Genomic DNA, 40,790 nt, shown 5'->3' with positions numbered 1-40,790 from the left:
GAACCGGTCGGCCCCGCCGGCCCCGGTGAGCTGGTCCGGCCCCTGGCCGGCGTTCAGGGTGTCGTTCCCGGCCCCGCCCGCGAGCGTGTCGCCGTACTGGTCGGAGGTCAGCACCTGGCCGGGCTCGTTGCTGGGCGGCGGCGGCGGCGGGGGCGGCTCTTCCGGGCTCGAGCCCGAGGCGCCGGCGAGCTGCGCCCAGCTGACGTTGCCGGCCGCCACCCCGTCCAGGGTGATGATGTAGTTGGGCCACTGCTGGCCCGTCGCCGTGCCGTCGCGGTCGAACAGCACGAGCGTGTCGTCGTCGCGGCCCAGCAGCACGATGTAGCCGTCGGCCACCGGATCGGAGCCCGTGTAGCCGGACGTCTTGAACAGGGCCGAGAGGTCCAGTCGGTCCGCGCCAACCCTGAAGTCGGTCACCGTCGCCGGCGACCAGGGCTCGCGGGCCCAGGCGAAGACGTCGTCGCCCCCGCCGCCGGTCAGCACGTCGGAGCCCTGGCTGGCGTTGATCGTGTCGTCGCCGGCCCCCGCGGTGACCGTCGAGCCCGGGCCCGGCGAGGTGTAGACCTTGCCGTCCTCGCCGGAAGGCGGCGGCGCGGCCTGCAGCGTCAGGGTGAGGGTGGCCGCCGCCTCGTCGCCGTCGCCGTCGACGGCCCAGTAGGTGAAGCGCTCCACCGATCCGGCCGGGGCGTCGGCCCGGGCCGCGTAGCTGTAGTCGCCGGTGGGCGAGACGCTGAGCACGCCGTACTGGCCCTGCAAGGTGAAGCGGCCGCCGGTGTCGGCGGTGGCGTCGGTCACCGTCCGCTCGGCGTTGCCGATCCGGGTGACGCCGCCGAAGCCGTCGGCGCCGAAGCTGTCGGGCGTGCCGCTGGTCACCAGGTTGCCGGTGGCGGTCGTCCCCGCCGCGGCGGCGGCGGAATCGTTGGTGACGTGCAGGCCCTCGTCGTCGCGGATCTGCACCGTCAGGCGGCTGCTCGCGGCGTCCCCGTCGCGATCGGTGAGGATGATGTCGAAGCCCCGGATGTCCCCGTACTTGGTCTGGGTCCCCGGGCTGCTCTGGATCGGGCCGGTGAGCTGGAAGGCCACGGTGACCTGGCCGGTCGCCGGGTCGAAGCCGGTCACCGACAGCCGGCCGTAGCCGAGGTCCGTCCCGCCGGCGGTGAAGACCCCGTCGCGGATCGCCGTGTAGCCGGCGACCGTCAGGTCATCGATCCCGTCCTGCGCCGCGACCGTGAAGGTCCAGCTGCTGGAGGTCGTGGCCTGGCCCGGCTGGCTGCCCTGCGGCAGGCCGGCCTCGGCGCCGAACAGATGACCGCCGGGCGGGGTCGGGTTGCTTATGGTGGGGAGCGCGCCGGGCATCTAGAGACTCCGGGCGACAGCCCGGGTCGCGGACCCGGGGCAGGCAGGTTTGAACATCGGAAGCACCAGCACTCGAAAAGGCAACGCCCGCGGGCGCCGCGACCAGGCGGATCGCGGCGCATGACGCCACGACCCGTAGATCAACCCCCTTCGGCGGCCGCTTGTTCCCAGGGCCGAGCTTCCTTTCTTGAGGACTTTCCGAAGGTTGCCTGGCGCCTTAAGAGCGGGCCCCGATGACCGCGCCCGCCAGCACCCTCCGCCAGGAAACCCTGTTCTCCGCCAAGCCCGGGGAGGCCGCCGGCCTGCTCGAGCCGCTGCTGCTGGCGGTGGGCGGGCCGGGCGCGGCGCTGCTCTCCGTCACCTTCGACTACGGCCCCGCGCCGGCCGCCCCGGGACCGGCGGTGGCCGAGGCCTGGGTCGAGCGGGCGACCCGCAGCCTGGTCTTCGTGCACGGCCGGCTGGCGGCCGCGGACGGCGCGGTGCTGGTCACCTGCTCGGCCGTGCTGCGCAACGCCACGGAAGCTTGAGGCCATTCTCCGGGGCGCTTTGGTTGCGGCGCCGAACATCGCGTGATACTAGGCGCGCGGCTTTGGGCCAGGCGTTTTAAGGACGCTACGGACCGAAGCGCTTTTCTTTAGCGCTTACAGGCCTTTAGGTCGCGGTTGGATCAGCCGCCGCGGCTCTCGAAACGCACCGGGCGGATATTAAGTGGCGGACGATTCCCAGGCTTCGAATGTGGGCGGCAGATATGCCCAGGCCCTGTTCGATCTCGCGAAGGACCAGAACCAGGTGGCGGCCGTCGAGGCCGACCTGAAATCGCTCAAGGCCGCGCTGGCCGACAGCCGCGACCTGCAGATCCTGCTGAACTCGCCGTCGTTCGACGCCGACGCCAAGGGCAAGGGTCTGGCGGCGATCGCCGAGCGCGCCGCCTTCCACCCCACGACGAAGAAGTTCCTGGGCCTGCTCTCGGCGAACGGCCGGGCCGCCGCCCTGCCGGCCGTGATCACCGCCTTCGAGCGCCTCTCGGCCGAAGCCCGCGGCGCCGTCTCCGCCCAGGTGGTGACCGCCGTTCCCCTGACCGCCGCCCAGTCCAAGGGCGTGCAGCAGGCCCTGCGCCAGGCGCTGGGCAAGGACCCTGAAATCGAGACCCGCGTCGATCCGTCCATCCTGGGCGGCATCAAGGTGCGGGTCGGCTCCCGTCTGTTCGACGCTTCGCTGAAGTCGAAGCTCGATTCCCTGAAGTTCGCCCTGAAGAGAGCGTAAGCCCATGGATATCCGCGCCGCCGAAATCTCGGCCATCCTGAAGTCGCAGATCGCCAACTTCGGCGAGGAAGCCGACGTCTCCGACGTCGGGTCCGTCCTCTCCGTCGGCGACGGCATCGCCCGCGTGTTCGGCCTCGACAACGTCCAGGCCGGCGAAATGGTGGAGTTCCCCTCCGCCGGCGTGAAGGGCATGGCCCTGAACCTCGAGCGCGACAACGTCGGCGTCGTGATCTTCGGCCAGGACCAGGCCATCAAGGAAGGCGACGAAGTCCGCCGCCTCGGCGAGATCGTGGACGTGCCGGTCGGCAAGGGCCTGCTGGGCCGCGTCGTGAACCCGCTGGGCGAGCCGATCGACGGCAAGGGCCCGATCACCAACGTGGCCGAGCGCCGCCGGGTGGACGTGAAGGCCCCGGGCATCATCCCGCGGAAGTCCGTGCACGAGCCGGTGCAGACCGGCCTCAAGGCCATCGACACCCTGATCCCCGTCGGCCGCGGCCAGCGCGAGCTGATCATCGGCGACCGCCAGACCGGCAAGACCGCCGTGGCGATCGACACCATCCTGAACCAGAAGACGATCAACGCCGGTTCGGACGAGAGCGCCAAGCTCTACTGCATCTACGTCGCCATCGGCCAGAAGCGCTCCACCGTCGCCCAGATCGTGAAGACCCTCGAGGAGCGCGGCGCGCTGGACTACACCATCGTGGTCTCGGCCACGGCCTCGGAGCCGGCCCCGCTGCAGTTCCTGGCGCCCTTCGCCGGCTGCGCCATGGGCGAGTGGTTCCGCGACAACGGCATGCACGCCGTCATCATCTATGACGACCTGTCCAAGCAGGCCGTCGCCTACCGCCAGATGTCGCTGCTGCTGCGCCGTCCGCCGGGCCGCGAAGCCTATCCGGGCGACGTCTTCTACCTGCACTCCCGCCTGCTGGAGCGCGCCGCCAAGCTCAACGCCGACAACGGCTCGGGCTCGCTGACCGCCCTGCCGCTGATCGAGACCCAGGCCAACGACGTGTCGGCCTACATCCCGACGAACGTGATCTCGATCACCGACGGCCAGATCTTCCTCGAGACCGACCTGTTCTTCCAGGGCATCCGCCCGGCGGTGAACGTCGGCATCTCGGTGTCGCGCGTGGGCTCCTCGGCCCAGATCAAGGCGATGAAGACCGCCGCCGGCCCGATCAAGGGCGAGCTCGCCCAGTACCGGGAAATGGCCGCCTTCGCGAAGTTCGGCTCCGACCTCGACGTGGCCACCCAGCGCATGCTGGCCCGCGGCGAGCGCCTGACCGAGCTCCTGAAGCAGCCGCAGTACTCGCCGCTGGCGGTGGAAGAGCAGGTCGTCAGCGTCTACGCCGGCACCCGCGGCTACCTCGACAAGATCCCGACCGCGCAGGTCGGGCGCTTCGAGCAGGAGCTGCTCAGCCACATGCACGCCAAGCATCAGGACATTCTGGACGAGATCCGCACCAAGAAGGACCTCGGCCCGGTGGAAGACCGCCTGAAGAGCGTGCTCGGCGCCTTCGCCGACAACTTCGCCTAAGACTGGCCGCACGGAGAAAGTAGCCGGCGATGGCCAGCCTCAAGGAGATGCGCAATCGGATCGGAAGCGTGAAAGCCACGCAGAAGATCACGAAGGCGATGCAGATGGTCGCAGCCGCCAAGCTGCGGAAGGCGCAGGACGCCGCCCAGAACGCCCGGCCCTACGCCGAGCGCATGGCGGCGGTGATCGCCAACCTGGCCTCCGGCGTCTCCGGCGATGGCGCGCCGCGCCTGCTGGTCGGCACGGGCTCGGACCGCCGCCACCTGGTGGTGGTCGCGACCTCGGACCGGGGCCTCGCCGGCGGCTTCAACTCCTCGATCGTCCGCGCCGCGCGCGAGCGGATCGGGGCGCTGCTGGCCGAAGGCAAGGACGTCCGCATCCTGACCGTCGGCCGCAAGGCCCGCGACCAGCTGCGCCGCCTCTACGGTGACCGCTCGGTGGGCGCGATCGAGGCCGGCGGCAATCCGTCCCTCGCCGTCGCCGAGGAGGTCGCGGCCAAGATCCGCGAGCTGTTCGAGGCGGGCGACGTCGACGTGGTCTCCCTGGTCTACAGCCGCTTCAAGTCGGTGGTCAGCCAGACGCCCACCGTCAAGCAGCTGATCCCGGCCGAGGTGGCCGCCGGCGAGCAGAGCGTCGACCTGAAGGGCGCGGCCTACGAGTACGAGCCCGACGAGGCCTCGATCCTCGAGGAGCTGCTGCCCCGCAACATCACCACCCAGCTGTTCTCCGCCATGCTGGAGAACCAGGCCGGTTTCTTCGCCGCCCAGATGACGGCGATGGACAACGCCACGCGCAACGCCGGCGACATGATCGCCAGCCTCACCCTGCAGTACAACCGTTCACGCCAGGCGCAGATCACCAAGGAGCTGATCGAGATCATCTCCGGCGCCGAGGCGCTCTAGCGAAAAGAGCCTAAGACATGTCTGAAGCCGCCGCCCCCAAGAAGCCCCGCCGCACCCCGGCCAAGGCCTCCGCCACCACCCAGGTCCCCGCCGTCGCCGGCGTGGCCACGGGCAAGATCGTCCAGGTCATCGGCGCCGTCGTCGACGTGGAGTTCGAAGGCCACCTGCCGGCCATCCTGAACGCGCTCGAGACGTCGAACACCGACCAGCGGACCGGCCTGCCGTTCCGCCTGGTGCTCGAGGTCGCCCAGCACCTGGGCGAGAACACCGTGCGCACCATCGCCATGGACACCACCGAGGGCCTGACCCGCGGTCAGCCGGTGGTGGACACCGGCCGCGCGATCACCGTGCCGGTCGGCCCTGCGACGCTCGGCCGGATCATGAACGTCATCGGCGAGCCGATCGACGAGGCCGGCCCGATCGACCTGACCAACACCTCGGTGATCCACCGCGAGGCCCCGTCCTTCGCCGAGCAGTCGACCTCGGCCGAAGTGCTGGTCACCGGCATTAAGGTCATCGACCTGCTCTGCCCCTACACCAAGGGCGGCAAGATCGGCCTGTTCGGCGGCGCCGGCGTGGGCAAGACCGTGACCATGCAGGAGCTGATCAACAACATCGCCAAGGCCTACGGGGGCTACTCCGTGCTGGCGGGCGTGGGCGAGCGGACCCGTGAGGGGAACGACCTCTACCACGAGATGATCGAGTCCAACGTGAACGTGGACCCGCGGGCCAACAACGGCTCGACCGAAGGCTCCAAGTGCGCCCTCGTCTACGGCCAGATGAACGAGCCCCCGGGCGCCCGCGCCCGCGTCGCCCTGACCGGCCTCGCCCAGGCGGAGTACTTCCGCGACGTCGAGGGCAAGGACGTGCTGCTGTTCATCGACAACATCTTCCGCTTCACCCAGGCGGGTTCGGAAGTGTCGGCCCTGCTGGGCCGCATCCCCTCGGCCGTGGGCTATCAGCCGACCCTGGCCACCGAGATGGGCAACCTGCAGGAGCGGATCACCTCCACCTCCAAGGGCTCGATCACCTCGGTGCAGGCCATCTACGTGCCCGCCGACGACCTGACCGACCCGGCCCCGGCCACCTCGTTCGCCCACCTGGACGCCACCACCGTGCTGAGCCGCGACATCGCCGCCCAGGGCATCTTCCCGGCCGTGGACCCGCTGGACTCCACCTCGCGGATCCTCGACCCGCTGGTGATCGGCGAGGAGCACTACACGGTCGCCCGTCGCGTCCAGGAAGTCCTGCAGCAGTACAAGGCGCTGAAGGACATCATCGCCATCCTGGGCATGGACGAGCTGTCGGAAGACGACAAGCTGATCGTGGCCCGCGCCCGGAAGATCAGCCGCTTCCTGTCGCAGCCGTTCCACGTCGCCGAGGCCTTCACCAACCAGCCCGGCAAGTTCGTCGAGCTGGCCGACACCATCCGCTCTTTCAAGGCGATCGTGGACGGCGAGTACGACCACCTGCCGGAGCCGGCCTTCTACATGGTCGGCTCGATCGAGGAAGCGGTGGCCAAGGCCGAGCAGCTGGCGTCGGAAGCGTAAGGACCCATGGCCGAGAAGCTCCACTTCTCCCTGGTCTCCCCGGAGCGCGAGCTGTTCTCGGGCCTCGTGGACCAGGTCGACGCGCCGGGCGCCGAGGGCGACTTCGGCGTGCTCGCCAACCACGCGCCGTTCATGACGGCGCTGAAGGAAGGCCAGCTGCGCGTGCACAACAACGGCCAGGTCCGGGTGTTCGACGTCCGCGGCGGGTTCGCGGACGTCACGGCCGAAGGCCTGACCGTGCTTGCCGAGTACGCGGTCGAGGCCGCCTAACGGGCACGTGATCGTCTGACGCAATGCCGGCGCCGTGGGGCCTTGCCTCCCGCGCCGCGCTTGAGTTTGATGCCGCGTTGAAAAGTCAGGGGAACGTCCATGCGTACAGCCTTCGTCAGCCTCATCCTCGCCGCCGGCCTCGCCGGCGCGGCCCAAGCGCAAGAGCCGGCCGCCCAGCCCGCGGCCCCGGCTGCGACGACGGCGCCCGCGCCGGAGACCGCTCCCGCCGCCGCCCAGCCGGCCCCGGCCGCCCCGGCCGCGGTTCCGCCCGCCCCGCCGCCGCTGCCCACCACCGGCGACGCCGCCGAGGTGATCGCGGCGCTCGACAACATCTGCGTCCCCGCCGTCCGCGGCCAGAAGCTGGACGACCTGGCCAAGGCCAACGGCTTCCGCCAGAACCGCCGCGACCAGACCTGGGCCAAGCCCCTGGGCGGTCAGAAGAACTTCCAGATCATCCTGTTCCCGCAAGGCTCCAACAAGGACGTCTGCTTCGCCGAGCTGCGCTACGGCGCCGGCGCCGCCGAAGAGATCGCCAAGGGCCTGAACGTGTGGGCCTTCACCCGCCAGCCGCCGCTGGACCCGACCGCCAACTACACGCAGCCGGTGGACCCCGATGGCATGAAGCGCGTGCGCCGCTCGTGGGAGCACCTGTCCTCGACCCAGTCGATCGGCCTGAACTTCTCCACCGTGCGCAAGCCGGACGACAGCCAGGTCAACGGCCGCTACGACATGGGCACCCTGCAGTACCAGGAGCGCAAGCTCTAGGGTCCCGGCATCGCCGACCTCGATCAGCGCCGGGGACGACCCCGGCGCTTTTCTTTTGTCCGCGGGGACGGCCCCGCAACGACAGCGGAGCCAGACATGGCCTGGGTCATCCTCTTCGTCGCCGGCCTCTTCGAGATCGGCTGGGCCATCGGGCTCAAATACACCGACGGCTTCACCCGCCTCGTCCCCACCGCGTTCACCGCCGTCAGCCTGGTGGCCAGCATGGGCCTCCTCGGCCTGGCCGTGCGCAGCCTGCCGATCGGCACGGCCTATGCGGTCTGGACCGGCATCGGCGCGGTCGGCACCGCCGTGCTCGGCATCGTCCTGTTCCGCGAGCCCGCCACCGCCCTGCGGCTCGTGTGCCTCGGCCTCATCGTGGCCGGCATCCTGGGCCTGAAGTTCCTCACCCCCGCGCAGGGCTAGGCCGCCGCGCGGGCCTCCTGGGCCAGCCAGCGGAGCACACGCTCGGCCACCGCCTCCCAGCCGGGCTCGCCCACCAGCCAGTGGCTCATGCCCGGCATCTGGACGAACGCCGCGCCCACCCGCTCGGCGGTCTGCCGCACGGTGGCGGGCGGGTGCACCAGGTCGAGCTCGCCGGCGATCGCCAGCGCCGGCGCGCCGAGCGGCCCCGGTCCGACGCTGGTGGTCATGAACGGGTCCAGCCACCAGTTCAGGGTCTCGCGCAGCGCCCGCGCGCTCTCCGGCCGCATGCGCGCCACGACGGCCTCGCGCTCGGCCTTGTGGACCCGGTCCAGGCTGTAGCGGCGCATCAGCTGCCGGTCGGGCTCCACCGCCCCGCTGGAGAAGGGACCGAGCATCTGCACGCCGAAGGCGGTCACCGCTTCCTCGAAGGTCGAGCCGGAGACGCCCCAGGGCGCGGACGGGGCGAGCAGCACGAGCGCGCGGGGCCGCACCCGGCGGGCCGCCATCTGGGCCACCAGCCCGCCCATGGAATGGCCGATCAGCACCGGCGGCTCGGCCAGCTCGGCGCACAGCGCCGCGATGTCGGCGGCGTAGTCGGACATGGAGACGCCGATCACCTTGTCGCCGGGCTCGTCCGCGCCATGGCCGCGCAGGTCCGGCGCCAGCACCTCGTGCCCCTGCGCCTCGAAGGCCGCGCGGAAGCTCTCGAACGCCCAGCCGCCGCAGAACGCGCCGTGCACCATCACGATGGCGGTCATGATCCCCTCGTCCGGTCCGGCGCGGGCCTTCTGTCGTCGTGCGGGTCCGTCGCCGTGTTCATCCTACCCCGAAAGCCCGGGAGCCGGGGAGGTTTCACGGGCGCCTGGCCGCCAGGCCGGCGAAGGCCTGGGCGACCTGCTCATAGGCCGCCCGCTTGAACGGCACGATGAGCCCAGGCGCCTCCTCGAGATAGCCCCAGCGCCAGGCGTCGAACTCCGGCTCCTCGTGGTGGGCGAGGTCGAACTCGGATTCGTCGCCGTCGAAGCGGTAGGCGAACCACACCTGCTTTTGCCCCTTCCAGCCGCGCCAGGCCTTCGACCCGCCCCAGCCCTCCGGGAAGTCGTAGTGGATCCAGCCATCGGTGCGGGCCAGGTAGGTGACGGTCCGCGCGCCGGTCTCCTCGTGCAGCTCGCGCCGGGCGGCCGTCTCGAAGTCCTCGCCCTTGTCGATCCCGCCCTGCGGGAACTGCCAGTTCCAGGGCTCCGGCGTCCCGGCCCGGCGGCCCAGCCAGACGCGGCCATCGGGGTGGAAGAGCACCACCCCGACATTCGGCCTGTGCTCCGGCAGCTCGTCCGGCGGGCTCATCGCTTGGCGGCGAGCGCCGAGGCGGGGGCGAGCTGGTAGCCGCGTTCCTCCACGCTGGCGGTCCAGCGCGCCACCTTCTCCAGGGTCACCGGATAGGCGAAGCCCGCGCCCAGCGCCTGGCCCCGCTGCAGGGCGCCGGCCTCCAGGGCCAGCAGCTGCTGGTCGATGCCCTTGGCGGTGAGCTGGTCGTCGATCACCCGGTCGGCCGAGGCGCGCGGCAGCCCGCCGCCCTGGCGGCTCGCCGAGCCGTCGTCGATGAAGCCCAGGCCCCGGCCGCGGGCGGCGGTGGCGAAGGCCTCGTAGGCGGCCGGGTCGGCCAGGAAGCGCGAGCCCAGGTAGTTGGTCAGGCCGAAGTAGCCGGTGGCCCGCGACAGGATCCACTCCAGCCGCTTGGCGGTCTCGGGCGCGCTGCCCTTGGCCATCAGGGTGTAGGGGCCGGGGTCGTTGTCCGGATAGTCCAGCGGCTCCATGGGCGTCTCGAGCAGCACCTCGTGGCCGTGCTGGCGGGCCAGGTCGATCCAGCCCTGCAGCCCCTCGGCGTAGGGCACGAAGGACAGGGTCACCGGGCCGGGCAGGGTCTCGATGGCCTGCTGGGTGGCGCGCGCGTTCAGGCCGAGCCCGCCGATCACCACGGCGATCTTCGGCCGGCCGTTGGACTTGAAGGGCCGCCTGTAGGCCTCGAAGGGCGTGCGGCCGTCCTGGGCGATGATCGGCAGCGGGCCGCCGGGGCCGGGCGCGTAGAAGCCGGCGATCGGCGCGGCCGGCAGGGGGCCGTTGGCGTAGGTGGTGGCCGGCCGGGCGGCGCTGTCGGAGTTCCAGGTCTGGCCGGCCATGGGCGCGAGCGGCCGCTCGGAGAGCCGCATGACGTCCTCGGTGACGGTCATGCCGCGCGCCTTCGGCAGGGCCTGGCGCCAGCCGTCCGGCGCATGGCGCAGGACGCCGGCCAGCGGCACCCGCACGACTGGCCCCGAGGTCTCGGCCGGCCCCATCATGCTGAGCAGGGCCGCCGCCGCCACGAGCAGCATGGCGCCCGCCGCGCCGGCGCCGGCGTAGGGGCTGGCCGCCAGCCCGCGCAGCTTCGCCAGGCTGAACGCCGGCGCCTGCAGACGGGGAATCGCGATCATGGCCAAGCTTGGGAAGCTCCTCTGTGCGGAGGGTCCCGCCATACGGTTAACGAGGGATCAACCGCAGGGTGCGCCGGCCTGCCGCAGGGGGCGCTGCCTGCGCACGGCGCCGACGAAAAAGGGCGGCCCCGGGGGACCGCCCTTTCCGTGTCTCCGGCGCGGGCGCCGCTACTTCTGCGTCTGCGGCGGCTTGACCTCGGCCACGCGGGCCTTGGAGCCGACCACCTCGGCGAGCTTCGCGGTGGGCTTCGGCAGCTTCGGCGTCGCCGCCACCGAGCCGTACTTCAGCACGTCGGAGGCGCGGGTCAGCTGGAAGTCCTTCTTGACGTCGAAGCTCTCCGGCGGCGCCTCGGCGGGCTCGTGGGCGCCGCGGCGCACCTTGCCCTCGTCGGCGTTCAGCGCATTGCGGAACGAGGCCTCCGAGAACTGGAACGCCCGGTTGGCGATGTTCTGGGCCTCCTCGCGGGACGAGGCGACTTCCAGGTCCGGCTCGATGCCGGTCTTCTGGATCGAGCGGCCGGACGGCGTGTAGTAGCGCGCCGTGGTCAGCTTCAGGGCCCCGTCCATGCCGCCGCGCAGCGGGATCACGGTCTGCACCGAGCCCTTGCCGAAGGTGGTCAGGCCCACGACCTCGGCCCGCTTGCGGTCCTGCAGGGCGCCGGCGACGATCTCGGCCGCCGAGGCCGAGCCGTTGTTGACCACCACCACCATGGGCAGGCCGCCGGTGATGTCGCCGGCGCGGGCGTTGTAGCGCTCCACGTCGCGCGGGTCGCGGCCGCGTTGGCTGACGATCTCGCCGCCCTCCAGGAAGAGGTCGGAGACCGCCACCGCCTGGTCGAGCAGGCCGCCCGGATTGTTGCGCAGGTCGAGGATCAGGCCCTTCATCTGCGGGTTCTTGGCCCGCAGGGCGGCGAAGGCCGCCTCGGCCTCGTCCGTGGTCTTCTCGTTGAAGCTGCCGATCCGCAGGACGCCGTAGTCGCCCTCCATCTTGGCCGTGGCGGACTTGGGCTTGATCACCTCGCGGACCAGCTTGACGTCGAACGGGTCGGACTTCTCGCGGGCGATGGTCAGCGTCACCGCCTCGCCCGGCCGGCCGCGCATCTGCTTGACGGCGTCGGTGACGGTCAGGCCCAGCACGCTGTCGCCGTTCACAGCCGTGATGTAGTCGCCGGCCTTGATGCCCGCCTTGTGCGCCGGGGTGTCGTCCATCGGCGAGATCACCTTGACCACGCCGTCCTCGCTGGTGACCTCGATGCCGAGGCCGCCGTACTCGCCGCGCGTCTGGTCGCGCATGTCGTCGAAGTTCTCGGGGTCGAGGTAGCCGGAGTGCGGATCGAGGCTGGTCAGCATGCCGTCGATGGCCGCCTGGATCAGCTTGGTGTCGTCCACGTCGGTGACGTACTGCCGCTCGACGGTGTCGAGCACGTCGCCGAACAGGCCCAGCATCCGGTAGGTCTTGGCGTTGGGGCCGGCGGCGGCGATCGCCTGCTGGCTCACATAGGCCATGGACCCCGCGCCGAGCACGAAGGCCGAAACGCCGATCAGGAGGTACTTCTTCATCGCCTGCCTCAGGCTCCCCTCTGCGGCTCCCGCCGCTTGTGACCAGGCCCCCCGAACGCCTGTTTCCAGCAGCGCTCAGCCCGCATTTTGGTTCAGCCAGCGCCCCGGATCGACCGGCGCGCCCTGCTCCCGGATCTCCAGATAGAGTTCCGAGGTCGATTGTCGATCATCGGGCATCCATCCGACAGGCTCTCCGGCCGCGACGGATTGTCCAACCGAAACCGACGGTCGCTCAAGGCCAGCCAACACGAGATGATAGCCGCCCGCCAGCCTTAAAATAAGAATGACCCCCCAACCTTTCACGGGGCCCACGTACTGCACCGCGCCCGCGCCGGGGCTGGCCACCCGGGCGCCGCGGGCGGCGGCGAGGGTGACGCCGTTCGCCCGGCCGCCGCCGGCGAGGGGGGCGCCGAAGCCGCGGATCAACTTGCCTTGAAGCGGCGGGACCAGGGCGGCCGGCGCGCGGATCGCCTCGGCCGGCAGCGGGGGCAGGGGGCGCAGGTCCGGCGCCTGGCGCTCGGCCTCCGGGGCGGCCTCGGCCAGCTGGCTCTCGGTGGTGAACAGGGCCTCGCTCTGCACGGCGGCCAGCCTGCGCTGGCGCATCATCTCGTTGGCGGCCGACGCATAGCTCTGCGCCCGGCGCTGCAACTCGGGCGTCATCGCCTTGACCAGGATCGCCGCGCGCACCGCGTCCTTGGCGTCGTCGGGCGAGACCAGCAGGGCCGGCGGCGGATCGCGGCGGATCTGCTCCAGCACCGACAGCATGCGGGCCAGCTGGTTCATGTTGGCCGCCTGCTCGGCCGACAGCTGGGTCTCGGCGAGGTTCAGCCGCGCCAGCCGTTCGCTCGGCTGGGCCGCCGCGATCGAGGCCACGGCCAGCGCGCCCAGGCCCGCCGCCGCCATCCCACCGCCGATCGCCGTCCGCGTCTGCATTCAGTCCCTATGATAGGGCGAACCCGCCAGAATTGAGACCGCCCGGTACACCTGTTCGGCCAGCATGGCGCGGGCCAGCGCATGCGGCCAGGTCTGCGGCCCGAAGGCGAGCTTGCCGTGGGCGGCCGCCAGCAGCTCCGGGTCGAGCCCGTCGGCGCCGCCGATCAGGAACACGAGGCGCCGCACGCCGCGGTCGCGCAGCGTGGCGATCTCCTCGGCGAAGCGGCGCGACGGCCGCGCCGTCCCGTGCTCGTCGCAGGCGATCACGTGGGCGTCGGCCAGGTGGGGGCGCAGGGCCTCGGCCTCGGCGGCCTTGCCGGGCTTGCGGCTCTCCACCTCCACCACCTCGACGGGACCCAGGCCCAGCGCCCGGCCGGCGTTGGTCGCCCGCTCCACATAGAGCTTCACCAGCTCCGTCTCGGGCGAGCGGGCCAGGCGACCGATGGCGACGATGGTGATCTTCACGGGCCCAGCCATAGCGCGATTTGGCCCCTGCGCGACGTGGGCCGCGCCGCCGGCGGGAACCTTTGGGCCTGCTCATCCATCAATAGCAGAGCCGGCGGGGGCCTTGGACGGGAGACCGATGTGCCGGGCGTGACGGGCAGACGCGACGTTGTGGTGGTCACCGGCGCCTCGGCGGGCGTGGGCCGCGCCGCAGTCCGCGAGTTCGCTCGCCGGGGCGCCGACGTCGGCCTGATCGCCCGCGGCCTCGACGGGCTGGAGGCCGCCCGCCGCGAGGTGGAGGCGCTCGGCGGCCGGGCGCTCGTGCTGCCGGCCGACGTCGCCGACGAGGCTCAGGTGGAGGCCGCCGCCGCCCGCGCCGAGGCCGAGCTCGGCCCCATCGACGTCTGGGTCAACAACGCCTTCGCGGGCCTGTTCTCGCGCTTCATGGACGCCACGCCCGAGGAATTCCGGCGGGTCACCGAGGTCACCTACTTCGGCCAGGTCCACGGGACCCGTGCGGCGCTGAAGCGGATGCTGCCGCGCGACCGCGGGGCCATCGTCCTGGTGGGCTCGGCTCTGGCCTACCGCGGCATCCCCCTGCAGGCCGCCTACTGCGCCGCCAAGCACGCCCTGCAGGGCTTCCAGGATTCGGTCCGCGCCGAGCTGATCCACGAGAAGAGCCGGGTGACCCTCTCCATGGTCCAGCTTCCGGGGGTGAACACCCCGCAGTTCGACTGGGCCCGCGCCCACGTCCCCGGCCGGCCGCAGCCGGTGGGGCCAGTCTACCAGCCCGAGCTGGCCGCCCGCGCCATCTGGTTCGCCGCGCGGTCCGGCCGCAAGGAGGTGGTGCTGGGCGCCCCGGCCCTGCAGGCCATACTCGGCGACAAGCTCGCGTCGGGCCTGCTCGACCGTTACCTGGCGATGAGCGGCGTCGAGGCGCAGCACGACCCCGGAAAGCCGCCGCCCGCGCCCGACAACCTGTTCCAGCCCGTGCCGGGAGACCACGGGGCCCATGGCCGCTTCGACGCCGTGGCCCGCGACCGCGCCCCGCAGCTTTGGGCCAGCATGCATCGCGGATGGATCGCCGCCGCCGCCGCACTGGGCGCCGGCGCGGCCCTGTCGTTGAGCCTGCGCCGCCGGGCCTGAGGCGGCATCGTTTCAAACGGGAGAAGACACCATGACGGACAACCCCCACAGCACGGCCAAGGTCGGAGGCCACCCCCTCCATCCGATGATCGTGCCGTTCCCCATCGCCTTCCTGGTCTCGGCGCTGGTGACCGACCTGATCCACCTCTACACCGGCGGCGCCGGCTGGGCGCAGGCCTCGATGTGGCTGCTCGGCGCCGGCATCGCCACGGCCTTGCTGGCCGCGGTCCTCGGCTTCATCGACTTCGCGGGCGACCGGCAGATCCAGCGCCTGCGCCACGCCTGGATGCACATGATCGGCAACCTGGCGGCGGTGGCGCTGGCGGCGGTCAGCTTCTACCTGCGGGCCACCGGCGGCGCCGTCGAGGCGCTGGCCCCCGCCGGGGTGACGCTGTCGGCGGTGACGGTGGTGATCCTGGTGTTCACCGGCTGGCTCGGCGGCGAACTGGTCTACCGCCACCGGGTGGGCATCGAGGACGGCTCGATGGCCCTGGCCCGCGCCCGCGTGTCCGACCGCGCCGCCCGCTGAGCCGGGAGGTGGTCGTGGGCTTCGGTGAGCCCAGCCCATGATCCGCGTCGTCTCGTTCCGCAAGGCCGCCCTGGCCGGGGCGGCCGGCGCGGTCGCGTGGGAGGCGCTCCTGCGCCCGCTGCTCGCGGCCGGCCTGCCGCTGGCCGACCTCGTGCGGGCGCTGGGAACGGTCCCCGCGCCCGATGCGCCGGCCTGGGTCTGGTGGCCGCTCGGCATGGCCCTCCACGTCGGCGTGGGCGTGCTCTGGGCGATCTTCTACGCCTACGTCTTCTGGTCGCTGTTCGTCTGGCGGCCGGTGATCCAGGGGCTGGCCTTCACGCCGGTCCCCGCGGTGCTGGCCGAGCTCGTGATGTACCCGCAGCTCAGGCTGATGCACGTCCAGGCCGACGTGGCGCGCGAGACCGCCTGGACCCTGCTGCAGGACGTCACCTGGGGCGAGCGGGCGGGCCTGCTCCTCGGCCACCTGGCCTTCTGCCTGACGCTGGGCGCCCTCTACACCCGGCCGGTGGGCTATCCCGCCGGACACCCGCCCCGGCTGCCGGCCCCGCGCCGCCGCGCCGCCCGTCGCGTGCGCGCCCCGGAGCGGGCGCCGTCCGCCTTCATCTTCGCCACCGGCATCGAGTGCAGCTATCCGCGGGTGGAGGGCGGCCGCTGGCGGCGCGACCAGATGGCCGCCACCGGCCACTACGCCCACTGCCGCCATGACCTCGAACTGGCGGCCGAGCTCGGGCTGACTCACGTGCGCTACGGCCCGCCGCTGCACCTCGTCATGCCCGCCCGGAGCCGCTTCGACTGGTCCCTGGCCGACGGGCCGCTCGAGGCCATGCGCGACCTCGGGCTCACCCCCATCGTCGACCTCTGCCACTTCGGCCTGCCCGACTGGCTGGAGGACTTCCAGAACCCCGAGGTCCCGGCGGCGCTCACCGCCTACGCCGCGGCCTTCGCCGGGCGCTATCCGTGGGTGCGGTTCTACACCCCGGTGAACGAGATGTACGTCTGCGCCCGGCTCTCGGCCCTGGAGGGGCTGTGGAACGAGCAGCGGCGGGACGAGCGGGCCTTTGTCACCGCCGCGCATCACCTCGCCGCCGCCAACGTCGCCATGATGCAGGCGATCCTGGCCCGGCGCGCCGACGCGGTCTTCGTCACCAGCGAGAGCGGCGAGTTCTACCAGGCCGCCACCCCCGATCCGGAGGTGGTCCGGGTCGCCGACTTCGAGAACGAGCGCCGCTTCCTGCCGCTCGACCTGGTCTACGCCCGCCCGGTGAGCGACGGCATGCGCGCCCACCTCCTCGACCACGGGATGACCGCGGAGGCGTACGACGGCTTCATGCGCCGCGAGGCGCCGCGGCGGGCCATCCTCGGCGTCGACTACTACGAGTGGAACGAGAAGCTGATCGACACGGAAGCCCGTCCCCAGGCCCTGGGCGAGCTGTTCGGCTGGTACGTCATCGCCAGCCAGTATTACGACCGCTACCGCCGCCCGATGATGCACACCGAGACCAACCGGCTGGACGCCCGCGACGCGCCCCGCTGGCTCTGGCGGCAGTGGCACAACGTCCAGCTGATCCGCGGCGCCGGCGTCCCCGTCGTGGGGTTCACCTGGTACAGCCTGACCGACCAGGTGGACTGGGACATCGGCCTTTCCCAGGTGCTCGGGAACGTCAATCCGGTGGGCCTGTTCGACCTCAACCGCGACCCACGGCCGGTGGCCCAGGCCTACCGCCACCTGGTCCGCACCTTCGCCGACACCCCGGGCCTGAAGGACTGCCCCGCCCTGGAGGCGATCCTCGCATGATGGCCTTCCTGCGCGCCCATGGGCTCGACGCCGGCCCGCTGCAGCGGCCGCTGCTGGCCGGGGCGATCACCGGCCTGGTCGCCACCGTCCCCGCCGGCGCTGTCTTCGTGGCCCTGGGCTCGTTCGCCGCGACCGACGCGGTGCTGCGCCTGCCACGCCCGGCGGCGGCGGCCGTGCTGGTCGCCGCCTTCACGGCGTCGGGCGCCCTCTACGGCCTCGTCCTGCAGCGGGCGGCCAACGACCGCCGGGGCGGCTTCCTGTTCGGCATGGTCTTCGCCTTCGTCCTCTGGATGGCCGCGCCGGTGGTGGTCCTGCCCCTGCTCGGCGGGAGGATGATGGCGGCCGGCCTGGCGGCGGCGGGCTTCTTCGCGGGCTTCCTGGTCTGGGGCGCGGCGCTGGGCGCGCTCTTTCCCATCGTCCACCGGCCGCTGCACGTTCGCCTGGAGAGCGGCCGCGACGGCCGCCACGCGGGCGCCTTCGGGGCCGTCTCCCCGCTGCGCCTGCTGCGCCGTCCGCCCCGCCGCTGAGGCGCCGGGAACCTTGTGGCGCGCGCTCCGTCCAACCATCTGAGCCAGGGAGCCCGCCGATGACCGCCTCCGCCCGGACCGTCGATTTCGCCAGCCTGCCCGAGCCCGAGCTCGTGCGGCTCGCCCGGCTCGGCCGTGGCGAGGCGTTCCGCGTGCTCATGCAGCGCTGCAACCAGCCGCTGTTCCGCACCGCCCGCAGCGTCATGCGCGACGAGTCCGAGGCCGAGGACGTGCTGCAGGAGGCCTATGTGCGCGCGTTCCAGAAGCTCGGCGACTTCCGCGGCGAGTCCAGCCTGCTCACCTGGCTGACCCGCATCGTGCTCAACGAGGCCCGCGACCGGCTGCGCAAGCGGCGCACCATGGTCGAGCTCGACGCCATCGAGCAGGCCCAGGAGGCGGGCCAGGTGCTCACCTTCCCGTCCGGCCAGGTCGCCAGCGATCCCGAGCGCGACGCCTCCCGCGCCGAGGCCCGGCGGCTCCTGGAGCACGCGGTCGACGAGCTGCCGGAGAACTTCCGGCTGGTGTTCATCCTCAGGGAAGTGGACGGCCGCAGCGTGGAGGAGACCGCCGACAGCCTCGGCGTCCTGCCGGCGACCGTGAAGACGCGGCTGCACCGCGCCCGGCGGATGCTCCGCGAGAGCCTCGACGCCAAGCTGGCGTCGGCGCTCGATGGGGCCTTCCCGTTCCTCGGCGTCCGCTGCGGGCGGATCACCGACGCGGTTCTGGCCCGCTTGCAGGCGACGGGTCTCGCCGTCGCCTGAAATCAGGGGCTGAAACCTCAGGCGTTGGGCGCGGGCGTCCTGTGCGGGGCGTCCACCGACCAGATCTTCTCGATGTTGTAGAAGGTCCGCACCTCGGGCCGGAACAGGTGGACGATGACGTCCCCCGTATCGATCAACACCCAGTCGCAGTGCGGCAGGCCCTCGACCCTCACCCGGCCGTAGCCCTCGTCCTTCAGGGCCCGCAGCAGGTGGTCGGCCATGGCGCCGACGTGGCGGTGCGACCGCCCTGAGGCGACGATCAGCCCGTCGGCCACGGCGCTCTTGCCCTTGAGGTCGATGAAAACGACATCCTGGGCCTTGTCGTCGTCCAGCTTGGCCAGGATCAGGTCTTCCAGGGCGGCGATACGACCCTGGACGTCTTGCGAAGGTTCGGGGTCCGCCTGGACGGCGGACGGAACCTCTTGCGCGCGCGGCGCGGCTTCACGTTGCAGCGGGGTTGCTCCTTTGATGTCCTCGCTATCCTCAACCCTAACACGCGTGGGGGCCCGGGTCAGCCGCCCTCACGCACACGTCAAGATTTGGACCGGCGCATCCGTTCCCTGAGCGCCGTCGAGGACTGGAAGTTGAACCGCCCGAAGAGGAAGGCCCAGGCGGGCGGGCGGATGCCGGGCAGGCCCATGGCCCGGTGAGAGGGCAGCCGGGCGTGGCGGAAGCGCACGGCGGCGGGCGAGAAGCGGCTCTTCAGCGAGATCCACGGCCGCGAGACCACCGCCACCGGCGCCTCGCGCATGATCTGGGTCCAGCCGCGCCAGCGGTGGAAGGTGGCCAGGCTGTCGGCGCCCATGATCCAGACGAACTTCACCCCCGGGAAGCGGGCCTTCAGCGCCCGCAGGGTGTCGATGGTGTACTGCGAGCCCAGCCGGGTCTCGGCGTCGGACACGATCATGTCGCGGCCGCGCGCCACCGCCGCCGCCCCGGCCATCCGCTCCGCCAGGTCCGCCGTTTCGTGGCTGGGCTTCAGCGGGTTCTGCGGCGAGACCAGCCAGATCACCTTGTCCAGGCGCAGGCGGCGCTTGGCGGTCTCGGCGACGTGGGCGTGGCCTTCGTGGGCGGGGTTGAACGAGCCGCCGAACAGGCCGACCCGCATGCCAGGCTTGAGGTCGAAGCCGAGCCTGAGGCCCCCCGGACGGCCGGCCGGCGGGATCCGGCGCGCCGGCCCCGCGAACCACATGCGGTGACGCCTCAAGCGCGGCGCGGCGGGGTGGGCTGGCCCCCGCGGTCGAGGTCGGGGTCGGCCTGCCGAACCCGGGCGCGGACGGTGAACACCCCGTCGCCGGCCAGCACGCCGCCGCGCGCGAACAGCCGGCCGTGCTCCCAGTTGGAGAGGCCGAGCTCCGGCCGGTCCAGCGCGTACTGGCCGTCCACCCAGCGGGTGAAGCCGTCGCCCACGAAGGGCGCGTCGATCAGGTCGTAGAAGCGGACGTGCGCCGCCGGATCGGCGCTGATCAGGCTGGCGGTGAAGCGGGGGCTCAAGCGATTGAACAGGGCCACGGCGGCGTCGACGCTGTCCACGATCTTGAGGCTGACCTCCGGGGTCTCCTCCCACTCCCACTCGCGGCCGAGATCGGCGTCGGCGATCGGCTCGACCAGCGGCTCCTCGACGGGCCCCTCGGCCCGCACCACGGTCCCGCGCGCGGTCCGCAGCGCCTCGGGGATGCGGCCAAGGTCGGCCTCGGCCACGTGCAGCTTGAAGCCGCGGCGCCGCTCGCCGGCCCGCGCCAGCGCCTCGAGGAACGCCGGGACCAGGGCGTCGGCGGCCTCCGCCACGATGCAGCAGACGTTGAGCGTGTTGCAGACCTTGCGGTCGAGCGAGTGGTAGGCGGCGGCGTAGAACCGCTCCGGATCGGCGGTGGCGTCGGCCACCATCCAGGCGCCGCCCGTGCCGTGCAGGCTGACTGGCGTGCCGGCGCCGCGCGCGATCGCGCCCAGCTGGGCCACCGCCGGGCCCGAGCCGCGGGCCACCGCCAGGGCCAGCCGGGGATCGGCGAACATCGCCCAGCCCGCCGCGTGCGCCGCCGAATCCACCAGCACCGCCGCGCCCTCGGGCAGGCCCGCCTTGGCCAGCGCCGGGTCCAGCGCCTCGCGCACGATGGCGCGGGCGGTGCCGAGCGCGTCGGAGCCGATGCGGAAGACCACGGTGTTGCCGGCGCGGATCACGCCCGTGGCGTCGGCGAAGACGTTGGGCCGGCCCTCGAAGACGAAGCCCGTGACGCCCAGGGGCGCCATCACCTGCTCCACCTGCCAGCCCTCGTGCCGGACGGTCTCCAGCACCCGCCCGCGCGGCGGCTCGGCGTCGCGCCAGGCGCGCAGGCCCGCGATCATGTCGCGCCGCATGGCCTCGGAGGCGATCAGCCGGGTGGTCGAGCGGCCGCGCGCCTGGGCGCTCGCCACGTCGGCGGCGTTGGCCTCGGCGATGGCGGCCCAGCAGGCCTCGTCCTCCAGCCGGGCGGCGAAGGCCTCGAAGAAGGCGCTGATCTGCGCGTCGGAAACCTCGCCCATCCGGGCGAAGGCGGCCTGGGCGCGGCCCACGGCGCCGGCGGCGGTCGCGTGCTCGGCGGCCGGCACGTGCAGCAGGGCGCCGTCGGCGACGAGCAGCCGGTCGCCGGCCCGGAAGGCGCCGGCCAGCGTCTCGTCCACATAGGCCACGCGGTCGCCGCCCCAGACGATGGCCTGGCCCGGGACGAGCGCTTCCAGCCGCCCGTTACGCGACGCCTCGGCCATCCGCCCTGATCCGCCGTCGTCCAACCGACCGCCCCATATGCTCAGCTTGAGCCTTACCTACGCGCCCACGGCGTGCTGCGCCAGCGCGAGGTCGTCGGCGTGCACCAGCGGGCCGGACGTGTAGCCCAGCACCGCCTCGATGGCCTCGCTCTTCAGGCCGCAGATCCTGACCGCGTCCTCGGCCTCGTAGCGCACCAGGCCGCGGGCGATCTCGCGGCCCGCCTCGTCGCGGATCACCACCGCGTCGCCCTTGTCGAAGCGGCCCTCGATGCGCCGCACGCCGGCCGCCAGCAGGCTCTTGCCGCGCCGCACCGCCGCCGCCGCGCCGTCGTCAACCACCAGCGACCCGGCCGGCGCGAGGCTGCCCGCGATCCAGGCCTTGTAGGCCGCCGCCGGCGTGGTGGAGGGCTCGATGACGGTGGCCTTGGCCCCATGCTCCACGGCCCACAGCGGGTCGGGCCGGTGGCCGAGCGTGATGATCGTCGCGCAGCCCGCCGCCGAGGCGATGCGGGCCGCCGCGAGCTTGGTGGCCATGCCGCCGGTGCCGACGCCGGCCGCGGCGTTCGCGCCGCCCGCCATGGCCTCGATCTCGGCGGTCAGGCGGCCGATCCTGGGCAGGTGCTCGGCCGTGGGATCGCGCCGCGGGTCGGCGGTGTAGAGCCCGTCGACGTCCGACAGCAGCACCAGGGCGTCGGCGCCGGCCAGCTGGGCGATCCGCGCCGCCAGCCGGTCGTTGTCGCCGTAGCGGATCTCCTCGGTGACCACCGTGTCGTTCTCGTTGACCACCGGGATCACGCCCAGCGACAGCAGGGTCTCCACGGTCGCCCGGGCGTTCAGCCAGCGGCGGCGCACCTCGGTGTCGTCGCGGGTCATCAGCACCTGGGCGCAGGCGATGCCGTGCGGCTCGAAGGCCTCCTCCCAGGCGCGCATCAGGAGCGACTGGCCGGCGGCGGCGGCGGCCTGCTTCTCCGGCAGGGTCAGCGCCCGCTTGCGCAGGTCGAGCCGGCGGCGGCCCAGCGCCACGGCGCCGGACGAGACCACCAGCACCTGCTGGCCCCGCGCGCGCAGCCGCGCCACGTCGGCGGCGAAGGCGGCCAGCCAGCGGGCGTCCGCCCCGGCCTCGCCGACCAGCAGCGCCGAGCCGACCTTGACGACGATCCGCCGGGCCTTCTCGAGCTCGCTCACGGCTGCCAGTCCCCGGAGGACGCCGGCGCCTCGTCCTCGTCCTCCTCGTCGGCGACGATCTCGCCCCGGCGGCGGCGGACCAGCTTCCAGGCCTCGCGCAGCAGCTCGGTGACGTTCTCGCCGGTGAAGCCCGAGACCAGCCGCGGTGTCACCCCGGCCACGGCGGCCAGCTCCGCGGCCTTGGCCTCCCGCTCCTCCTCGGAGAGGGCGTCGATCTTGTTCAGCGCCAGGATCTCCGGCTTGTCGGCCAGCTCCTCGCCATAGGCCTCCAGCTCGTGGCGGACGACCTTCCAGGCCTGGCCCACGTCCTCCTGGGTGCCGTCCACCAGGTGGATCAGCACCGCCGTGCGCTCCACGTGGCCGAGGAACCGCGTGCCGATGCCGGCCCCTTCGTGGGCGCCCTCGATCAGGCCCGGGATGTCGGCCAGTACGAACCGCTCGCCGGCCGACAGGTCGACCATGCCGAGGTTGGGGGCCAGCGTCGTGAAGGGATAGTCGGCGATCTTCGGCTTGGCGGCCGAGGCCGCCGCCAGGAAGGTCGACTTGCCGGCGTTCGGCAGGCCCACCAAGCCCACGTCGGCGATCAGCTTCAGGCGCAGCCAGATGGCCCGCTCCTCGCCCTCCTGGCCGGGGTTGGCGTGCTTGGGCGCCTGGTTCACCGGGCCCTTGAAGTGGGTGTTGCCGAAGCCGCCGTTGCCGCCCTTCAGGAACAGGACGCGCTTGCCGGCCGTGTCCATGTCGTAGAGCAGGGTCTCCTTGTCGTCGTCGAGCACCTCGGTGCCCACCGGCACCTTCAGCACCACGTCGGCGCCGTTCGCCCCGTGGCGGTTGCGGCCCATGCCGTGGCCGCCGGTCTCCGCCTTGAAGTGCTGCTGGTAGCGGTAGTCGATCAGGGTGTTCAGCCCCTCCACCGCCTCGATCCAGACGTCGCCGCCCTTGCCGCCGTCGCCGCCGTCCGGGCCGCCGTACTCGATGTACTTCTCGCGCCGGAAGGACACGGCGCCGCCGCCCCCGTTGCCGGAGCGGACATAGACCTTCACCTGGTCGAGGAACTTCATGACGCGGAGACTTTACGACGGATGGCCCACACGAGGAGGGCGGCGATCAGGGATTTGACGACGGCGCCGGGCAGGAAGGGCGCGACGCCGTCGGCGAAGGCGGGGCCGACGCCCACCAGGGTGGCCAGCCAGGCCCAGCCGAGCGCCAGGATCAAGGCGTGGCCCAGCAGGAAGGCGCCGGTGAGCCGGGCCGGCTCAAAGGTCTGCTCGGCGGTGCGCGCGACCAGCGGCGCGGCCAGCAGCATGCCCAGCAGGAAGCCGGCGCTGCCGCCCATCATCGCCTCCGGCCCGCCCTCGCCGCCGGCCAGCACCGGCAGGCCGACGATGGCGAAGAGCAGCCAGACGAGCACGACCTGGAACACCAGCCGCATGCCGCAAAGCCCGGCCAGCACGAACAGCATCAGGCTCTGCAGGGTGATCGGGATCGGGCCGACGGGAAACGCCGCCTGCGAGGCCAGCGCCATCAGGCCTGCGCCCGCCAGCACCACCGGCACGCGCCACACCTGCCCGCGCCCCGCCAGGAAGCGGGCGAGCGGCGGCGGGGTCACGGCCCTGTCCTCGGCGTTCGTCATCGGCAGCGCGGATAACACAGAAAGGGGCTGAACCACGAAAGGCGCGAACGGCACGAAAAGAGGAGGAACCACGGAATACACTGACCACACGGACCCGGCGCCGCCGTTTGGTCCGTCTGGTCCGTGGTTCTTTAAACCTAGGCCAGCCACACCATCATCCGCGTCGGGACCTTGGCGCCGCGGGCGCGGCTGTCCTTCAGGGCCACGTCGCCGGTGTAGAGGAAGCCCGCCTTGCACAGCACCTGGCCGGACGCCGGGTTGTCGGCGAAGTGGCCGGCCTCCACCAGGTTCCGGCGCCAGTCGCGCTTCACCCACTTCAGCGCCCCGCGCACCGCCTCGGTGGCGTAGCCGCGGTTCCAGAACGGACGGCCCAGCCAGTAGCCGAGCTGCGGGCGGCCGTTGGCCCCGGTGGTCAGGCCCAGCACGCCCACCACGCCGAAGCTGCGGTGCTCGATGGCGAACCGCGCCTCGCGCCGCCAGTCCTGGGCCATGGCCCGCTCGCAGAACGCCTCGGCCTCGCCGGCGTCGTAGGGATGCGGCAGGTCGCAGGTCATGCCGGCCACGTTGAAGTCGTTGGCCAGCCGGCCGATGTCGGCCGCGTCGCTGCGCACCGGCCCGCGCAGGACCAGACGTTCCGTCGAGATGACGGGGCTCACTTCGATCGCGCACATGTCCTTGCCTCCCGGCCCCACGTTGCGGGGGCCCAAAACGAAAGCGGGGAGCCCGGCTGACCGGACTCCCCGCTTGAAGTCTTGTCCGGTCCGCCTGTTTGGAAACTGGCGGACCCGAAGAAGGTGGGTTCGCCCTACTCGGCTGCCATCACCTCGGCCGGAACCACCGTCACGTAGGTGCGGTCGTTTCGCTTGGTAATGAACTTCACCGCGCCGGTGACGGTCGCGAAGAGGGTGTGGTCCTTGCCCATGCCGACGTTGTCGCCCGGCCAGAACTTGGTGCCGCGCTGACGCACGAGGATGTTGCCGGCGAGCACCGCTTCGCCGCCGAACTTCTTTACGCCGAGGCGCTGGCCGGCGGAGTCGCGCCCGTTGCGCGAGGAGCCGCCCGATTTTTTGTGAGCCATTGTGCTCTCCTAACTCTCTAAGGGGCTGCCGGACCGATTACTCGGCGGCGCCCTCGTCCTTCTTGGCGGCTGCCTTCTTGGCCGCGGGCTTCTTGGCTTCGCCTTCAGCCTTGGCCTCAGCCTTGGGGGCGGCGGCCTTCTTCGGCGCGGCCTTGGCTTCGGTCTCGACCGGGGCGTTCACCTGGGCGGCCTTGGCGGCTTCCTCGGTGGCGGCGACGTCGACAGCCTTGGGGGCCTTCGGCGCGGCGGCCTTCTTCGCAGCCGGAGCGGCCTTGGCGGCGGGGGCGGCTTCCGCCGCGACCGGGGCCTGGAAGGCCAGGTTGCGCGAGCGGGCGTTCAGCTCGGCCTTGGTGGTCAGGTCCACCGTGCCGTCCCACTTGGCCGCTTCCTTGCCGCCTTCGCCGTTGATGGCGGTGACGCGCAGGACGCTCTCGAACTGGCGGTGGCCGCGGGTCCGGCGGTAGCCCTGGCGGCGGATCTTCTTGAAGATCTTCACCTTCTCGCCCTTGCGGGTCTCGATCAGGGTCGCCGCCACGGTGGCGCCGGCCACGGTGGGCGCGCCGAGGGTCACGGCGTCGCCGTCGCCCAGCATGAGGACTTCGCCGAACGAAACGTTCGCGCCGGGCTCGCCGTCGAGCTTCTCAACGACCAGCACGTCGCCGGGCTGGACCCGGTACTGCTTGCCGCCGGTCTTGATCACCGCGTACATCGTTCGCGCGCCTTCAAACTCTTATGTGCAAAACGGAATGCGCCCGCGGAGCGACCCCACGGGCGAGAGGGCGGGACTTATACGCAAGGCCGGCGGAGAGTCAACGAGGCGAGGCCAGCCGGCGGGCGACTTCTTCCAGCCTCCACGACCGCACCCGGCGCCCGCTCGGCGCAAGGGCGGATGGTCCCACGCGTAGCCATTCAGAGCCTTGAACCCATGGCGGCCAGTCTGCCTGCCGCCCCGGGTCACTCAAGGACGGCCCGCAGGGCCGCCGCGGAGCGGCCGCCGGAGGCGGTCCTTGACTGACCCGGGACGGCAGGCTCCGCTTCATCCATGGACTTCAAGGACCGCCAGCATCCCTGAGGGATGCTGGTCGGCAGGAGCCGCAAAACAACCGCTCATCCCCGCGAAAGCGGGGACCCAGGTGTTTTATCGGCGGGCGGCTGCGGTTCCGGAGTGACCAAAAAGCCTAGGTCCCCGCTTTCGCGGGGATGAGCGGCACAGGGCAGCCCTACCCCGCCTCCTTCTCCTTGCGCAGGTCGTCCGACACCAGCCGGAACATCTCCTCCACCAGCCCGCCCACGAGGTCCGGGGAGGGGTCGCGGACGCCTTCCTCGGCGAGGTGGCGGGCGGCCATGTCGGGCAGGGTGCGCTTGAAGTCCTCGCCGAACACCGCGCAGCGGCCCATGGCGAAGGTCACCCGCTCCGGCCGGGCGGCCTGCGCCGGCGGCCCCAGCGGATGGGCCATCTGCCGGTCGATGCAGATCGACCAGGAGGCCAGCGAGGTCTCGTAGCGCAGGGTGGCCACGGCCGGGTCGGCGGCGGCGAGCAGGGCGATGAGCGAAAGCACGTCGGACCGTCCCTTCAGGTCAGGGAGACCCACGTTATGGCCGGCCGCGGAGCGGCGCCATGCGACGCCGCGCCCTAGCCGCCGCCCTTGCCCGGCCGGTCGCGCAGCAGGGCGACCAGCACCCGCTCCACCCAGGCCCGCTCCTGCGGGCTCAGCGGCAGGAGGAGGGAGAGCACGCGCCCGGCGCCGGCCGGGCCGTCGTCCTCGCGCACCTCGGGGTGGCCGGGGAAGAAGTCGCGCACCGGCGTCCCCAGCACCCGGGAGATCGCCTCCAGGGTCTCGAAGGTCGGCGCGCTGCGGCCGCGCTCGATCTCGCCCAGCGACTGGATGGACCGGCCGATCGCCTCGGCGAGGTCGGCCTGCGACAGGCCCAGGAGCTCGCGGTGACGGCGGATCGCCGCGCCCACGTCGGCCTTCAATGTGCTGTCGCCCCATCGAGTCACCCCCTCAGATGAGCACCTTGCGGCGAGGCGAGGTGAGCACGCAGCGGTTGCAGTTCATCGAGCAGGCCGGACTTGCTGTCGCGCCTTGGCCATGGCAGGCTCTGCAGCCATGGAAGCCGCCGCCCAGGTCTATCCGCTCACGCCCGGCTTTGCGGCCGCGCCGGGCGTCGCGGCGCCGGATGCGCCGATGGCCGGCTTCGACCTGGACGCCTGGGTCGGCGGGGAGATCCGCCGCCGGCGCAAGGTCCGCGGCCTCTCCCAGTCGGCGCTGGCCGCCGCCATCGGGGTCACCTTCCAGCAGGTCCAGAAGTACGAGCGCGGCGCCAACCGGGTCTCGGCCTCTGCGCTGTGGAAGATCGCCCAGGCGCTGCGCTGCGAGCCGGGCGCCTTCTTCCCCGGCTATCCGGCGCTCGGCGGCGGGGCGGAGGCCGACGGGCTGGGGCCGGTGGGCCGGGCCTTCCTGGCCTCCGACGGCGGCCTGGCGCTGGCCCGCGCCTGGCTGGCGCTCACCCCCGACCGCCGCGCCGCCCTCCTCGCCGCCGCCCGGGCGCTCGCCCAGGCGCGACCCGTCTAGCAAGCCCTCCTCCTCGATGGAGGAGGGTTGGGTGGTGGTGCGGGCGCTGTGTCGAAGCGAAGGGCTCGGTGGGGCGCCGAGCCGAGAGTGCGTGACGCTTCACCCCCGTGCACCCACCACCATCCCTTCCCTTCCTCCTCGATGGAGGAAGGGGTGATCCCTGTCCGCCGACGCGGAGACCCGCTGGCCCTTCCCGCCGACCCGCGCTCTATTCGCGGCGCATGAAGACCCTGCTGATCGTCTGGCATTCCCGCACCGGCGGCTCGCGGCAGATGGCCGAGGCCGCCGCGGAGGGCGCCCGCGCCGAGGCGGGCGTGGCCGTGCGCCTGCTGCGCGCCGCCGACGCGCAGGCCGCGGACGTGCTGGCCGCCGACGGCTATGTCTTCGCCTGTCCGGAGAACCTCGCCTCGATGTCCGGCGAGATGAAGGAGTTCTTCGACCGCACCTATTACGACGTGCTGGACCGGGTGGCCGGGCGCCCCTACGCGCTCCTGGTCTGCGCGGGCTCCGACGGCCAGGGCGTGGTCCGCCAGCTGGGCCGCATCGCCGTCGGCTGGCGCCTGAAGCCCGCCGCCGAGCCGGTCGTGGTGATCACCCACGCCCAGGACGGTCCGGCCATCTGGGCTCCGAAGACCATCGCCGAGCCCGACCTCGTCCGCTGCCGCGACCTCGGCCAGGCGCTGGCCGCCGGCCTCGCCATGGGGATCTTCTGAGGGCCCGGCTCAGGGCTCGAACGGCAGGGGCGGGGGCTCGGGGCGGGTGAGGGTGAGGACGGGGCGCACCCCGGACCAGACGGCGATCTGGTGGACGTCGGGGGTCCGCTGCATCAGGGCGCCGGCGGTCTGCAGGGCGAGCTGGTCGGAGGCGAGCTCGTGGGCCTGGAAGCCCACCGGCTGGCCGTCCTCGCTCGAGCAGTAGAAGGCGTAGAGTACGTTTCCGGGCGGCATGGCGGACTTTCCCTGGCGGCGTCTTGCGGAATGGCGCAGCCCCGGCTCGGGTTGCACGCCGCGCGGCCGATCCGCCTGTGTTGCGCCTCCTGGTTTCTTGACTTTACGCCCCCCGGCCCCGCCGTTACCTCATCCCCGCCGCGGCCCGCCGCCCGCTACTCCGCAGAACCCTGCGCGGCGGCGGCCCGTTGGGCGATCGCCCGCCACCAGTCCGAGGAGTTGCCTTGAGCCCCGCCGAGATCCGGGCCCGCCGCCGCCGCCGCCGCTCGGCGATGCGGGCCTTCCTGAAGGGGGAGGCCTTCGCCGGCCTGGTCCTGATGGGCGCCGCGGCCCTGGGCCTCGTGGTGGCCAACAGCGCCCTGGCCGACGTCTATGTGGACACCCTGCACGCCTACCTCGGCCCCTTGAGCGTGCTGCACTGGATCAACGACGGCCTGATGGCCCTGTTCTTCCTGCTGGTCGGCCTGGAGGTGAAGCGCGAGCTTGTGGACGGTCAGCTCTCCACCTGGAGCCGTCGCGTCCTGCCGGGCCTGGCGGCGGTGGGCGGCATGGCCGCGCCGGCGGCGATCTATGTGGCGTTCAACTGGGGCAATCCGCAGACCCTGCACGGCTGGGCCGCGCCGGCCGCCACCGACATCGCCTTCACGCTCGGCGTGCTGGCCCTGCTGGGCAAGCGCGTGCCGGTCTCGCTGAAGATCTTCGTCACCGCCCTGGCCATCATCGACGACCTGGGCGCGGTGGCGATCATCGCCGTCTTCTACTCCGAGGGCCTGTCGCTCCCCTGGCTGGGCGGGGCGGCGGCGATCCTGGCGGCGCTCGTGGCGCTGAACCGCTTCAAGGTCATGGCGCTGTGGCCCTACCTGGCGCTGGGCGTCGGCCTGTGGGCCTGCGTCCTGCAGTCGGGGGTGCACGCCACCCTGGCCGGCGTGGCGCTCGCCTTCACCATCCCCCTGATCCCGGCGCCGGCCGCGCCCGACGACGCCAAGTCGCCGCTGCACCGGCTGGAGCACGGCCTCCACCCGCTGGTCGGCTTCGCCATCATCCCGCTGTTCGGCTTCGCCAACGCCGGCGTGCCGCTGATGGGCGCGGACATCCTGGCCCTGCTCATGACGCCGGTGGCGCTGGGCGTGGCGGGCGGCCTGTTCCTCGGCAAGCAGCTCGGGATCTTCGCCTTCACCTGGGCCACGGTGAAGCTGCGCCTCGCCGACTGCCCGGAGGACGCCACCTGGCTGCAGGTCTACGGCGTCAGCGTGCTCTGCGGCATCGGCTTCACCATGAGCCTGTTCATCGGCCTGCTGGCCTTCCCGGGCCAACCCGCCCTGCAGGACGAGGTGAAGCTCGGCGTGCTGGCCGGCTCGCTGGCCTCGGCCCTGCTGGGCGCGGCCGTGCTGGCCACCACCAGCCGCTCGATCACCGCCAAGCGCAACGCCGACACCCGGTTCAGCGACCTTCGACCCACACGTCGAGGGGCTGCTTCTCCTCGTGGCGGATGACGAACCACCAGCCGAGCGCGAACACGATCAGGGCGGTGACCGTCCCGCCGAGGAACCCGCCCGGCGTGGCGAACCAGACGGTCAGCCAGATGATGGTGACGGCGAGCAGCACCGAGCACCATCGCAGCAGCACGTTGAAGGCCTTGTAGGTGCGCTCGTGCGCGACGAGCTCGGGATCCTGCTGGAGATGACTGGCGGTATCCATTCGGAGCCTCCGAAAACGACCGGCATCAGGAGCGCCAGCATAACGCCGTTTCGCGATCGGCCCTAGCACTGGTCGCGCGCCGATTTCCGGCTAGGGTGCGCGCCATGCGCACCCTCGTCCTCGCCGGCCTCTGCGCCGCCTTCGCCGCCGTCGCCCACGCCCAGCCGATACCCGCCGAGCCGCCGCTCCTGCGCGACCTGCCCGCCCAGGTCAGCCCCGAGCGGATGCGGGCGGACATCGCCAGGATGGTCTCGTTCGGCACGCGCCACACGCTCTCGGAAACCAGGTCCGAGAAGCGCGGCATCGGCGCCGCGCGCCGCTGGGTCGCCTCGGAATTCCGGGAGATCTCGCAGGACTGCGGCGGCTGCCTCGTCATCGAGACGCCGTCCGCCGTCGTCACCGCCCCGCCGCGGGTGCCCAATCCCACCGAGATCATGGACGTGCTGGCCATCCAGCGCGGGACCACCGACCCCGGCCGGGTGGTGATCATCTCCGGCCACCTGGACAGCCGGGTCACCGACGTCATGGACTTCAAGTCGGACGCCCCCGGCGCCAACGACGACGCCTCGGGCGTGGCCGCGGTCATCGAGGCGGCCCGGGTGCTGTCGAAGCACAAGTTCCCGGCGACCATCGTCTACGCGGCGCTGTCGGGCGAGGAGCAGGGCCTGCACGGCGGCAAGATCCTGGCCGACTACGCCGCCGCCCAGGGCTGGCGCGTGGTCGCCGACCTGAACAACGACATCATCGGCAACACCGAGGGCATCGGCGGCAATCGCGACAACACCCACGTCCGGGTCTTCTCCGAGGGCACCAAGGCCGTGGAGACGCCGGAGGAGGCCAACCGCCGGCGCTACAACGGCGGCGAGGTGGACTCACCGTCGCGCCAGCTCGCCCGCTACCTCGACGGCCTGGCCGACCGCTACCTGGCGGGCCTCGACGTGGTCATGGTCTACCGCACCGACCGCTTCGGCCGCGGCGGCGACCAGGTGCGGATGCTGGAGGCCGGCTTCCCCGCCGTGCGCATCACCGAGGCGACCGAGCACTACCACCGCCAGCACCAGGACCTGCGCACCGAGAAGGGCATCAGGTACGGCGACACCATCGACGGGGTGGACTTCCCCTACCTCGCCAAGGTCACCCGGCTGAACGTCCTGGGCCTCGCCGCCCTCGCCGCCGCGCCCGCCCCGCCGAAGGACGTGGAGATCTCAGGCGCCGTCTCGGCCGACACCACGGTGAAATGGACCCCTGCCGCCGACGCCGTCGCCTACCGGGTGTGGTGGCGCGCCACCACCGATCCCACCTGGCGCTACAGCCGCACCGTGGCCCCCACCGGCGAGACCAGGCTCACGGGCGTCAACATCGACGACTGGTTCTTCGGCGTCAGCGCCGTGGGTCCCGACGGCCACGAGAGCCCCGTCGTCTATCCCGGCGCCCCCGGCCGCTGGGAACGCACCGCGCCGGCCCCGACGCCCGCGAACTGACGACCTGAGCTCCTCCCCGCAGGGCAGGGGAGGAGCGCCGCCGCCGCCTCCCGCGCAACCAGACCTTGGCCTGACGTGTTCTTCCCGCCGACGCCTCGGGGGACTTCAGAGGGACACATCAGCGCCTGACGGCGCGCAACCGCGGTTCGAACGACCATGCCTTCTTCCCGCACCACCCTCGCCCTGATGGCCTCGACGGGCCTCGCGCTGGGGCTTTCCGCCTGCAAGGTGGACAACCGTCCGCTGCTCGCCCGGGGCGAGCCGGCGCCGGCCTATGCCGCCGCGCCCGGCGCGGAGCTGACCGGCTATCCCTATGCGCTTGGCCCCCTGGATCCGGCCGAGGCCGCGCCGATCCACCCGGTCTCCGACGCCTACGACGGCTATGCGCTCGCCGAGCGGGCCTACGCCTACGACCGCGCCGCCTGGCAGGCGCCGCCGGACTACGGCTTCCGCTACGGCGAGGTCGAGCCCTGGGCCTGGCAGACCGCCGGCGACGAGCTGATGTTCGCCGAGCCGCTCGATGACGGCTACCGGTTCTACTACTACGAGCCCGGCGAGGATTACCCCTACTTCGTCCGCGACCCGCGCTACGGCTACGCCTACGGCGACGACGGGGCGCTCGCCGCCGTGTTCACCGCCGCCGGCGCGCTGCTGGGGAACGACCAGCTCTACCCGCTGGCCAATGTCGCCGGGGCCTATCTGAACCGCGGCCACGACCTGCGCCGGACCTACTACGCCGAGCCGCGGTACGCCCTGGTCTCCGACCCGGTCTGGTACGACCGCTGGGAGGACCGCGCCCCGGTGCTGCGCAGCGCCTGGGAGCCCTGGATGGCCGCGGCCGACCGGGTCGAGCCGTGGCGGGCCTACCGCGTCTCGAGCGGCCAGCGCGAGCTGCGCGCCTTCGAGGGCGAGCGCCTGCGCCGCGTGCGCGAGGCGGAGAAGGTCGAGCGCAAGTGGGCGAAGGCCGAGGACAAGGCCTGGCGCAAGGACCAGAAGGAGTGGCGCAAGGCGATCCGCGAGGACGACCGCGCCGCCCGGGTGGCCTACGGCCCCGCCCCGCGCTTCGAAGGCGACCGCCACGGCCGCGACGACCACCGCGGCCGCGGGCGCGGCCATGACGCGGGCCACAATGTCCGCGCGCCCGCCCCGGTGGCGGTGGCCGACAACCGCGACTGGCGTCCCCGCGGGGGCGACGACCGCGGCGGCGGCGGCTGGAAGCGCCAGGACGACCACGCCAAGGGCCACGACGGCGGCAAGGGCCGTGGCGGCGACCACGGCGGCGGAAACGGCAAGGGCGGCCACGGCAAGGGCGAGGGCCACGGCAAGGGCGGCAAGGGCGACTAGTCCTCCGCCGCCAGCCCGGGCGTCGGCGTGATCCGCACGCGCCGCGTCCGGCGGGCCGGCATGTCGTAGGGGCCCATCAGGAACATCCGGCCCCGGGCGTGGTCCAGCGCCACCCGGAACCGGCGCAGGATGCCCAGGCCCAGCAGGCCGTCGGGGATCGGCCCCTGCACGGCCGGGGCCAAGATCTGCACGTCCACGCCCTTGAACGGATGGCCGGCGAAGCGGACCTCGCTGGCCGCACCATCCGGTCCTGGCTGACTCCGCCCAGCGTCACCGAGCGGCCGCTGCGCACCTCGCGGCCGGCCAGCAGGCCCGCCTGCGTCGCCGCCTTCTCCGACAGCGCCAGCGCCCCCGTCGCCCCGGTGTCGACCATGACGTCGATGGGGGCCGCGGCCTCCACCCTCACCTCGGCCATCAGGGCCGCGGCCGCGCCGGCCCGCACCGTCGCCGCGCGCCAGTCCGCCTCCGGCGCCCAGGAGCTCGTGCGCCAGAAGGCGGCCCGCGCCCGGGGGAAGTCGATGTCGGCCACCACGGCCCTGAGCAGGTCGCGGCCCAGCAGCATGGAGAACGGCCGCCGCGTCAGCCGCGACAGCGGATGCAGGTCGAGCGTCGCGGCCCTCAGGCCCGTCAGCCGCATGGCGCCCAGGTCCAGGTCCAGCCGCACCGAGCGGGTGACGCTCGGCTGGCCGCTCACCCCGAAGGCCAGCATCGGGACCGGCGAGGCCTGCGGCAGGGCGAGCTCGGTGGCCAGGCCGGTGTCGATCGCCGAGTACTGGGCGCCGGAATCCAGCACCGCGCGGATCTCCCGCCCGCCCACCCGCGCCGCCAGCTCCACGAGGCCGCCGGGCTCGGGCAGGGCCATCCAGCCGGTGGTCTCCGCCCCGCCCGCGAACACGACCTCCGGCGCCGGCCAGGCCAGCCCCTCGCGCAGCAGCCAGACCCCGGCCCCGCCGGCCGCCAGCAGGCCGAGCTGGGTGAGGAGCGTCCGTCGGTTCAAAGCGCCGCGATGAGGAGGAGGCCCAGCAGGGCCGCGGCGCCCACCCCGGCCGCGGCGGCCAGGGTCAGCCCCTTCTGGCCGCCCAGCCGGGCGTCCGGCTGCAGCTGCGGCGTGGCGGCGTTCTTCGTCGCGCTGGACGGCCGGCCGGCCCGCTCCTCCGCCCGCGTGGCGTGCACCGTCTCCGGCGAGGGCGGCGTGCCGGCCGCCTCGTCGTCGGTGCCCAGCGGCGAGGCCGCCGGGTCGAAGCCCGCCACCTTGTCGCCGGTGCGGCCGCTCTGGATGTCGTCGCGCAGCTGCGCGGTGGTGGAGCCGCGCCGCTCGGGCGCGCCGCTGTCGGGATGGGTCATGGTCTTTTCCGCTGAAGCTCCCCTCTAGAACACCTCAACCGCCGGGTGGGTCCCTCCCGGCCGTCCGCCGCCCGCGCCGCCTGGCCGCCCCCGGATTGTCAGGTAATCGGCGGTGTCGTCAGGTCGTCACAAAACATTCACGGAGAATAATTGCGCATCTAACCATTGATTAGTCTTGTCGGGTCAAATGTTCGCGCCGCTCAACCGCAGGCTGCTCATGACGCTGCTCCTGGACATCGCGCCCTTCATTCCGCCCGTCGGTCCGGACGTCACCGGCGCCTACATCTACCGGCGGTTCGAGGTGGAGCCGGACACCATGGCCATCGCCGTCGTCGACGAGGCCGGGCGGCCGGTCGGCATCATCGAGCGCAACGCCTTCCTGGTCCGCATGGCCGCCCAGTACGGCCACGCCCTGTGGTCGAAGCGGCCGGTCTCGGCCTGGATGAAGACCGACCCGGTGATCGCCGACGGCGACGTCACCGTGGCCGAGTTCTGCGGCCGGGTGATGGAGGAGAGTCCGTCGGAGCTGCTGCACGGCTTCATCGTCACCTGCGGCGGGCGCTACGCCGGGGTGGGCTCGATGCTGGCCCTGCTGCAGGCCTCGGCCGCCCAGACCGCGCGCCTCGCCGAGGCCGCCGAGGCCTCCAGCCGCCGGGCCAACGAGGCGCTCGCCGCCCGCGGCCGCTTCCTGGCGGTGATGAGCCACGAGATCCGCACCCCGCTCAACGGCGTGCTGGCGGTGGCCGAGATCGTGCGGCGCAAGACCCGCGAGCCGGAGCTCGTCCCCTTCCTCGACACCATCGTCGATTCCGGCGGGGTGCTGCTGCGGCTGCTGAACGACGCGCTGGACCTCTCCCGCGCCGAGCAGTCCGGCCTGGAGCTGGACGAGGAGCCCCTGTCGGCCGCGCGGCTGCTGGACGACGTGGCCGACCTCTGGTCGCCGCAGGCCGAGCTCAGCGGCCTGGCGCTGCGCGTCGCCTACGACGGCCCGGCCGAGGCCTGGGTGCTCGGCGACCGCGTGCGCCTGCGCCAGGTGCTCAACAATCTGGTCGGCAACGCCATGAAGTTCGCGTCCCGGACGGTGGACGTGCGCCTGTCCGTGGGGCCCGCGGACGGCGGCTGCCTGCGGCTCGCCGCCGAGGTGGCCGACGACGGCCCCGGCGTGCCGGCCGACCGCATGGAGACCATCTTCCAGCCGTTCCAGCAGACCGAGGAGGGCGTCCGCCGCGGCGGGGCGGGCCTCGGCCTAGCGGTCTGCCAGCAGATCGTGGAGCGGATGGGCGGCCACATCCGGGTCCGCAACCGGTCCGCGGGCGGCGCCGCCTTCAGCTTCGAGGCGCATCTCTTCGAGGTGCCCGCGCCGGCCGAGTCCGCCTCCCACGCCGGGGACACGGGCGGCGGCCAGCGCCTGCACGTGCTGATCGCCGACGACAACGCCACCAACCGCCTGGTGGCCCGCAGCCTCGTGGAGATGTTCGGCTGCACCAGCGAGGAGGTGGCCGACGGCGCCGCCGCCGTGGAGGCCACCCGCGGCGGCCGGTTCGACCTCGTGCTGATGGACATCAACATGCCGGTGATGAACGGCGTCGAGGCCACCCGCCAGATCCGCGCCGGCGCCAGTCCGGGCTCCCAGGCGCCGATCCTGGCGCTCACCGCCAACGCCGACCCGGCCGACGCGAGCTTCTACCGCGCCAGCGGCATGAACGGGGTGGTGGAGAAGCCGATCAAGCCCGAGCGCCTGCTGGCGGCGATCAACGCCGTCTTCGAGCTGCCGCAGGCCGAGCCGGTGGCGGTCTCCGCCTAGCTCCTCAACGACCGCGCCAGGATCTCCAGGGTCAGGCGCGCCGCCTGCCGGGTCTCGTCCTGCTCGCCGCGCTCGAAGGCCGTCAGTCCCGCCTCGAACAGCTGGTCGAGGTCCTCGTCCGTCAGCACCCCCTTGCGCCGGAGGGTGGACAGCGTGCCCACGATCAGCGCGTGCAGCGCCTGCAGCATGCCCGCCCGCTCGGCCTCGGCCGAAATGGGGTTGTCGTTGTCCATGGGGGCCTTGCTCCGTGTGCGCCTGTCATCTCCAGTTCACCCGCGAAAGGCCAGGAGTCCAGCCGGAGCCGTTGGAACCCGAGGTTTGTCATTGTGTTGAACGCGGTCATGCGAACGAGAAAGAACGCCGGAACCGCCCGGCTGCTGGCCCGCGTGGCCCTGGGCGGGTGGGTGGCCTTTTCCGCCCTGAACGCCCAGGCCGCCGACTTCCGCGACGTCGCCGCCGCCTTCGGCAACACCGTGCTGGCCACCTATCCGGACGGCAAGCACCAGCGCATCTGGCTCAATCCGGACGGCAGCTACGAGGCCGTCGGCCGCCGCGGCAAGCCCTCCTCCGGCAAGTGGAGCCTGAAGGGCGAGAAGGTCTGCCTGAAGCAGTCGAAGCCCTTCCCGGCGCCGATTTCCTACTGCACCCACTTCCCCGACCAGGGCGACGTCGGCGTCACCTGGACCGGCAAGGACATCTCCGGCGTCCCCATCCAGCTCCGCCTCATCAAGGGCATCCAGAAGCCCCTCAACGGCGCCGGCAGCTGAGCAGGCCTCCTCTCCCCCGAGCCGCAGGCCCGGGGGGAGAGGAGGGGAGCCTACAGCCCCGTCTCGACCGTGCCGGCCGCCGCCGCGATGCGCCGGTCGGCCGGGACCTCGCGGCTGGCGCTCCAGTGCTCGGCCACCGCCCGGCTCACCGCCTGCATGAAGGCGAGCCTGGCCCCCACCGGCTTGCTGGTCCGGCGCATCATCACCGCCACCGCATAGGTCCGCCCGTCGGGCGCGGTGATCAGGCCCACGTCGTTGATGCCGACCGAGGCGCCGCGCCAGTCCTGGCCGGTGCCGGTCTTGTGGCCCAGCGCGAAGCCGGCCGGCAGGCCGGCCTTCAGCCGCCGCGGGCCCGTGCGGGTGTCGTGCAGCAGGTCCACCAGCACCTCGGTGGAGCCGGGCGACAGCAGCTCGCCCTTCTTCAGCGCCGCCAGCGCATGCGCGATCGCCACGGGCGAGGCGCCGTCCGCCGGATTGGCCAGATAGGCGTCCATGGCCGCGTCGCGCACCGTGTCGGGCAGGGCCGCGCGGGCGTGCTGGAAGTTCCAGTCGATCCCGTACTCCGGCCGCCAGCTCATGCCGGCGATCATCGCCTGCAGGTCGCGCTCGTAGGCCCCGACCCGCAGGTCGCCCAGGCCCTTGTCGGCGAGGATGGTGGTGACGGCGTCGGCCCCGCCCAGCTCGCGCATCAGCTTGTCGTTGGCCGAGTTGTCGCTCTCGGTGATCGCCCAGCGCAGCAGCTCGGCGATGCTGATCGGGATGCCGGCGTTGCGGATCCGGCGCCCCAGCGGCTGGTAGAAGACGCTGCGGTCGTCGGGCCCCAGCAGCACCATCTTGTCGAGCGTCGTGGTCCCGCGGTCCACCGCCTCGAGCGTCGCCACCGCCACCCACAGTTTCGACACGCTCTGCTGCGGATAGAGGCCTTCGCCGTCCACCTGGGCCGTCCAGCCCGCCTCGATGTCGGCGACGGCGATGCCCACGTCCTCGCCATAGGCCTCCGCGAGGGCCTCCAGCCGCGACTGCAGCCCTTGCGGCGGCGGGGGCGGGGCGGGCTCGAACTCGACGGCGATGCGGCGCGCGGCGGTCAGGGCCACCTCCGGCGCGCTCTGCTGCACGCTCGCCCAGCCGCCCGCGGCCGCCGCGGCGGCGATCAGCAGGCCGGCGGCGGCCAGCGCCCGGGGTCTGGCCCGCACCCGGGCCGCAAGCTTGCGAAACATCGGCCTCATCAGGGCTTAAACGCGCGGCGCCGTCAAACGTGGCCGTGGTCACGGTCACGCTATTCCCTCCACCTCCTCTCCCCCCGGCCTGCGGCTCGGGGGAGAGGAAGATCAGTGCGCGTGCCCGTGGTCGTGCGCGGCGCCCGGCCCGCGGACCTCCAGCGTCACATGACTCAGCCCCGCCAGGCCCTTCAGCCGGTCGCGGTAGGCCTCGGCCGGCTGCGGGTGCTCGGCGGCGACCACCGCGATCACCGCGTGGTGGCCGGGCCCCAGGCGCCAGAGGTGCAGGTCCACCACCTCCTCGCCCTCCGCCGACAGCCGCGCGCGCACCTCGGCGGTCAGGATGGGGGAGGGGTTGATGTCCAGCAGCGGCTTGCCGGCCTTGCGCAGCAGGACGAAGGCGAACTGGGCCACCAGCCCGGCGGCGATCAGGCCGGCGAGGGGATCGAGGAACGCCAGCCCCAGCCGTTCTCCGGCCAGGATCGCGGCCACCGCGAACACCGACACCGCCGCGTCGGCGGAGAGGTGCAGGTGGACGGCCGAGAGGTTCAGGTCGCCGTCGGTGTCGTGGCGGGCGGCGTGCGAATGGGTGGGCCTGAGCAGCCAGATGCAGACCAGGGTCACCGCCAGGCCGCCCAGGGCGATCGGCAGGGCGCCGTGGTAGTCCACCGCCTGCGGGTCCAGCACCCGCCCGACGCTCTCCACCAGGATCAGCACCGCGGTGATCGCCAGCACCACGGCGTTGGCGAACCCCGCGAGGTAGCCCACCTTGCCGGTGCCGAAGGCGAAGGCCCGGTCCTCGGCGTGGCGCCGGGCGAAGGCGTAGGCGCCGGCCGCCACCAGCAGGGCGGCCACATGGGCGGCCATGTGCAGGCCAGCGGCCGTGAGCGCCATGGACCGGGTCACCACGCCTCCGGCCAGCAGGGCCACCAGCGTCACCGCGCAGATGCCCGTGACGATCCAGGTCCGGCGCTCGTTGCGGCGATGGTCCGCGCCCAGGTAGGTGCGGTCCTCGCGGAACGCGTCCAGCGCGTCGGGCAGGGCGTCGGGGGCCCGCGGGGGATCGGCGGCGGTCATCAGGTGTTACGATATAACACCGCGGTTTCAGAACGCCACTTCATAAGCGCGCGCCGCGTCGCTACATGGCGGGTCATGACCGACAAGACCCCCGTGACCGTGCTGACCGGCTACCTCGGCGCCGGCAAGACCACCCTGCTCAACCGCATCCTCTCGGAGGAGCACGGCAAGAAGTACGCCGTGATCGTCAACGAGTTCGGCGAGGTGGGCATCGACAACGACCTGATCGTCGGCGCCGACGAAGAGGTCTTCGAGATGAACAACGGCTGCGTCTGCTGCACCGTGCGCGGCGACCTGATCCGGGTGGTCCAGGGGCTGATGAAGCGGAAGGGCGGCTTCGACGCCATCATCGTCGAGACGACGGGCCTCGCCGATCCCGGCCCGGTGGCCCAGACCTTCTTCGTGGACGACGACGTCCGCGCCAAGACCCAGCTCGACAGCGTGACCACGGTGGTCGACGCCAAGCACCTGCCGCTGCGCCTGAAGGACTCCAAGGAGGCGGCCGAGCAGATCGCCTTCGCCGACCAGATCATCCTCAACAAGACCGACCTGGTCTCCGAGGCCGAGCTGGTCGAGGTGGAGCGCGCCATCCGCACGCTCAACCCGCTGGCCCCGATCCACCGGGCGCAGCGCTCCAACGTGCCGCTGGAGCAGGTGCTGGGCCGCGGGTCCTTCGACCTGACGCGGATCACCGAGCTGGAGCCGGACTTCCTGAACCCCGGCCACGGCGAGCCGGGCCACGTGCACGACGAGCACTGCGGCCACGATCACCACCACCACGACCACGACGGGCACGACCATCACCACGGCCACGATCACGATCATGACCATGGCCACGGCCACATCCACGACCACGTGGCCGAGAGCGGCATCCGCGGGATCTCCCTGACCAGCGACCGGCCGCTGAACGGGAACAAGGTCACGGCCTGGCTGAACAACGTGCTGCAGACGCAGGGGCCCGACATCCTGCGCGCCAAGGGCATCCTCGACATCGCCGGCGACGACCGCCGCCTGGTCTTCCAGGCCGTGCACATGATCCTCGAAGGCGACTTCCAGCGCCCCTGGCGCGACGGCGAGCCCCGCTACTCCCGGCTGGTCTTCATCGGCCGCAACCTCGACGAGGCGGCGCTGAAGGCCGGCTTCGAAAGCACCGTGGCCTAGCGCTCCTCTCCCCCGACACGAAGTGCGGGGGGAGAGGGTAGGGAGAGGGGCGGCTCCGCCGCTCCACTCTGCCTACATCTGTCCGAGGGCCCTCGTTTCGAACGTCGACGCAACCCAGCCGGCCCCTCTCCCTACCCTCTCCCCTCCCACTGCGTGTGGGGGGAGAGGAGGCGGCCGCGGAAAAAGGAGGGGCCGGCCGACGGGTCGGTGACGGACGGCCCCCCAACTCCCGGAGGCGGAGTCTTTCAGAGCGCTTCGCTCACCAGGGCCACGCGTTCGTAGCCATCGGCCTTCAGGGTGTTCATCACGGTCATGAAGTCGCCGTAGCGCACGCCCCTGTCGGCGCGGATGTAGATCCGCTCGGCGTGGGGATGGGCGCTGGCGAGCGTGCGGGCGAGGTCCGCGGGCAGGGCCCCCAGCGTGGTCGGCGTGTCGCCGATGTAGAGCCCGCCGTCCTGCTGCAGGCTGACATAGGTCGGCGGCAGGGTGGGCGCGGGCGAAGCGGCCGCC

46 protein-coding genes and 1 pseudogene (1 of these 47 running past the window's edge) are annotated in these 40,790 nt (G+C 72.5%); 21 read left to right on the top strand and 26 right to left on the bottom strand.

From position 1 onward, the window contains the following. Positions 1-1,356: type I secretion C-terminal target domain-containing protein (locus VM685_RS04195; RefSeq protein WP_325458857.1), on the bottom strand; the 1,356-nt coding region annotated here is incomplete at its 3' end. 233 nt (positions 1,357-1,589) lie between these two features. Here VM685_RS04195 and VM685_RS04190 point away from each other — a divergent pair. From VM685_RS04190 to sugE, 8 genes are all read left to right on the top strand, one after another. Next, positions 1,590-1,883 (top strand): hypothetical protein, encoded by a 294-nt coding sequence (locus VM685_RS04190; RefSeq protein WP_325458856.1) that lies wholly within the window; start codon positions 1,590-1,592, stop codon positions 1,881-1,883. Positions 1,884-2,064: 181 nt separating this feature from the next. After that, positions 2,065-2,619 carry a F0F1 ATP synthase subunit delta gene (locus VM685_RS04185; RefSeq protein WP_325458855.1) on the top strand — a complete coding sequence of 185 codons (555 nt, stop codon included), beginning with the start codon at positions 2,065-2,067 and terminating at the stop codon, positions 2,617-2,619. Positions 2,620-2,623: 4 nt separating this feature from the next. Beyond that, complete coding sequence (atpA, locus tag VM685_RS04180) at positions 2,624-4,156, top strand: F0F1 ATP synthase subunit alpha (RefSeq protein WP_325458854.1); 1,533 nt, start codon at positions 2,624-2,626, stop codon at positions 4,154-4,156. Positions 4,157-4,185: 29 nt separating this feature from the next. Next, positions 4,186-5,058: a F0F1 ATP synthase subunit gamma gene (locus tag VM685_RS04175; protein ID WP_325458853.1), complete on the top strand. Its 873-nt coding sequence runs from the start codon at positions 4,186-4,188 to the stop codon at positions 5,056-5,058. A gap of 17 nt (positions 5,059-5,075) precedes the next feature. Next, a complete protein-coding gene (atpD, locus tag VM685_RS04170; protein ID WP_325458852.1) occupies positions 5,076-6,608 on the top strand; it encodes a F0F1 ATP synthase subunit beta in 1,533 nt (510 codons plus the stop codon). A gap of 6 nt (positions 6,609-6,614) precedes the next feature. Next, positions 6,615-6,878 carry an ATP synthase F1 subunit epsilon gene (locus VM685_RS04165; RefSeq protein WP_325458851.1) on the top strand — a complete coding sequence of 88 codons (264 nt, stop codon included), beginning with the start codon at positions 6,615-6,617 and terminating at the stop codon, positions 6,876-6,878. Positions 6,879-6,977: 99 nt separating this feature from the next. Further along, the gene (locus VM685_RS04160; RefSeq protein WP_325458850.1) at positions 6,978-7,643 is read left to right on the top strand and encodes a hypothetical protein; all 666 of its coding nucleotides are present in this window, start codon (positions 6,978-6,980) and stop codon (positions 7,641-7,643) included. A 96-nt stretch (positions 7,644-7,739) separates the two neighbouring features. Beyond that, positions 7,740-8,066: a quaternary ammonium compound efflux SMR transporter SugE gene (gene sugE, locus VM685_RS04155; RefSeq protein ID WP_325458849.1), complete on the top strand. Its 327-nt coding sequence runs from the start codon at positions 7,740-7,742 to the stop codon at positions 8,064-8,066. On the opposite strand, the gene VM685_RS04150 is transcribed toward sugE, so the two are convergent. The 6 genes from VM685_RS04150 to rlmH form a co-directional block, all read right to left on the bottom strand. Further along, complete coding sequence (locus tag VM685_RS04150; protein ID WP_325458848.1) at positions 8,063-8,824, bottom strand: alpha/beta hydrolase; 762 nt, start codon at positions 8,822-8,824, stop codon at positions 8,063-8,065. The genes sugE and VM685_RS04150 overlap by 4 nt on opposite strands. A 94-nt stretch (positions 8,825-8,918) precedes the next feature. Further along, positions 8,919-9,410, bottom strand: a complete 492-nt coding sequence (locus VM685_RS04145; protein WP_325458847.1) for an RNA pyrophosphohydrolase — start codon at positions 9,408-9,410, stop codon at positions 8,919-8,921. Continuing rightward, positions 9,407-10,534 (bottom strand): divergent polysaccharide deacetylase family protein, encoded by a 1,128-nt coding sequence (locus VM685_RS04140; RefSeq protein ID WP_325458866.1) that lies wholly within the window; start codon positions 10,532-10,534, stop codon positions 9,407-9,409. The genes VM685_RS04145 and VM685_RS04140 overlap by 4 nt, the downstream gene beginning before the upstream one ends. Before the next feature lie 168 nt (positions 10,535-10,702). Next, positions 10,703-12,094: a S41 family peptidase gene (locus VM685_RS04135; RefSeq protein WP_325458846.1), complete on the bottom strand. Its 1,392-nt coding sequence runs from the start codon at positions 12,092-12,094 to the stop codon at positions 10,703-10,705. A 75-nt stretch (positions 12,095-12,169) separates the two neighbouring features. Beyond that, on the bottom strand, positions 12,170-13,027 hold the full coding sequence (locus tag VM685_RS04130; protein WP_325458845.1) for a murein hydrolase activator EnvC family protein: 858 nt from the start codon (positions 13,025-13,027) through the stop codon (positions 12,170-12,172). After that, positions 13,028-13,492 (bottom strand): 23S rRNA (pseudouridine(1915)-N(3))-methyltransferase RlmH, encoded by a 465-nt coding sequence (rlmH, locus tag VM685_RS04125; RefSeq protein ID WP_325458865.1) that lies wholly within the window; start codon positions 13,490-13,492, stop codon positions 13,028-13,030. 129 nt (positions 13,493-13,621) lie between these two features. Between rlmH and VM685_RS04120 the strand changes: the two genes are divergently transcribed. From VM685_RS04120 to VM685_RS04100, 5 genes are read left to right on the top strand one after another with little or no spacing between them, the layout of a single operon-like run. After that, on the top strand, positions 13,622-14,617 hold the full coding sequence (locus VM685_RS04120; RefSeq protein WP_325458844.1) for an SDR family oxidoreductase: 996 nt from the start codon (positions 13,622-13,624) through the stop codon (positions 14,615-14,617). A 31-nt stretch (positions 14,618-14,648) separates the two neighbouring features. Next, positions 14,649-15,146, top strand: coding sequence for a DUF2231 domain-containing protein (locus VM685_RS04115; protein WP_325458843.1), 498 nt, complete (start codon positions 14,649-14,651; stop codon positions 15,144-15,146). A 37-nt stretch (positions 15,147-15,183) separates the two neighbouring features. Continuing rightward, positions 15,184-16,941 (top strand): family 1 glycosylhydrolase, encoded by a 1,758-nt coding sequence (locus VM685_RS04110; RefSeq protein WP_325458842.1) that lies wholly within the window; start codon positions 15,184-15,186, stop codon positions 16,939-16,941. Then, a complete protein-coding gene (locus VM685_RS04105) occupies positions 16,938-17,468 on the top strand; it encodes a hypothetical protein (RefSeq protein ID WP_325458841.1) in 531 nt (176 codons plus the stop codon). The genes VM685_RS04110 and VM685_RS04105 overlap by 4 nt, the downstream gene beginning before the upstream one ends. A gap of 59 nt (positions 17,469-17,527) precedes the next feature. Then, positions 17,528-18,229: an RNA polymerase sigma factor gene (locus VM685_RS04100; protein WP_325458840.1), complete on the top strand. Its 702-nt coding sequence runs from the start codon at positions 17,528-17,530 to the stop codon at positions 18,227-18,229. 17 nt (positions 18,230-18,246) lie between these two features. Here VM685_RS04100 and rsfS read toward each other — a convergent pair whose 3' ends face one another. The 11 genes and pseudogenes from rsfS to VM685_RS04045 all read right to left on the bottom strand — a co-directional run bounded on the left by rsfS (position 18,247) and on the right by VM685_RS04045 (position 26,842). Further along, positions 18,247-18,699, bottom strand: coding sequence for a ribosome silencing factor (gene rsfS, locus VM685_RS04095; protein WP_325458864.1), 453 nt, complete (start codon positions 18,697-18,699; stop codon positions 18,247-18,249). A 62-nt stretch (positions 18,700-18,761) separates the two neighbouring features. Continuing rightward, on the bottom strand, positions 18,762-19,421 hold the full coding sequence (locus tag VM685_RS04090; protein WP_325458839.1) for a nicotinate-nucleotide adenylyltransferase: 660 nt from the start codon (positions 19,419-19,421) through the stop codon (positions 18,762-18,764). An 11-nt stretch (positions 19,422-19,432) separates the two neighbouring features. Continuing rightward, positions 19,433-20,971, bottom strand: coding sequence for an aldehyde dehydrogenase family protein (locus tag VM685_RS04085; protein ID WP_325458838.1), 1,539 nt, complete (start codon positions 20,969-20,971; stop codon positions 19,433-19,435). A gap of 57 nt (positions 20,972-21,028) precedes the next feature. Next, a complete protein-coding gene (gene proB, locus VM685_RS04080) occupies positions 21,029-22,165 on the bottom strand; it encodes a glutamate 5-kinase (protein WP_325458863.1) in 1,137 nt (378 codons plus the stop codon). After that, complete coding sequence (gene obgE / locus VM685_RS04075; protein ID WP_325458837.1) at positions 22,153-23,214, bottom strand: GTPase ObgE; 1,062 nt, start codon at positions 23,212-23,214, stop codon at positions 22,153-22,155. Before obgE ends, proB begins: the two co-directional genes overlap by 13 nt. Then, complete coding sequence (locus VM685_RS04070) at positions 23,211-23,786, bottom strand: biotin transporter BioY (protein ID WP_325458836.1); 576 nt, start codon at positions 23,784-23,786, stop codon at positions 23,211-23,213. Before VM685_RS04070 ends, obgE begins: the two co-directional genes overlap by 4 nt. 137 nt (positions 23,787-23,923) lie before the next feature. Further along, positions 23,924-24,457, bottom strand: a complete 534-nt coding sequence (locus VM685_RS04065; protein WP_325458835.1) for a GNAT family N-acetyltransferase — start codon at positions 24,455-24,457, stop codon at positions 23,924-23,926. A 134-nt stretch (positions 24,458-24,591) separates the two neighbouring features. Next, positions 24,592-24,864 carry a 50S ribosomal protein L27 gene (rpmA, locus tag VM685_RS04060; protein ID WP_325458834.1) on the bottom strand — a complete coding sequence of 91 codons (273 nt, stop codon included), beginning with the start codon at positions 24,862-24,864 and terminating at the stop codon, positions 24,592-24,594. Positions 24,865-25,087: 223 nt separating this feature from the next. Next, positions 25,088-25,573: pseudogene (rplU, locus tag VM685_RS04055) on the bottom strand (50S ribosomal protein L21); the annotation flags it as partial. Positions 25,574-26,084: 511 nt separating this feature from the next. Then, positions 26,085-26,423: a hypothetical protein gene (locus VM685_RS04050; RefSeq protein ID WP_325458833.1), complete on the bottom strand. Its 339-nt coding sequence runs from the start codon at positions 26,421-26,423 to the stop codon at positions 26,085-26,087. Between the two features lie 74 nt (positions 26,424-26,497). Beyond that, on the bottom strand, positions 26,498-26,842 hold the full coding sequence (locus VM685_RS04045) for a helix-turn-helix transcriptional regulator (protein ID WP_325458832.1): 345 nt from the start codon (positions 26,840-26,842) through the stop codon (positions 26,498-26,500). A 115-nt stretch (positions 26,843-26,957) separates the two neighbouring features. On the opposite strand from VM685_RS04045, the gene VM685_RS04040 reads away from it, so the two are divergent. Both VM685_RS04040 and VM685_RS04035 read left to right on the top strand, forming a co-directional pair. Next, positions 26,958-27,440, top strand: coding sequence for a helix-turn-helix transcriptional regulator (locus VM685_RS04040; RefSeq protein ID WP_325458831.1), 483 nt, complete (start codon positions 26,958-26,960; stop codon positions 27,438-27,440). A gap of 221 nt (positions 27,441-27,661) precedes the next feature. After that, complete coding sequence (locus tag VM685_RS04035) at positions 27,662-28,153, top strand: flavodoxin family protein (RefSeq protein WP_325458830.1); 492 nt, start codon at positions 27,662-27,664, stop codon at positions 28,151-28,153. A gap of 9 nt (positions 28,154-28,162) precedes the next feature. Here VM685_RS04035 and VM685_RS04030 read toward each other — a convergent pair whose 3' ends face one another. Further along, positions 28,163-28,387 carry a hypothetical protein gene (locus tag VM685_RS04030; protein ID WP_325458829.1) on the bottom strand — a complete coding sequence of 75 codons (225 nt, stop codon included), beginning with the start codon at positions 28,385-28,387 and terminating at the stop codon, positions 28,163-28,165. Between the two features lie 224 nt (positions 28,388-28,611). Between VM685_RS04030 and nhaA the strand changes: the two genes are divergently transcribed. Next, positions 28,612-29,880: a Na+/H+ antiporter NhaA gene (gene nhaA, locus VM685_RS04025; protein ID WP_325458828.1), complete on the top strand. Its 1,269-nt coding sequence runs from the start codon at positions 28,612-28,614 to the stop codon at positions 29,878-29,880. Here the strand turns inward: nhaA and VM685_RS04020 are convergent. Beyond that, positions 29,828-30,085 (bottom strand): aa3-type cytochrome c oxidase subunit IV, encoded by a 258-nt coding sequence (locus VM685_RS04020; RefSeq protein WP_325458827.1) that lies wholly within the window; start codon positions 30,083-30,085, stop codon positions 29,828-29,830. The genes nhaA and VM685_RS04020 overlap by 53 nt on opposite strands. 104 nt (positions 30,086-30,189) lie before the next feature. On the opposite strand from VM685_RS04020, the gene VM685_RS04015 reads away from it, so the two are divergent. Further along, entirely contained in the window at positions 30,190-31,566 is a 1,377-nt protein-coding gene (locus VM685_RS04015; RefSeq protein WP_325458826.1) for a M20/M25/M40 family metallo-hydrolase, read from the top strand. A gap of 156 nt (positions 31,567-31,722) precedes the next feature. Beyond that, on the top strand, positions 31,723-32,910 hold the full coding sequence (locus VM685_RS04010) for a hypothetical protein (protein ID WP_325458825.1): 1,188 nt from the start codon (positions 31,723-31,725) through the stop codon (positions 32,908-32,910). Positions 32,911-32,986: 76 nt separating this feature from the next. Here the strand turns inward: VM685_RS04010 and VM685_RS04005 are convergent, their stop codons facing one another. Then, entirely contained in the window at positions 32,987-33,907 is a 921-nt protein-coding gene (locus VM685_RS04005) for an aspartyl protease family protein (RefSeq protein ID WP_325458824.1), read from the bottom strand. After that, the gene (locus VM685_RS04000) at positions 33,904-34,254 is read right to left on the bottom strand and encodes a hypothetical protein (RefSeq protein ID WP_325458823.1); all 351 of its coding nucleotides are present in this window, start codon (positions 34,252-34,254) and stop codon (positions 33,904-33,906) included. The genes VM685_RS04005 and VM685_RS04000 overlap by 4 nt, the downstream gene beginning before the upstream one ends. 187 nt (positions 34,255-34,441) lie before the next feature. Between VM685_RS04000 and VM685_RS03995 the strand changes: the two genes are divergently transcribed. Next, positions 34,442-36,058 (top strand): ATP-binding protein, encoded by a 1,617-nt coding sequence (locus tag VM685_RS03995; RefSeq protein WP_325458822.1) that lies wholly within the window; start codon positions 34,442-34,444, stop codon positions 36,056-36,058. Here VM685_RS03995 and VM685_RS03990 read toward each other — a convergent pair. Continuing rightward, positions 36,055-36,291, bottom strand: coding sequence for a hypothetical protein (locus tag VM685_RS03990; protein ID WP_325458821.1), 237 nt, complete (start codon positions 36,289-36,291; stop codon positions 36,055-36,057). The genes VM685_RS03995 and VM685_RS03990 overlap by 4 nt on opposite strands. 108 nt (positions 36,292-36,399) lie before the next feature. Here VM685_RS03990 and VM685_RS03985 point away from each other — a divergent pair, with 108 nt between their 5' ends. Then, a complete protein-coding gene (locus VM685_RS03985) occupies positions 36,400-36,825 on the top strand; it encodes a hypothetical protein (RefSeq protein WP_325458820.1) in 426 nt (141 codons plus the stop codon). Between the two features lie 50 nt (positions 36,826-36,875). On the opposite strand, the gene VM685_RS03980 is transcribed toward VM685_RS03985, so the two are convergent. Together VM685_RS03980 and dmeF are read right to left on the bottom strand one after the other, a co-directional pair. After that, positions 36,876-38,042: a serine hydrolase gene (locus VM685_RS03980; RefSeq protein WP_325458819.1), complete on the bottom strand. Its 1,167-nt coding sequence runs from the start codon at positions 38,040-38,042 to the stop codon at positions 36,876-36,878. A gap of 111 nt (positions 38,043-38,153) precedes the next feature. Beyond that, entirely contained in the window at positions 38,154-39,119 is a 966-nt protein-coding gene (gene dmeF, locus VM685_RS03975; RefSeq protein WP_325458818.1) for a CDF family Co(II)/Ni(II) efflux transporter DmeF, read from the bottom strand. 75 nt (positions 39,120-39,194) lie between these two features. Here dmeF and VM685_RS03970 point away from each other — a divergent pair, with 75 nt between their 5' ends. Continuing rightward, the gene (locus VM685_RS03970) at positions 39,195-40,280 is read left to right on the top strand and encodes a GTP-binding protein (protein WP_325458817.1); all 1,086 of its coding nucleotides are present in this window, start codon (positions 39,195-39,197) and stop codon (positions 40,278-40,280) included. Positions 40,281-40,525: 245 nt separating this feature from the next. On the opposite strand, the gene VM685_RS03965 is transcribed toward VM685_RS03970, so the two are convergent. Further along, on the bottom strand, positions 40,526-40,790 hold the 3' portion of the coding sequence (locus VM685_RS03965) for a biopolymer transporter ExbD (protein ID WP_325458816.1). The gene runs 158 nt beyond the window's last position; only the last 265 of its 423 coding nucleotides appear in the window; its start codon lies off the right edge, out of view — the gene reads right to left on this strand; its stop codon occupies positions 40,526-40,528.

Origin of the sequence: Phenylobacterium sp. (genome assembly GCF_035539035.1) — a bacterium.
Taxonomy (GTDB): domain Bacteria; phylum Pseudomonadota; class Alphaproteobacteria; order Caulobacterales; family Caulobacteraceae; genus Phenylobacterium.
Note: the sequence above shows the minus strand (reverse complement) of the source record. Positions and strands in the feature narration are given on the sequence as shown.

What these genes read in the sequence shown, in the direction of transcription:
- VM685_RS04190 (WP_325458856.1), top strand. Translation starts at nt 1,590, where the DNA reads ATGACCGCGCCCGCCAGCACCCTCCGCCAGGAAACCCTGTTCTCCGCC.
- atpA (WP_325458854.1), top strand. Translation starts at nt 2,624, where the DNA reads ATGGATATCCGCGCCGCCGAAATCTCGGCCATCCTGAAGTCGCAGATC.
- VM685_RS04175 (WP_325458853.1), top strand. Translation starts at nt 4,186, where the DNA reads ATGGCCAGCCTCAAGGAGATGCGCAATCGGATCGGAAGCGTGAAAGCC.
- atpD (WP_325458852.1), top strand. Translation starts at nt 5,076, where the DNA reads ATGTCTGAAGCCGCCGCCCCCAAGAAGCCCCGCCGCACCCCGGCCAAG.
- VM685_RS04165 (WP_325458851.1), top strand. Translation starts at nt 6,615, where the DNA reads ATGGCCGAGAAGCTCCACTTCTCCCTGGTCTCCCCGGAGCGCGAGCTG.
- VM685_RS04160 (WP_325458850.1), top strand. Translation starts at nt 6,978, where the DNA reads ATGCGTACAGCCTTCGTCAGCCTCATCCTCGCCGCCGGCCTCGCCGGC.
- sugE (WP_325458849.1), top strand. Translation starts at nt 7,740, where the DNA reads ATGGCCTGGGTCATCCTCTTCGTCGCCGGCCTCTTCGAGATCGGCTGG.
- VM685_RS04150 (WP_325458848.1), bottom strand. Translation starts at nt 8,824, where the DNA reads ATGACCGCCATCGTGATGGTGCACGGCGCGTTCTGCGGCGGCTGGGCG.
- VM685_RS04145 (WP_325458847.1), bottom strand. Translation starts at nt 9,410, where the DNA reads ATGAGCCCGCCGGACGAGCTGCCGGAGCACAGGCCGAATGTCGGGGTG.
- VM685_RS04140 (WP_325458866.1), bottom strand. Translation starts at nt 10,534, where the DNA reads ATGATCGCGATTCCCCGTCTGCAGGCGCCGGCGTTCAGCCTGGCGAAG.
- VM685_RS04135 (WP_325458846.1), bottom strand. Translation starts at nt 12,094, where the DNA reads ATGAAGAAGTACCTCCTGATCGGCGTTTCGGCCTTCGTGCTCGGCGCG.
- VM685_RS04130 (WP_325458845.1), bottom strand. Translation starts at nt 13,027, where the DNA reads ATGCAGACGCGGACGGCGATCGGCGGTGGGATGGCGGCGGCGGGCCTG.
- VM685_RS04115 (WP_325458843.1), top strand. Translation starts at nt 14,649, where the DNA reads ATGACGGACAACCCCCACAGCACGGCCAAGGTCGGAGGCCACCCCCTC.
- VM685_RS04110 (WP_325458842.1), top strand. Translation starts at nt 15,184, where the DNA reads ATGATCCGCGTCGTCTCGTTCCGCAAGGCCGCCCTGGCCGGGGCGGCC.
- VM685_RS04105 (WP_325458841.1), top strand. Translation starts at nt 16,938, where the DNA reads ATGATGGCCTTCCTGCGCGCCCATGGGCTCGACGCCGGCCCGCTGCAG.
- VM685_RS04100 (WP_325458840.1), top strand. Translation starts at nt 17,528, where the DNA reads ATGACCGCCTCCGCCCGGACCGTCGATTTCGCCAGCCTGCCCGAGCCC.
- VM685_RS04090 (WP_325458839.1), bottom strand. Translation starts at nt 19,421, where the DNA reads ATGTGGTTCGCGGGGCCGGCGCGCCGGATCCCGCCGGCCGGCCGTCCG.
- VM685_RS04085 (WP_325458838.1), bottom strand. Translation starts at nt 20,971, where the DNA reads ATGGCCGAGGCGTCGCGTAACGGGCGGCTGGAAGCGCTCGTCCCGGGC.
- obgE (WP_325458837.1), bottom strand. Translation starts at nt 23,214, where the DNA reads ATGAAGTTCCTCGACCAGGTGAAGGTCTATGTCCGCTCCGGCAACGGG.
- VM685_RS04070 (WP_325458836.1), bottom strand. Translation starts at nt 23,786, where the DNA reads ATGACGAACGCCGAGGACAGGGCCGTGACCCCGCCGCCGCTCGCCCGC.
- VM685_RS04065 (WP_325458835.1), bottom strand. Translation starts at nt 24,457, where the DNA reads ATGTGCGCGATCGAAGTGAGCCCCGTCATCTCGACGGAACGTCTGGTC.
- rpmA (WP_325458834.1), bottom strand. Translation starts at nt 24,864, where the DNA reads ATGGCTCACAAAAAATCGGGCGGCTCCTCGCGCAACGGGCGCGACTCC.
- VM685_RS04040 (WP_325458831.1), top strand. Translation starts at nt 26,958, where the DNA reads ATGGCAGGCTCTGCAGCCATGGAAGCCGCCGCCCAGGTCTATCCGCTC.
- VM685_RS04035 (WP_325458830.1), top strand. Translation starts at nt 27,662, where the DNA reads ATGAAGACCCTGCTGATCGTCTGGCATTCCCGCACCGGCGGCTCGCGG.
- VM685_RS04030 (WP_325458829.1), bottom strand. Translation starts at nt 28,387, where the DNA reads ATGCCGCCCGGAAACGTACTCTACGCCTTCTACTGCTCGAGCGAGGAC.
- VM685_RS04020 (WP_325458827.1), bottom strand. Translation starts at nt 30,085, where the DNA reads ATGGATACCGCCAGTCATCTCCAGCAGGATCCCGAGCTCGTCGCGCAC.
- VM685_RS04015 (WP_325458826.1), top strand. Translation starts at nt 30,190, where the DNA reads ATGCGCACCCTCGTCCTCGCCGGCCTCTGCGCCGCCTTCGCCGCCGTC.
- VM685_RS04010 (WP_325458825.1), top strand. Translation starts at nt 31,723, where the DNA reads ATGCCTTCTTCCCGCACCACCCTCGCCCTGATGGCCTCGACGGGCCTC.
- VM685_RS04000 (WP_325458823.1), bottom strand. Translation starts at nt 34,254, where the DNA reads ATGACCCATCCCGACAGCGGCGCGCCCGAGCGGCGCGGCTCCACCACC.
- VM685_RS03995 (WP_325458822.1), top strand. Translation starts at nt 34,442, where the DNA reads ATGTTCGCGCCGCTCAACCGCAGGCTGCTCATGACGCTGCTCCTGGAC.
- VM685_RS03990 (WP_325458821.1), bottom strand. Translation starts at nt 36,291, where the DNA reads ATGGACAACGACAACCCCATTTCGGCCGAGGCCGAGCGGGCGGGCATG.
- VM685_RS03985 (WP_325458820.1), top strand. Translation starts at nt 36,400, where the DNA reads ATGCGAACGAGAAAGAACGCCGGAACCGCCCGGCTGCTGGCCCGCGTG.
- VM685_RS03980 (WP_325458819.1), bottom strand. Translation starts at nt 38,042, where the DNA reads ATGTTTCGCAAGCTTGCGGCCCGGGTGCGGGCCAGACCCCGGGCGCTG.
- dmeF (WP_325458818.1), bottom strand. Translation starts at nt 39,119, where the DNA reads ATGACCGCCGCCGATCCCCCGCGGGCCCCCGACGCCCTGCCCGACGCG.
- VM685_RS03970 (WP_325458817.1), top strand. Translation starts at nt 39,195, where the DNA reads ATGACCGACAAGACCCCCGTGACCGTGCTGACCGGCTACCTCGGCGCC.